We start from the raw sequence: 46,062 nt of genomic DNA, 5'->3' as shown, positions 1-46,062 counted from the left end.
GGCCGGATCGCTGTTGGTGCCAAGCTGGAACACCCCTCATCCGACCGAGCTTCGCTCGGCCACCTTCTCCCACAAGGGGAGAAGGGGGAGCCAATCGCGAACGTCGGCGACCGGAGTTTGCAGCAGTGGCGGTAAAAGCGCGGTCTTGCCTTCTCCCCTTGTGGGAGAAGGTGGATCGGCGCGCAGCGTCGAGACGGTTGAGGGGTGTTGGCCGGATCGCTGTTGGTGCCAAGCTGGAACACCCCTCATCCGACCGAGCTTCGCTCGGCCACCTTCTCCCACAAGGAGGGGGAGCCAATCGCGAACGTCAGCGATTTGCGTGACGATGGTGCTGGACGGAGCGCCAACGCCGGGTAATCTCGCCCGATGCCGCATCAGCCCGTCGCCCCGACCAAACGTCGTTTCGCCCGCTCGATGCGCCGCGAGTCAACGGAGGCGGAAGACCGCCTGTGGCACGAGCTGCGCGGACACAGGCTCGACCGCATCAAATTCCGGCGTCAGGTTCCTATCGGCAGATTCATCGCCGATTTCGTTTGCGCCGAGGCCAGGCTGATCGTCGAGATCGACGGCAGCCAGCATGCGGATTCAAACTATGATCGGGAGCGAGACGCCGAATTGAAGGCGAGGGGCTTTCGTGTGCTGCGCTTCTGGAACGACGACGTGCTGCGCGATTTGAACGCCGTCTGCGATACCATCATCGCTTATGTCGGCGACCAGAGTTTGCAGCCGTGGCGGTAATAGGGGAGCTAAATCACTTACGTCCCGGAATCTCGGCAGCGTTCAGCTGTCGTCCTCTGCTGGCACAGCCTGTCCGGCCGTCTTGCGGCGCAGCATCTTGGTCAGCTTCCAGATCGTCGGGCTGTTCTTGACGAAGGCTTTCAGGCGCGCGCCCTGCCGCAGGACAAACACCAGCGCGCGGCCTTTTGCCGTCAGCGGAATCAGGACCTCGAAATGCCGGGTTTCGATATCGCACCACAGCCGCTTGTAGGGTTCGTCGCCGACCGAGAAATCATAGACATCGAACCCCTTCTCGCAGGCTTCCTCGATGTTGTCGAAGAACAGGAAGTCGCCGGGGCTGGCATGGGCGAGGTCGTCGTCGGCGATCGCTCCGAATTCGCAGATCAGGCGTTTTCCCGAGCGGCTCGATCCGGTGACAGCGCGAAGCTTGCCGGCGACTTCGAGCCCATGCAGCACGAAGGACGGCGTGTCGTCGGAGAGCGCTTCGACGAACAAGGCGCGGAAGAAAGCACGAACCTGTGGCTCGCCGAAGACGTTGGCGATGCCCATCTTGCGGAAGCGGAACTCCTTCATCTCGAAAAACGCATCGAGCAACCTGTTCACCTCGTCCGCCGTCCGGGCCTCGATGCGGCGGTGGCTGCCGACGGCCCCAAACTTGCGCGCCTGCGAGCGGTGCCTCTTGCGCCTGCGCTTGCCGCTGGCGCGGGAGAGCAGGGCATCAAAACCTCCCGCCAGGTCGACGGCCAGCGACAGGTTGGGGCTGGGAAAATGCGGGAGGGACAGAAGCGGATTGGCAACGCGGTCGAGATCGGGCAGCAGCCGTTCCAGCGAGACGAGGTCGATGTCCGGCCGCGCCCTGGCGATCGCCGCCAGCATCGAGCGGATCGCCGCGCCATCCGCCCTGGTCAGCCAGGACGGGTCGGCGGCGGCGAAATTGCCGTTGGCATGGCGGCCGCCCATGAAACGGGCGACGCGTAACGGACCGCGGCTGGTGACTTCCAGCGCCAACCAAAAAACCGGCCGGCCGTCAGCGCTCAGCGTCGCCAAGACGGTGTCCGCTTCGGCATGTCTGGCCCAGTTCAGGATCCAGGCCGGGCTCTGCGCCGGCGCGAACAGCGCTGAACCGCAGAACTCGGCATAGGCCGCAAGTGCCGCACCGTCGGCGACCGACACCGACAGGCCGCCATGATCCGCAGGTACCGCGCGCGGCGCCGCCTGCATGGCCTCGAGCCGATTGCCGTCAAATGACGCGGTGGCGTCAACCATACCTCAATCCTTTAGGGCGTATTCACCGCGATTGGGGGCGCACATAGGCGCATTCCGTGCTTGGATGAGCCTAGGCGCAAAAGGTGAATGAATGATCGACGGGGGCGAGGCAATCCGGAAACTGGCGCTCAACGTCGTGCGCTATACCGGTCTTGCCCCGCTGGCCAAGCCGTTCGTCGGCGGCATCGGCGCCATCCTGATGCTGCACCGGGTCACCGCCACGCCGGAAAAGCCTGATAGCGTCAACCGGCATCTCAACATCGCGCCTGAGTTCCTCGACGCTGTCATCGCCGACATGAAGGCGCACGGCTATGCATTCGTCACCCTGGACGAGGCGATCGAGCGCATCAAGGCCGGCGGCAAGGGTGGCCAGTTCGCGGCGATCACCGCCGACGACGCCTATCGCGACAACAAGACCGAGGCGCTGCCGGTGCTGGAAAAGCACGGCGCGCCAATCACCATCTATGTCGCGCCGGGGCTGATAAACGGCGCCGCCGATCTATGGTGGGAGGTGGTCGAGGACATCGTCAGCGCGCGCAACCGGCTGGTTTTGACGACACCGAACGGTCCGGTGACGATCGACTGCTCGACCCCGGGCAAGAAAATCCAGGCCTTTGCGCGCCTGCACGATTATCTGACGCTGGAGGTCCGCGAGGAGGACCAGCGCGCGGTGCTGCGCGAATTGGCGCGGTCGAACGGTATCGAGTTGGGCGACCGCCAGAGCCTGTTGATGAACTGGGACGAGATCCGCGCCATGGCAGGGCATCCGCTGGTGACGATCGGCGCGCACACCGTCAATCATCGCAATCTGAAGCGGCTTTCCGAAGCCGATGCGCGGCACGAGGTCGACGGCGTCAGCGGCATATTGCAGGCCGAGCTTGGCGAGGCGCCGCGCCATTTCGCCTATCCCTATGGCTATGCCAGCGCCGTTGGTGACCGCGAAGTCGGCTTTGCCCGCGACGCCGGCTATGTCTCGGCGGTGACGACACGCCACGGCGTGCTGCGCGCCAAACATGCCGGCTTCCTGCACGCGCTGCCGCGTATTTCGGTCAACGGTCGCTATCAGAGCGTTGCCCATATCCGCACGATGCTGTCGGGCGTGACGACGCCGCTGGCCAACGCCGGCAAGATGCTCGTCACCATCTAGCGGTGAGACACTCCGGTGGAGGGCAAACCCTTTGCGGACCATCCCTGATGGGAGGTCAAGGGAACGTCGTGACCCAAGGCGGTCATTCCCGAACCGTCCGCCCAAGGTCTGAATCGACTATCAGGGCGGACGTTCAACGCCCTATTGTCGAAGGTCTCTTTGCAAGAAGAGACTGTGCCAGCGCGAGGTCGCGACCGGTAGGCTGACAGATGGGCTAGTCTGGCGGAGCTGCGGCAGCGTAAAGGATAATCGTTTGAGGCTGAGTGAGCTTTACCCTCGCTACGCGGGCCAATCGGGAGTATAGTTGCGTATCGCTGGCTGGGACCTCACGGGGCCGGCGACTGAGAGCGCAAGACTCCCGCATCAGACTAGGCGCGCTCCAACCTGCAGCTGTTCGGCGCGCCCACGAGACTATCTGCCTCTGCCGGAACCTCTTTTTGCTCGGTTCCGACCGGAATTGTCGTTTGCAGTTCGGGAGAGGGAGCGATCCCATGCAGATCATTCAAAATCGCCGCACGTTCCTGGCCGGCTTGACGGCGGCCGGCGGAGCCCAACTCTTCAACATTCGTCCATCCAAAGCTGCGGGGGAGCCACCGCCGGAAACGACTTCCGTCCGTCTGGGGCGGTGGATCGATGGCTCCTATTGCTGGGCGTCGCTCTATCTCGCGGGCGAGTTGATGCGCGCCGACGGATTGACCGATGTCCGCTACGTGCAAGGCGACACCAACGTCGACAACACCGAGTGGCTTACCGCCGGCGTCACGGATTTCGATTTCAACATGCCGTCGATGCACATCCGGAGCATCGAATCAGGGGCAAGTATCAAAATCCTGACCGGCGTGCACACAGGCTGCTGGGAACTGCGGGGCAATGACAGCGTCAACGGCATTGCCGACCTAAAGGGCAAACGGGTCGGGATTTGGGCGTTCAACGACCACCCGCATGTCTTTCTCAGCTTGATGATCAACTATGTTGGGCTTGATCCCGTTCACGAGATCGAATGGGTGTTGGGCATCTCTCCGATGCAGGATTTCATCGAAGGCAAGGTCGACGCCTTCCTCGCCGGCATCACCGAGTTGCCCGGCCTGCGCGCGAAGAAGATCGGCCACACGATCATCAGCAACGCCGTCGACCGGCCCTGGTCACAATATTACTGCTGCATGGTCGCCGGCAGGACTGATTACGTGGACAAGTACCCTGCTGCGACCAAGCGCATATTGCGCGCCATCCTGAAGTCCATCGATTTCTGCGCGTCGGATCCGGCATCGGCTGCGCGCGAACTCGTCGATCGAGGCTTTCTGCCCAGCTATGACCTCGCTCTGATAACGCTGAAAGAGGCCCAGCACGACAGGTGGCGAGGTTACGATTCCGAGGATTCGGTCCGCTTCTATGCGCTGCGAATGCAGGAGACGGGCATGATCAAGTCGAGCCCGCAACAGATTATCGCCCAGGGAACAGACTGGCGCTTCCTCGACGAGTTGAAGCACGAGCTGAAACTGTGAGCGTGTGGCCGGCACGCAGTGCCGTATCCACGGAAGGGAGCGTCCAAATGCAGGTCATCCAGAACCGCCGCCACTTCTTAGCCGGTATGAGTGCAATCGGCGCCGTTGGACTTGCCGGCGGTCGCAATTCATCCGCCGAGAATGCCCTGCTCGATACGACCACCGTCCGCTTCACCCATACCCCCGCCACCTGCAACGCACCTCTCTACCTCGCCGAGGAACTGTTGCGCGCCGACGGCTTTACCGGCCTCACCTATGTGGACGTGGATGCGGGCGTCAATACGCCGATGAAAATGACAAACGGCGAAGCGGATTTCGGGTTTGAGTTCGCCAGTGCCATCGTCATCGCAATCGATGCCGGCACAGCAACTCGCTCCAACAACAGCGTCCAACTGAAGGGGCGGCCGAGTGGATGCGCGTTCAGTGATTCAGTCCGACATCAGATTTGACGCGCGGATGACTCGACTGCCCGTTGGCCGAAGCTAACGATGGAGATATCCATGCAGAAGGTCCAAAGCAGACGCCGCTTCTTGGCCAATATGGCGGCGGCAGGAGTCGCCGGAGTTGTCGGCACCCGAAATTCACGTGCCGAAGAGGGCGGTCTCGAAACGACCACGGTCCGGCTCGCAAAACTCCCTGCCATCTGCATGGCGCCACAGTACGCCGCCAAGGAGTTGCTGCACGCAGAGGGCTTTACCGAAGTTCGCTATGTTGCAGTTGAGCTAGGTGACGCAACGACGAAGAGTATTGCAGCAGGCGAGGTGGATTTTAGCCTGAACTACGCGGGAAATCTCATCGTGCCGATGGATCTTGGAATACCGATCACGGTGGTTTCCGGCGTGCACACGGGATGCTTCGAGCTCTTCGGGAGCGAAGGGATCCACCGCATCACAGACCTGAAGGGCAGGACCGTAGGCGTGCCAAGTATAGGATCAGGGCCCCACCTGTTCTTGGCAAGTATGGCCACTTATGTCGGGCTTGACCCTGTGAGGGACATCAACTGGGTTGCCAGTCCATCCATCAAGCCAAAGGAGCTCTTTGTTGAGGGCAAAATCGATGCATTCCTTGGCCTTCCACCCGATCCGCAGGAGTTGCGCGACCGCAAAATCGGTCACGTCATCGTCAATAGCGCTGTGGACCGTCCATGGTCGCAGTACTTCTGCTGCTTGTTGGCTGGCAATGCGGAGTTCGTTCGGAACAACCCTGTCGCCACCAAGCGCGTCTTGCGCGCCATTCTCAAGGCGGCAGACCTCTGCGTCGCAGAGCCGCAGCGCGTCGCGCAACAGATCGTCGATAACGGGTTCACCGCCAACTATGACTATGCCCTGCAGACGATGAATGAAGTGCCTTATGGCAAGTGGCGCGAATACGAGCCCGAGGACACCGTACGGTTTTACGCCTTGCGCCTGCATGAGGCCGGCATGATCAAGACGAGCCCCCACCAGATTATCGCCAACGGAACGGACTGGCGCTTCCTCAACGAGGTGAAACGTGAGCTGAAGACGTGAGCGGGGGGCGGGCACTCAGTGCCTTTCCAGGGAAGGAGAGCACCATGCAAATCATCCAGAACCGCCGTCGCTTCTTGGCGGGCGCGGCTGCAGCCAGCGCCGCGGGGCTCATCGGGACCGCGACACAGGCATGGGCCGAGCCACCCCCGGAAACGACCTCCGTCCGCTTGCCGCGGTGGATCGATGGCGCCTACTGCTGGGCCGGCTTGTATATCGCCGGAGAGCTGCTGCGCGCGGAGGGCTTCACCGACGTCCGTTATGTGCAAGGCGACAAGAGCGTCGACCAGTGGAAGTGGATTGCGCGCGGCGAGACGGATTTCAGTGTGAACTACGCGCCGATCCATATCGCCTCGATCGAGGCCGGCGTGCCGATCAAGGTCCTTACCGGACTGCATTCCGGATGCCTCGAACTGATCGCCAACGACAGGATCAAAGACATCACGGACCTGCGCGGCAAACGGGTGGGCACGAAGACCTTCGATACGCCGTCATACGTCTATGTTGCCCTGATGGCCGCCTATGTCGGGCTCGATCCCGTCAACGATATCGAGTGGGTCATCGAGCAAGGCGATCCGGCGAAGAGCTTCGCCGAAGGAAAGTTCGACGCGTACCTCTTCACGCCGCCGCAGCCGCAGAAACTGCGCGCCAAGAAGATTGGCCACACGATCCTCAACACGACCCTCGACCGCCCCTGGTCGCAGCATTTCTGCTGCATGGTTTCCGGCACTGACGATTATGTGAACAGGTACCCGGTGGCAACCAAGCGTGTGCTGCGGGCCATCTTGAAGGGCGCCGATCTTTGCGCGTCCGATCCGTCATGGAGTGCCAGTCAGCTAGTCGATCGAGGTTTCCTGCCCAGTTATGACTACGCGCTGCAAACGCTGAGCGACACCCGGTACGACACTTGGCGGGACTACGATGCCGAAGCGTCAATCCGCTTCTTCGCGCTCCGCATGCAGGAGACGGGCATGATCAAGTCAAATCCGCAGAGGATCATCGCCGCAGGCACGGACTGGCGCTTCCTTGACGAGCTGAAGCGCGAGTTGAAGATGTAAGGGCGTGGCCCGCATGCAGTGCCGTTTTCCAAGGGAAGGAGAGCCCCATGCAAATCATCCAAAACCGCCGCCGCTTCCTGGCCGGCGCCGCGGCGGTCGGCGCCGCGGGCCTTATCGGCACCGCGACGCGAGCCCAGGCCGAGCCGCCACCCGAGACGACCACTATCCGCCTCGCGATGCCTGCTGCCGCCTGTATCGCTCCGCTAGTGATGGCCGAGGAGTTTCTTCACGAGGAGGGTTTCAGGGAAGTTCAGTATGTGCCGATGCCCCTCACTGGGGCTGCCATGCTGACGGACGGCGAGGTCGATTTCGACATGCCTGCCTGGTCCGACTACCTGCCCCTGGCGGACGCTGGAAGGCCATTGACGGTGCTCTCCGGCGTCCAGGTGGGATGCTACGAACTGCGTGCCAATCAGAGCATCCAGAGTGTTGCGGATTTGCGCGGGAAGAGGGTAGCCATAAACGACTTCGGTACTACCGATCATATGCTGGTCAGCATGATGGCAGCCTATGTCGGGCTCAAACCTGCCTCCGACATCAACTGGGTCGTGAACGCGTCGGTCAGCCAGGCCGAGCTCTTCATCGCCGGTGAGGTCGATGCATTCATCGGCTTTCCGCTCGGGCCCGAGAAGCCGTGCCCGCGAAATGTCGGTCATGTCGTCGTCAACATCGCCCATGATCGCCCGTGGTCGAATTATTTCTGCTGCATGGCTGCCGCCAATGCCGATTTCATGCGGGCTAATCCGGTGGCGACGAAGCGCGCTTTGCGTGCCATCCTCAAGGCGACCGACATCTGTCACCAGCAGCCTGAACAGGTGGCGCAGCGGATGGCTGCCCTCGGTTTCTCGCACGAGTGCGTGCTGATGACTTTGAACGATAGCCGCTATGGGCTTTGGCGAGAGTACGACCCGGAAGACTCGGTCCGCTTCTTTGCGCTTCGGCTGAACGAGCTGGGCATGATCAAGAAGACCCCAAAGGAAGTCATCTCCGGATTCACCGACTGGCGCTTCCTCGAGGAGATCAAGCGCGAGTTGAAGACGTGAGCGCGTGGCCGGCGGGTGTCCTGGTGCTGGCCGTGCTCGTCTTTCCAACGCAGGGGCTTTCACACGACTCGATGCACAACGAACGGTTGCCGGTGATCGGCCCCGCGCCCGACTTCGTGCTCACCTCTCAGGACAATCGGCCAGTAGCGCTTGCCGATTATCGCAGTAGGGTCGTCGCCGTCACCTTCATCTTTGCCTCCTGCACAGATACCTGCCCGATCCTGACCGCCTTGATGGTGCGGGTTCAGGACGAGCTGGGATCTGCGTTCGGCAACAAGATCGCTTTCGTTTCCATTACCGTCGATCCGGAGCGGGACACACCCGAGGTCTTGAGGCAGTATGCCGAAAATTTCGGCGCCGATCTCAAGGGCTGGGCGTTCCTTACCGGAGAGCCCGCCGCCATCCGCGAAGTGGTTCGCAAATATGGCGTTTTCGCGAGGAAGACGACGGGGGGAGACGTCGACCACACCTTCCTGACGTCACTCGTAGACCCGGATGGCATCTTGCGTGTACAGTATCTTGGCGTTCGGTTCGACCTGGAGGAGTTCCGGGGTGACCTTCTCAGCCTCTTGGACGAATCCAAATAAAATCACGAACCGGCTGGTCGGCTGGGTTGCGCGGCTGCCGGCGCGCGTCCAGACCAAGCTGCTGATCGCATTCCTGTCGATCGTCGGGCTGCTGATCGTGCTCGGGGCTGTCGGGTTACAGGTGCTGAGTGGGGTGAACGATCAGACGACCGAGCTGATCAAGCTGCAGCGCAGGATCGCAGCCTATCGCCAGGTGCAGCACGATACGACGAACCAACTCTATGGCATCTCGACCGCACTTTTGCTTCAGGACGACCGGATGCTGGATGCGGCGCTGCGCCAGCTCAATCAGTTTGGCTACGACCTCGACCGCATGGAGTTCGTCGCCGAAAGTGAGGCGGAAGTACTCGGCGAAGTCCGGCAGGAGTACGAACGGGTTACGGCCGGCGTGACACATGTCGCGGAGCTCTTCCGTGCCGGCCGCACGGAGGAGGCGCGTACGGTTCAGCAGGCTGAGATCATGCCCTCGGCCGACCGCCTGGAGCGGCTGACCAATCAACTGGTCAATATGGCCGAAGCCGACATGGTGGCGGCAATCGAAACGACCGAGGGGGCGTACGGGACCTCCCGACTGATTGTGCTCTCCTTTGCGGTGGGCAGCATCCTGCTGGCGCTGGGGCTGGGCTACATCATCTCCTGGTCGTTGATCGAGCCGGTCAAGAAGATTGAGACGCGTCTGCGCCAGATAGCGGCCGGCGACTTTGCCCAACAGGTTGCCGTCACCAACCGGGACGAGCTCGGAGTGCTTGCCGGCAATGTCAACCAGACGTCCGAACAGCTGGGGCGGCTTTATCAAGAGGTGCAGGCGCGCACGGCCGAGCTTGCGCGCTCGGTCGGCGAACTGGAGGCGCTCGGGGAAGTCAGCAAGGCGGTCAATTCGACGCTCGATCTCGACACGGTGCTACAGACGATCGTTGCGAAGGCGGTTCAATTGTCGGACACGGATGCGGGCACCATCTATGTGTTCAGCAGCACCAGGCAACAATTTCGCCCGCGCGCAACCTATGGGATGAGCGACGAACTCATCGCCGCGATTTCCGACCAGGCCATCGGGCTGAACGATCCCGGAATTGGCGACGCGGCACGGCGCTGTGCACCTGTCCAGGTACCGGATCTCAGCGAAGGAACGCCGTCTCCCGCTCAGAAGATCGTCCTCGACGCCGGATATCGCAGCGTTTTGGTGGTTCCGCTGCTCAGGCCGAACAAGCTCGTCGGCGCGCTCGTCGTCAGGCGCCGCAAGCCAGGTGAATTCGACCAGCAAATCATTCATCTGCTGGAGACGTTCGCAGCGCAATCGGTGCTCGCAATCCAGAATGCCAAGCTGTTCCGCGAGATCGAGGAAAAAGGCCGGGAGCTGGAGACGGCCAGCCGCCACAAGTCTCAGTTCCTCGCGAATATGAGCCACGAACTCAGGACGCCGCTCAATTCAGTTCTGGGCTTCACCGAATTGCTGGTCGACGGGATTTACGGCGAGCTCCCGGACAAGGCCAAGACGACTATTGCGCGCGTGCAAGCAAACGGCCGTCATCTCTTGGGGCTCATCAACGACGTGCTCGATCTTTCAAAGATCGAAGCGGGCCAGCTCACGCTGGCGCTGGAGGATTATTCCGTTGGGCAAATTGTTCGATCGACCGTTACAGCTGTGGAGCCGCTGGCGCGTTCAAAAGGGCTTTCGCTCGCTGCGACCGTCGCCGAAAATCTTCCGCTGGGTCGCGGGGACGAACGCCGCCTGACCCAAGTCCTGCTCAATCTTGCCGGCAATGCCGTCAAGTTCACCGAGAGGGGCGCGATCGACATTCTTGCCGATGCGGTCGACGGGCACTTTGAGATCATCGTGCGCGACACGGGTCCCGGCATTGCACCCACAGACCAGGCGCTCATCTTCGACGAATTCCAACAGGTCGACAGCAGCAGCACCAGGCAGAAGGGTGGCACGGGCCTCGGCCTAGCGATCTCGAAGCGTATCGTGGAAATGCACGGTGGAACCATAGGCGTCGAATCCGTGCCCGGTTCAGGCTCGACATTCCGCATGGCGATACCGATCCGGGTGGGAGAGGATGTGAAGGCAACATGAGCAAGAGAATCCTGATGGTGGAAGACACCGAGGACAACCGGCAGATCGTACGCGATCTCATCGCCACCACCGAATACGAACTGATCGAGGCCGCGGACGGTGCTGCCGGTGTCGCTGCCGCTGCAGCTGAGAAGCCAGACCTGATCCTGATGGACATTCAGCTTCCGGTGATCGACGGATATGAAGCTGCCCGCCGCATAAAGGCTGACCCGGCGCTCCGGCACATTCCGATAGTCGCCGTCACCTCCTACGCATTGTCGGGCGATGAGGCGAAAGCCCTTGCTGCCGGGTGCGATGGCTACATTGCCAAGCCATTCAGTCCGCGCCAGCTGCTTGCCAAGATCCGGGAGTTGCTTTCCTAGAGGAGACAGGGCCTTGCACGATCCGCCTCGCATTCTCGCCGTCGACGATACCCCGGAAAACCTCGAAATCCTGCGTATGCGCCTCGAGGCGAATGGCTACGAAGTGGTAACAGCAGCCGACGGCGAAGAGGGGCTTGCGAAGGTGCGCAGCCTCAGGCCGGACCTCATCCTCCTCGACATCATGATGCCGAAGCTCGACGGGATAAGCGTCGTGCGGATGCTCAAGGCAGACGTTTCGCTGCGATCGATCCCGGTTATCCTTGTCACCGCAAAAGCCGATACGCGGGATGTAGTCGAGGGATTGGATGCCGGCGGCGACGACTATCTAACCAAGCCGTTCGAGCACAGAGCGCTAGTGGCGCGCGTGCGGTCGATGCTACGCCAGAAGGCGCTTTACGACACCGTGGAGAGCCAGACGCGGCTCCTCGAGGGTCAGGCAGCACAATTGGCTGCATGGAATCGCTCTCTTGAACAAACAGTGGCGGAGCAGGTTACGGAGATCGAGCGAATGGGCCGGCTCCGACGGTTTCTTCCCGCGCAGGTCGCCGACCTTGTCGTTGCGGCAGGCAATGGCGACGCGCTTCTTCAAAGCCATCGTCGCGAGGTGACCGTCGTTTTCTGCGATTTGCGCGGCTTTACAGCCTTCGCCGAGACTGCCGAGCCCGAGGAGGTAATGACGGTTCTTGGCGAGTACCATTCCTGTCTCGGCGAACAGATCGTCCGTCACGAGGGGACTTTGGAGCGGTTCGTGGGCGACGGTATCGTTGTTGTTTTCAACGATCCGCTGCCCTGTGCCGATCACACCGAGAGGGCTGTCTCAATGGCTGCGGCGATGCGTGACGCAATTGACGAGCATTCAGAGCGATGGCGTAAACGGGACTACTTGCTTGGCTTCGGCATCGGTATCGCCCGGGGACACGCCACCATCGGGCGGATCGGTTTCGATCAGCGCGCGGACTACGCGGTCATCGGCACTGTGTCGAACCATGCGGCCCGATTGTGCGAGGAGGCCAAGTCTCGCCAGATTCTCGTCAGCCAACGGGTTCTTGGCGCCGTCGAATCATTGGTCGAATCCGTTCCAGTTGGCGAACTGACACTGAAGGGGTTTCGCCGCCCTATGCTGGCTTACGAAATTGTCCGGTGGCTTGGCCGGTCAAGTTTATGAACGCAGCCCAATGAGTGACCCGCGGGCGGACCAAGCCGTCGGCATGAATGACCGCAACGGTGGAAAGCGGTCGTTCCGTGGGCAGCAAGCGAACGACAACAATTGGTGCCGCCGGCGCGTTCCGATCGGCGACACGGAAGGCAGAAAACCACCCTGAGCTGCCCTACACCTCGGGTAGCAAGCGTCAGGCTTTCACCGCGGCGGCGAGCGAGCTTCAATTCTTCGGCCGCGGCGGCTCCAGGATCAGCCATTTGATGATGCCCATGGCCGGCAGCACCCAGAGCATGCCGCTGAGCAGGAAGAACAGGAAATGCGCCCACGGTCCCGATTCCGCCAGTTGCGCAACCGCCACGATCGATGCGACCAGCGCATAGACGATGACCAGCGCCACCAGCAGGATTGTTCCGATCAGCTTTTTCAGGCGAATGGGCATTTCGCGATCCGGTTGATCCCTATCGCTTAGGCCCAACGGAAGAGGCACGCAACAGCCAAGAAGCGGCGCGACGGCGTGCCGCGCTGTCCGGTCTTGCCAGTTGGATTGCGATGGTTCACCAATCCGCGACTGCAACCTGCCGGGACAAGACCATGGCTGCCATAGCTGCCGCGCCTTTCGTGACCCGCGACCGCGACCTGCGCAACCGGGTGCTGGTGCGCGGCTGGCTCTACGTCGTGCTCCTGGTGCTGTTTGTGCTGGTGCTGGTCGGCGGCGCCACCAGGCTCACCGAATCCGGCCTTTCGATCACCGAATGGAAGCCGATCCACGGCATCATCCCGCCGCTCAACGACGCCGAATGGCAGGAGGAATTCCAGCGCTACCAGCAGATCCCGCAATATGCCGAGCTCAACAAGGGCATGAGCCTCGAAGCGTTCAAGTCGATCTTCTGGTGGGAATGGTTGCACCGGATCCTGGCGCGCGGTGTCGGCGTGGTTTTCGCCGTGCCGCTGGTGTTTTTCTGGGCGACGCGCCGCATCGAACGCGGTCTTGGTCCGAAATTATTGGGCATTCTTCTTCTCGGCGGCCTGCAGGGCGCGATCGGCTGGTGGATGGTGGCGTCCGGGCTGGTCGACCGCGTCTCCGTCAGCCAATACCGGCTGGCGACGCATCTGACGCTGGCGGCGCTGATCTTCACCGCGACCATGGTGGTCGCGCGTGGATTGGCCCCGCATTCCGAGCCCGCGGCCGACCGCTCGACCCAGCGTCTGGCCGGCTTTCTGGTGCTGCTGGCGCTGATCCAGATCTATTTCGGCGGGCTGGTCGCCGGGCTCGATGCCGGCCTGAGCTACAACACTTGGCCGCTGATGGACGGCAAGCTCATCCCCGGCGACCTGTTGATCCTCGAGCCGGCATGGCGCAACTTCTTCGAGAGCCCGAAGACGGTCCAGTTCATCCACCGGCTCGGCGCCTACGCTATTTTCGTCGCAGCACTTTGGCACATGATCGCCACGCACCGGCGCCAGCCCGGCACCACCCATGCGCGCCGCGCGACGCTGCTGTTTGTGCTGGTGCTGCTGCAGGCCCTGATCGGCATCGGCACGCTGCTGATGCAGGTGCCGCTGCACATGGCGCTGACGCATCAGGTTTTCGCGCTTGTCCTGTTGGGCTTTGCCGCAGCGCATTGGCGCGGCACCAAGGGCGCTTATCCCATGCCCAACCAGATCGCCGTCAGAGGCTGAGCCGCACCGTCCTGATCGCCGTGGCAATGGACAATTCGCGGCTTTCCTCGACCGCATTGCCGTCTTCATGATGCCATGACGCCGACAGGCAGCCATAGGCGATGGCGTGATCCAGAATGGCTGGCGGCGTCTGGCCGAGCGTTCTGGCGAAAATCTCGGCCATGTCGGCAATCCGCCGGGGATCACGGCAAAGCTCGTCGCGGCCGAGCGGATTGTAGAACATGTTCGCCGCGTCGAAGCCGGGATCGCCGAGAACGCCCTTCGGGTCGATCGCCAGCCAGCCGCGCGCTCCCAGCATGATGTTGTCGTGATGCAGGTCGCCATGCAGCGGCAGCACCTCGACAGGATTGGCCAACAGCCGTTCCGCGGTCGCAGCCGCTTCGACGTAAAAGCTCTTTTCGCCGGCGTCGCGATCGATCTTCGCCTTGTTGAACAGACTGGAAAACCGCACCCGCAACGGCTGAAGGTCTGGTGGGGCAGGGTGGTCGGATGGCGAGAACAGTCTTGCCATCACTTCGGCCGCGATTGCTGTGGCGGCATTGTCGCCCTGCTCGGCGAGAACCTGTGACAGCAAGGTTTCACCGGCATATTCGAGCAGCATGCAGTGGCCGTCGCGGCCGAGCAGCCGTACCGCGCCTTCGCCGCGCCGCCAGGCGAGGAAATGCTCGCCGCGCAACTCGTCCTCGACGTCGTCGAAAGCTTTGAGCGCCTTGACGATCGCCGGCGAGCCGTCCTCGCGAACAACTTTCCAGATGCGGCTGCTGAACGTCTCGGCAATCAGTTCTGGCGCGTCGACCTTCCAGCGGCCTGGGAATGCCGGCGCGTCCATTCAGTTCTTGAGGCCGAGCATCAGATCCATGTTCTGCACGGCAGCGCCCGAGGCGCCCTTGCCGAGATTGTCGTAGACGGCGAACAGCAGCGCCTGGGCCCTGTCGTCGTTGGCGAAGACATGGAGCATCATCCGGTTGGTGCCGTTGTAGACTTCGGGATCGATCTCCGGCACGCGCTCCAGATGCGCATAGGGCGCCACCTCGACCACGCCGCCATCGATGGCGGCGAAATGGTCGGCGATCGCCGCATGAAGCTCGGCGCCGGTCGGCACATAGTCGAGGCCGCCGAGCTGCAGCGGCACCACGGTGATCATGCCTTGCGCGAAATTGCCGACCGCCGGCTGCATGATCGGATCATGCGACAGCTTCGCATAGGTCCTGAGCTCCGGCACATGCTTGTGCTGCAGGGTCAGCCCGTAGGGCAGGAATTCCGAGGCATCCTCGCCCTTGGCGACATAGTCCTCGATCATCGGCCGGCCGCCGCCCGAATAGCCAGTAATGCCGTTGACGGTGACCGGAAAATCCGCCGGCAACAGCCCGGCCGCCACCAGCGGCCTCAGCGTCGCGATCGGCCCTTGCGGCCAGCAGCCTGGATTGGTGACGCGCTTCGCCGAAGCGATCTTGCGACCCTGAGCCTTGTCCATTTCGGCAAAACCATATTCCCAACCTTCTGCCACGCGATGCGCCGTCGAGGCGTCGATAACCCTTGTCGTGTCGTTGCTGATCAGCGAGACGCTTTCCTTCGCGGCTGCGTCCGGCAGGCACAGGATCGCGACATCGGCGGCGTTGAGGAACTCGGCTCTGGCTGCCGGTTCCTTGCGGCGCTCGGTCGGAATCGAGATGATCTCCAGGTCGCCGCGCTCGGCAAGCAGCGCCCTGATCTGGAGACCGGTGGTGCCGTGCTCGCCGTCGATGAAGATTTTCGGTTTCATTTGCCTGCCTGAACTCCCTGATAGTTCGAAATTATATGCCACTTGCCTGGTTCAATCCGGCAACAATGTGATTGCCATTGTTCAGCTCTTCGAGCCGGGCCTTTCGTTCCGCCAGCAGCCCGAGATAGTGCATGGCCACCGTCGACCCGGCAATTGCCGTTATATCGGCGTGATCATAGGCCGGCGCAACCTCCACGACATCGGCGCCGACGATATCGAGCTGATTGATCTGGCGCAGCACCGACAGGATCTTTGCCGAGGACGGCCCGCCGGCGACCGGTGTGCCGGTGCCGGGCGCGAAGGCCGGGTCGAGGCAATCGATGTCGAACGTGACGTAGGCCTTCTTGCCGCCGGTGCGGTCGACGATGGCATAGGCGATATCGGACGCGCGCATGTCCTCGATTTCGTGGCCGTACAGGATCTTGATGCCGAAGGTGTCAGGCGCATGGGTGCGGATGCCGATCTGGATCGAACGGTCGGGATCGATAATCCCCTCCTTGACCGCACGGCCGACGAAGGAGCCGTGATCGATGCGCTTGCCGTCGTCCGGCCAGGTGTCCTGGTGGGCGTCGAACTGCACCAGGGCCAGCGGACCGTGGATGGCGGCATGCGCCTTGAGCAGCGGCCAGGTGACGAAATGGTCGCCGCCGAGCGATAGCAGGAAGGCGCCGGATTTCAGGATCTTTGCCGCCTCGCGCTCGATCGTCCCCGGCGTCTTCTGGTGGTTTCCGCTGTCGAGCAGGCAATCGCCATAGTCGACCACGGCGAGATATTCGAACAGATCGCGCGAAAATGGGTATTGCGGGTCGTTGTCGAGGATGGTCGAGGCGCGGCGAATCGCCTGCGGTCCGAAACGCGCGCCCGGCCGGTTGGTGACGGCGGCGTCGAATGGGATGCCCCACACCACCGCGTCCGCGCCCTTCACGTCCTTCGAGTATTTGCGTCGCATGAACGACAGCGCGCCGGCATAGGTCGGCTCGAAGGACGCACCCGTCCTGGCCCGGGCGGTGAAGGCGTGGTCGATGTTGGTGTTCGGCATGAAGCGATCTCCTGTGCGTCGAGGCGCAACCTTATTGGATATAATTCCAGGAAATGCGACCCCTTCCGAGGGCCATGGCCGTTCGAGCTCGGTCACAACTTCTTGCTTGCCAGGTGAGCCCGCATGGCCAACCCGGAATTTGCGTAGATATGCATGAATACAACCGAAAGTAGCCAGCCGTCCTTACGCGGGATGGTTGTCAGCCGGGGAACGCAGCAGATTTCAGCGCGCCAGGCCGGCCACCGACCGCCAGGACGGCGGCATCGATCTCGGCAAGTCGAGATTGAAGAACAGCCGCTTCAGCCGGCATTGACCTGACTTTCCGGCATTTGCGAAGCCGGCTTCGTTCACTGGGCTGTCACGCGCGTCGCTTATCCGGGTTTGCATCCGGTAGGAGCGATTCTCATGCGAACGACTTGGCTGAACCTTGTGCTTGCCGCCGCCTCGGTGCTGTTCACTGGCTCGGCATTGGCTGGCGAAACACGCGCCAGGCAGATTCTCGACCGTTTCGAACACGCCAACCAATGGCGCGACCATGTCATGGTGGCGGCGCACCGCGCCGGCAGCCTGCAGGCCCGCAAGACGCTGTTTGCGGAGAACTCGATCGCCGCCCTCGAGGCATCGATCGCGCTTGGCGCCGAAATCGTCGAGGTCGATGTCAGGCGCTCGAAGGACGGCCAGTTCGTCGTCATGCATGACAGCTGGCTCGACCGCACGACGAACTGCAAGGGCGAGGTGGTCAAGCGCACGCTGGCCGAACTCAAAACCTGCAGGCTGGTGATCGAAGGCACCGGCGCCGTCACCGACGAGTCGGTTCCGACGCTGCGCGAGATGCTGATGGCGACCAGGGACAGAATCCTCGTCAACATCGACAACAAGCTCGACGTCGACAGCCTGGCCGGCATGATCGCGGTGGCGCGTGACCTTGGCATGGCCGAACAGGTGATCGTCAAGGAGAACCTGTGGAACCCGGCCAGGATCACCACTGTCAAGGCAGCCATGGGCGCGATCGGCAGCGGTTTCCAATTCATGCCGATCATTGCCGACGACGCGGTTCGCGACGCCGGTTTTGCCGAGAAGGTCAGCGGCGCCTTTTCGCCGCGCGCGGTCGAGATGATCAACTGGCGGGACGGCGCCGAGACGCTGACCGAGACCGGCGGTCCGCTGTTCAGCCCGCGCATGCGCGCCGCGGCGATAAGGGGCGACTGGCACATCTGGGCCAATACCTACGCCATCGTCAACAAGCCGGGCGGCTTCCTTGCCGGCGGTCGCGGCGATGAACTGGCGGTGTTCGCCAGCCTGCCGCGCGAGACCTACGGCTTCTGGGCCGAGCGCGGCGCCACCATCATCCAGACCGACGAGCCGAAAGCGGCGATCGACTGGCTGGCGGCAAACGGCTACCGCGTGCCCTATTCGGATGCGGCGCGGCCGGCGGAGCCGGCGAATACGGCGAGCATCAACTAGTTCCTCTGCACCGTGGATTTGGTTCTTTGACCGGCGGTCGCGCTGCCGGCCGGCCTGCAGCCACCATCTCTGACGCTGGGGATTAGCCACAGGCCACCATGCCTTCGTCATCCCAGGGCGGAGCAAGGAGCGAAGCGACGCGCTGCAGACCCTGGGATCCATTCCGTGACATCCGCCGAAGAATGCAGCGGCTCAGAATAAAAGCGCTCTGTAGCGATCCTTCGCGCCCCCCTCTGCCCTGCCGGGCATCTCCCCCACTTGGGGGGAGATTTGGCCTTCATCACTGATTTCGCCAACCACCAACCTTGCAAAAAGGGCGCTGTCCGCGAAGCTGCCAATCTCCCCCCAAGTGGGGGAGATGCCCGGCAGGGCAGAGGGGGGCGCTGTCCCGCCAGCCTGTCGATCATGGCGAGATTGGCTCGTTGCCGCTTTCGCCAATCCTCATGCCGCCATCGCCACGCCGTCCAACTCCCTCACGGCATCCTGCGGCAGTTCAAGTTCGGCCGCGGCAAGATTCTCCCGCAAATGCGCAACGGAAGACGTGCCGGGGATGAGCAGGATATTGGGCGCGCGACCGAGCAGCCAGGCGAGCGCGACCTGCATCGGTGTGGCGCCCAGGCGCTGAGCGACGCCGGACAGGGTAGACGACTGCAGCGGGTTGAAGCCGCCGAGCGGAAAGAACGGCACATAGGCGATGCTGTCGCGGGCGAGTTTGCCGATCAAGGCGTCATCGCCCCTGTGGGCCAGATTGTATTGGTTCTGCACGCAGACGATCCTGGCGATCCGTCGCGCCTCTTCGATCTGTGCAGATGTGACATTGCTGAGCCCGATATGACGCACCAGGCCCTGTCGCTGAAGCTCGGCCAGCACAGTGAACGGCGCCTCGATCGACCCTTCGGCGGGGCCATGCGCGTCGAACATGATCCTGAGATTGACGACGTCCAGCACGTCGAGCCCGAGATTGCGCAGATTTTCGTGCACCGCCTCCGTCAGCGCTTCGGGCGAGAAGGCCGGGAGCCACGAGCCATTCGCGCCGCGACGGGCGCCGATCTTGGTGACGATCGTCAGATCGTCGGAATAGGGCGCGAGCGCTTCACGGATGAGTAGATTGGTGACGTGCGGGCCGTAGAAATCGCTGGTGTCTATGTGATTGACCCCAAGCGCAACAGCTTCGCGCAGCACGGCCAATGCTGCGCCATGGTTCTTGGGCGGACCAAAGACGCCGAGTCCTGCGAGCTGCATGGCGCCGTAGCCGAGCCGCTTCACGGTGCGGTCGCCGAGAGTGAACGTGCCGGAAAGGTCAATGCTGGACATGGTCTATCTCCGTTCAGGATGAGGTTGAGATAGGCGCTGTCCGATCTCACGATAATTGGGTACATTCCGCACGGGCTGTACGGAATGTCGAACAATGAAGGTCGATCTCGGAGATCTGAACGCCTTCGTCGCCGTGGCGCGGGCCAAGGGTTTTCGAGATGGCGCCCGCGCCAGCGGCGGCAGTGCGTCGGGCTTGAGCGAGGCGGTGCGCCGCCTCGAGACGCAGCTCGGTGTCAGGCTGCTCAACCGGACGACCCGCAGCGTCGTCCCGACCGAAGCCGGCGCGAGCTTGCTGGCCCGGCTCGGCCCAGCCTTGACCGAGGTGGAATCGGCCCTCGACGTTGTGAATGGCTTCCGCGACAGGCCGGCAGGCACGTTGCGCCTCAACGTGCCGGTCAGCGCGGCGCGGCTGGTGCTGCCCAGCATCGTCCCTGGGTTTCTCGCTGCCTATCCCGGCATCCGGCTGGAGGTGATCGCCGAGGAGAGCTTTGTCGACGTACTGGCGGCAGGCTGCGATGCCGGGATCCGTTACGACGAGCGGCTGGAACAGGACATGATCGCGGTGCCGATCGGACCGCGCCTTCAGCTCTTTGCCACCGCCGCCAGCCCTGCCTACCTTGACCGCCATGGCCGGCCGCAACACCCGCGCGACCTGCTCGGTCACGCCTGCCTGCGCGGCCGCTTCGCCAGCGGGGCGATGCCGCCATGGGAATTCGAGCGCGACGGCGAGGTGGTGCGGGTCGATCCGACGGGGCCGCTTCTCGTGACCCTGGGCGGAGCGGCCGATCTCGCCGTCGATGCAGCCATCGCCGGTACCGGCATTGTCAGCCTGTTCGAGGATTGGCTTCGCCCTTACTTCGAGAGCGGTGCGCTCGAACCCGTCCTCGAACCTTGGTGGCAGAGCTTCCCCGGGCCGTTCCTCTATTATCCCGGCCGGCGTCTCGTGCCGGCGCCGTTGCGGGCGTTTATCGATTTCATCAGGGACAGCCGGACCTGAGGCCTGCGTCGGGCATGAACTGCGCCCGGCGCCGTCACCCCACCCGGCGTTGCGCACGGACCTCCCCATCGAGGGGAGGTAGGGCGTCGCGCTTTACACTCAGACCATCGTCCGGCGCCCGGCCGGCTTTTGCAGACCGTTCGGCGAGCGGGAAGCTGTCCCGACCTTCTACCTCCCCTTGATGGCTCTTGATGGGGATGTCGCGCCGCAGGCGCGGGTGGGCTCGGCACCAAAAGAAAAGGCCGCCCGGAGGCGGCCTTTTCGACTGTCTGAAGCAGAAGCAGTGCTTAGCGCTTCGAGAACTGGAACGAGCGGCGGGCCTTCGCCTTGCCGTATTTCTTGCGCTCGACGACGCGGCTGTCGCGGGTCAGGAAGCCGCCCTTCTTGAGCACGCCGCGCAGCGCCGGCTCGTAATAGGTCAGCGCCTTGGAGATGCCGTGACGCACGGCACCGGCCTGGCCGGAAAGGCCGCCGCCGATGACGGTGGCGACGATGTCGTACTGGCCGGCGCGGTTGGCGGCGATGATCGGCTGGTTGAGGATCATCTGCAGGACCGGGCGCGCGAAATATTCGGCGAACACCTTGTCGTTGACGACGATCTTGCCGGAGCCGGGCTTCACCCAGACACGGGCGATGGCGTTCTTGCGCTTGCCGGTGGCATAGGCGCGGCCCGACTTGTCGAGCTTCTGGACGTGGACGGGTGCAGCCGGCTGCGTGTTGGTGTTGCCGGTGGCAGTTCCGAGTTCTGCGAGCGAGGAAAGCTCAGCCATTTTACGAAACCTTCTTGTTCTTGGCGTTCAGCTTGGCCACGTCGAGCGTGACGGGCTGCTGGGCGACATGCGGATGTTCCGTGCCTGCATAGACGCGGAGATTCTTCATCTGGCGACGGCCGAGCGGACCACGCGGGATCATGCGTTCGACGGCCTTCTCGACGACACGCTCGGGGAAACGGCCCTCGAGCAGCTGGCGCGCGGTGCGCTCCTTGATGCCGCCGGGGTGGCCAGTGTGCCAGTAATAGACCTTGTCGGTGAATTTCTTGCCGGTGAACACCACCTTGTCGGCATTGATGACGATGACGTTGTCGCCGTCGTCGACATGCGGGGTGAAGGTGGGCTTGTGTTTGCCGCGAAGATGATTGGCGATGACAGTGGCGAGACGGCCGACGACGAGACCCTCGGCGTCGATCAGCACCCACTTCTTCACCACATCCGCAGGCTTCTGCGAAAAGGTTGCCATGGATTGTTGCTTTCGGTTCGGACCTTCCCCATCGACGAACGACAAGGAAAGGCGTTTCTTGTTGCTTGGATTGACGCCGAGAGCTCGCCCGCCGCCAATAACAAAACGGCGGCCTTCGCGGGCCGCTGTTCCGTGAGGGCTTATAGGCGAGGGGGAGGTATCACGTCAAGGCTGATGAAAACCAACAGGGCGGACAAGACACAGTAAAAACAAAGGTTTGAGATAAAGGTATTATTTTACCACATGATCAAACCGCTTCGGCGGGATTGAATAGGTTCCCGTGGCGTGCGCTACCGTGTGTCCGTCCGGTCCGGCGACGATGTCGATTTCGAACACCATCAGGCTCTTGCCAAGCTTCAGGATGCGGCAATGACCATCGATCGGTCCGGCCTCGGCCTTGCGGACAAAATTGATGGTGAGATTGGTGGTGACCGAAAGCGCGTCCGGCCCGGCATGCGAAAGCACGCAGACATAGCCGCCTATGTCGGCCAGCGTGAACAGCGACGGGCCCGACACGGTTCCGCCGGGGCGCAAATGCCGCTCGTCGGCATTCAGGCGTACCGTGCAGCCGCCCGCAAACACCTCGATCGCTTCGTAGAAGGTGAACTGGTCGTTGAGCTGCGGATAGACGGTCTCCATCAGCGCATTGACCTGCGCCGCGGTCAGCACCGGCTTGAGATTTTTTTGCGCAGGCATAGGCGGTTTCCTATATGTGCCGTGGCCTGAGAAAACACGCCTTAAGCCTGTTCTTCAATCGGCAGCGTGCTAGTTCTTTTGTTCCATGGCCCCGCGAACCCGATGCCGCTGGCCAATAATGAGGTTGGAGACATGGGAAGAGGTTTGAAAAATGGTTGAAATCGTCGCCATCAAGCCTGCTGTTGCCGAAGGTCCTGTTGTCACGAGGCTGGACAAGGGCGTGCTCCGCCTGACGCTCGCCAATCCGCCGGCCAATGCGCTGTCGCTGGCGGTGATGGCGGCGCTGACGGCGGAACTCGACCGTGCCAAATCCGACAGATCCGTCCGCGTCATCGTCCTGGCGGCGGCCGGAAAAATGTTCTGCGCCGGACACGACCTCAAGGAAATGACCGCGCGCCGCACCGATGCCGATCGCGGCAAGGCGTTCTTCGAGGAGACGTTTTCCGCCTGCGCGGCACTGATGCAGGCGATCGTGCGCCATCCGAGGCCGGTGATCGCCGAGGTCGATGGCCTGGCGACGGCGGCCGGGGCACAACTGGTCGCGAGCTGCGATCTGGCGATCGCCTCGCACGAGGCGACCTTTTGCACGCCGGGCGTCAATATCGGGCTGTTCTGCTCGACGCCGATGGTGGCGCTGTCGCGCAACGTTTCGCGCAAGCACGCGATGGAGATGCTTTTGACCGGCGAGACCATCGATGCGGCGACGGCCAAGGAATTCGGCCTCATCAACCGCGTCGTGCCGCGCGAATATCTCAATCAGATTGTCACCAAATACGCGCAAACCATTGCTGCAAAATCGGCCTTGGTCGTCAAGACCGGAAAGGAAGCTTTTTACGCGCAGGCCGAATTGGGGCTGGCCGACGCCTATGCCTACACCGGCCGCGTCATGGTCGACAACATGCTGGCGCGCGACGCGGAAGAGGGCATCGGCGCCTTCATCGGCAAGCGCAAGCCGGAATGGACGGAGGAATAGGGACGGAGAATAGACATGGAGCCTCGCATCTCCATCATCACCATTGCCGTCGATGATCTCGAGCGCGCCACACGCTTCTACGAGGCGATGGGCCTCACCCGCCATGCCGGGATCACCGAGGGCGTCGCCTTCTTCCAGATGGGCGGCGTCATTCTCGGGCTGTTCCCGCGCCAAAGCGCCGAAACGGATTCAGGCATTACTTTCGGTGCGGCGCCGTCGGCGATCTACCTCGCCTACAACACCCGCTCCGACGCGGAGGTCGATGACGTGCTGACGATGGCCGAGAAGGCCGGCGGCCGCATCGTCAAGCCGGCCGGCCGCGCCTTCTGGGGCGGCTGGTATGGCTATTTCGCCGACACCGAAGGGCATGTCTGGGAAGTGGCGCACAATCCGGCTTTTCCGATCGCGGAAGACGGCAGCATCTCGCTGCCGGGTTGACCGCGTTTCCCACCGCTTTCGACGATACCGATCATTTCCGCATGATGCGCAGTTTCTGCAACAATCCGGATGGTTTTCTCGCCGAGGCTCTGTATGAGGACGAGGCATGAACCATGACGCCTACGACAATGCCTATATCGCCGGCATCCTCAATTCGGTGAAGACCATCGCCATGGTCGGTGCGTCCGCCAACGATGTGCGGCCGAGCTATTTCGTGCTGAAATACCTGCTGGGCAAGGGCTTTTCGGTGTTCCCGATCAATCCCGGCCAGGCCGGCAAGGAAATCCTTGGCCGGATGACCTATGCCAGGCTCGCCGATGTTCCCGAGCCGATCGACATGGTCGACGTGTTTCGCGGCTCGGCGGCGGTGCCGGGCGTTGTCGACGACGTCTTGCGGCTCGATCCGTTGCCGAAAGTCATCTGGATGCAGCTTGGCGTGCGCCATGACGAGGCAGCCGCACGCGCCAAGGCCGCCGGCATCAATGTGGTGATGAACCGCTGCCCCAAGATCGAATATGGCAAGCTGTCGGGCGAAATCGGCTGGACCGGCGTCAACTCAGGCGTGTTGTCGTCGAAGAAGCCGCTGATGCGGCCGGGATTCCAGAGTTTTGGCGTCCGTCGGAAGTAGGTGGTGCATGGTGAATAGTGAATGGTGAATAGAAGGATTTTTCCGGAAGGCGGCCACAGCGGCATATGAGCCGCTTGCAATCACGATGGGGCTGGCCGACGTTGCCTTCACCATTCACCATTCACCATTCACCATTCACCATTCACCATTCACCATTCACCATTCACCATTCACCACTCAGCATTCAGCATTCAGCATTCAGGGGAGGTAATCCATGACCCGCACGCCCGGTTTCAACACGCTCGCCGTCCATGCCGGCGCCAAGCCCGATCCGGCGACCGGCGCGCGTGCCACGCCGATTTATCAGACGACCTCCTTTGTCTTCGATGATGCCGACCATGCCGCTTCGCTGTTCGGGCTAAAAGCCTTCGGCAACATCTACACCCGGATCATGAACCCGACGCAGGCGGTGCTGGAAGAGCGTATCGCGGCACTCGAAGGCGGCACCGCGGGGCTGGCCGTGGCGTCGGGCCATGCCGCGCAGGTGCTCGTGTTCCACAATTTGATGCAGCCCGGCGACAATTTCGTCGCCGCGACAAGGCTTTACGGTGGCTCGATCAACCAGTTCGGCCACGCCTTCAAGAATTTCGGCTGGCAGGTGCGCTGGGCCGACACCAACGACATCTCGACCTTCGAAAGCCAGATCGACGAAAAGACCAAGGCGATCTTCATCGAGAGCCTGGCCAATCCGGGCGGCGTCTTCGTCGACATCGAAAAGATCGGCGACATCGCCCGCAAACATGGTCTGCCGCTGATCGTCGACAACACGCTGGCCTCGCCCTATCTGGTGCGGCCGATCGAGCATGGCGCCGACATCGTCGTGCATTCGCTGACCAAGTTCATCGGCGGCCACGGCAATTCGATCGGCGGCGCCATTGTCGATGGCGGTACCTTCGACTGGTCGAAATCCGGCAAATATCCGATGCTGTCTGAGCCGCGCCCTGAATATGGCGGCCTCGTCCTACACGAAACATTTGGCAATTTCGCTTTCGCCATTGCCGCGCGCGTGCTCGGCCTGCGCGACATGGGCCCGGCGATCTCGCCCTTCAATGCGTTCCTGATCCTGACCGGGCTGGAAACCCTGCCGCTCAGGATGCAGCGCCATTGCGACAATGCGGTCACCGTCGCCGCGTGGCTGTCCAACCACCCAAAGATCGCCTGGGTGTCCTATCCCGGCCTGCCCAGCGACAACAACAACGCGCTGCAGAAGAAGTATTCGCCGCTTGGCGCCGGTGCGGTGTTCACCTTCGGCCTGAAGGGCGGCTATGCGGCGGGCATCGCATTCGTCGAGGCACTCGAACTGTTCTCGCACCTCGCCAATGTCGGCGACACCAAGTCGCTGGTCATCCATCCAGCGTCGACCACGCATCGGCAATTGTCCGACGAACAGAAGGTCGCCGCCGGCGCTGGGCCGGATACGGTCAGGCTCTCGGTCGGCATCGAGGATGTCAACGACATCGTCGCCGATCTGGAACACGCTCTCGCCAAGGTCTGACCCCTGCTGCAAGGAGTTTCCATGACCGCGCCAAAATTCCTCTCCGTCGATATTGAAAGCGTTGACCCGGAACCTGGCGCGCCGGCGCCGGATCGCCTGATTTCAGGCGATCCAAAGTTCCGCACCTGGAATGTCGAGGAACGCGACGGCGGCCTCTATGCCGGCATGTGGGAGGCGACGCCAGGCAAATGGCGCATCGAGTATGACGAGTGGGAGTTCTGCCACATCCTGTCGGGCGTCTCGGTGATTTCAGAGGCGGGCGGCGAGGCGCGCACCGTCAGGGCTGGCGACAGTTTCGTGCTCAGGCCGGGGTTTAAGGGAAGCTGGGAAGTGCTTGAAACGACACGCAAGGAGTATGTGATCAAGCTTTGATCATTGTCCGCTGTGCACGGCGAGCCTTTCCAGCCCGTTGAAATGATAGCTGTCGCGAAAACGCGGCTGTTCGGCCAGATGCAGCCGCGGCAGCCGCTCGAACAAGGTTTTCAGCGATACCTGCAATTCGAGCCGGGCGAGCGGCGCGCCGATGCAGAAGTGGATGCCGGCGCTGAACGAGACGTTCTTCTGGTCGGTGCGATCCGGCCTGAAGGCGAAGGGTTCGGCAAAGGCCGCCGGGTCGTGATTGGCCATGCCGAGCAGCAGGCCGATCGTCTCGCCCGGCCGCACCAGAATGCCTGGAACGACCTCGATCTCTTCATAGGCATAGCGCGTGAACATGTGCAGCGGCGCGTCGAAGCGCAGGCATTCCTCGACCGTGGCGGTGGTCGTTTGCGGCGAGGTGAAGAAGCGGCGCGGGTCGCCGCCTTGCGCGAGGATCGCGCGCACCGCATTGCCGGTCTGGTGGACGGTCGCCTCGTGGCCGGCATTGAGCAGCAGGATCGCCGAGGACACCAGTTCGTCCTCCGAGAGTTTTTGGCCATCATCTTGCGCCGAGATCAGCAGCGACAGCAGATCGTCGCCGGGTTTCTTCCGTCGTTCAGCGACATAGCCGCGCAGAAAATTCGAAAAATCATGTGCTGCGCGATTGGCCGTCTCTTCCGTTTCGCGTGTGCGGCCGTGCATGTACATGGCGACCATCTGATGCGACCAGTCGAGGAGTTGCGGTCCCATCTCGACCGGCACGCCGAGCATCTCGGCAATGATGGTGATCGGCAAAGGCGATGCGAAGGCTGGCAGCAGGTCGACCTGCCCCGGTTCGAAACGGTCGATCAGCTCGTTGGCCAACGCCTCGACGCGCGGCCTCAGCCGCTCGACCTGACGCGAGACGAAGGCGCGGTTGACCAGCGTTCTGAGTCTGGTGTGAACGGGCGGTTCCAGCTCCAGCATCGAATTGGCCTCGATGCCGTCGAAGCTGCCGAGATGGGTGCGGTCCTCGCCGACGCCGCTTCTGTCAGGGATGCCGGCCGGGTTGTGGCGGCCGAAGCGCCGGTCGCGCAGCAGCCGGCTGACGTCGTCGAAGCCGCCAAAGCACCAGAAGCCGAACTCTTCCCAGAAGAAGACATTCGATGCGCCATGCATGAAAGCATAGGCCGCGTACGGGTTCTGGAAGAAAGCCGCCTCGTGTGGATCGAGCCGCACATGACGGGTGGCCGGATCGAAGGCCAGGTAAGTTGGTGGCACCAAATCGGTCATTGTGGATCATTAGCGCATGACCCCAAAAACCGGAATCGGTTTTCGGAAAGGATCATGCGCAGATTCAAAAGTGTTGGAGCGTCCTTTGCGCGCCCCAACGACACGCGGCGCTCCAAGGCTTGCCAGCCTGGCGCCAGACATGCACAAAAGCGCATTTAGCCAGCCGGCGCGGCTGCGGAAAGACTGACTTGATGAATGTGATCGTGGTTGGCGCAGGCATTGCGGGGCTGTCGACGGCCTGGTCGCTGGTCAAGGCCGGGCACCGGGTCTCGATTGTCGAGCAGGGACCGATTCCCAATCCGCTTGCCGCCTCGGGCGACCATCACCGCATCATCCGCCGCGCCTATGGCGCAGCCTCGGGTTATGGCCGGCTGATAACCGAAGCCTACGAGGCCTGGGACGAGATGTGGGCCGATCTCGGCGAGAACCATCTCGACCCGCGCGGCTTCATCTGCATTTCACGCGAGCCGGGAGACGAAGCCGAGGAATACCGCGAGGGCATGGAGGCCGGGAACTACCCGATCGAGCTGTTCGAGCCGGACGCCGCGGCCAAGCGCTGGCGGTTCCTGCAGCCCGGCTCGTTCCGCTACGCGTATTTTTCGCCGGAGGGTGGTGCGCTGCATTGTCGCAAGATTGCCTCCCGCCTCGCCGAATGGCTGCGGAGAACCGGCGCCAATGTCTACGACAACAGCAAGGTGGTGGAGGTCGACGCCGAGGCTGGCCGCCTTGTGCTTGAAAGCGGCGAGACGATGCAGGCCGACCGCATCGTCGTCACCGCTGGCGCCTGGGTGCTGAAACTGTTTCCGGAGCTGGGCGGCGAGCTGAAGACCTGGCGCACCGCGCTCGCCTATGTCGAACCGCCGGCGGATCTGAAAGCGGCGTGGCATTCGGCCCCGGTCATCCTCGATGTCGGCGGCGCCGTCGACGGCTACGTGATCCCGCCGTCCGGCGGCGCCGGCATGAAATTCGGCTCAGGGCTGCACAGGGTGCCGACCAGCGATGCCGACTGGAACCGCCAGCCGGTGGCGCGCGAGGGCGAGGCGATCCGCGACCTGTTTTCGCCGCCGATCGCCCGTGTCGAAGAATACAAGGTCACCGAGGTCGTCACCTGCGCCTACACCTTCACCGCCGACGAAAAGTTCCTGGCGCATGAGAAGGGCAAATGCCTTGTCGTTTCGGCCTGCTCCGGCCACGGCTACAAGTTCGGCGCGGCGGTCGGCAGGCGTGTCGCAGCGACCGTCGGCAATGGCGATGTCGGCGGCTTGAAAGCGTGGCTGCGGGCCGAAGCGGTCTGACCTAATACCGGCAGTGCCGCGGAATTCGCACCTGCCGCCAGCGCGACGAGCCCTCGCGGACCAGAATCCGGCGCGCCACTGTCTGGTAGGTGGCGGGAAAATTGACGATCCGCCGCTGCTCCGGCTGCACCAGAACCTCTTCGGCGACGCTCTCGTACTCGGCGGGACTGACGATGCGCCGCTGGCGCTCCGGCTGCACCACCACGGTTTCGGCCACCCGTTGATAGCGCGCCTTGTGCCTGATCTTGCACAGCACCTTGCGGCCGTTGATGACGCGCCATTCCCAGGAGTAGCCGCCATCGACCTTCACCGTGCGGTAGATGATGCGGGTAATGGCAGGCACCATCTCGTAGCTGACACGCGCCGGTGCGATCTGCACCACCCGCTCGCGCGTCCCGTAGATCGCCGGAACGGATTCCACCTGCTGACCGGCCGGGCTGACGAGCACGTTTTCGTAGACCGTCTCGTAGACGGACGGCCTGTTGACCTGCTCGTAGCATTCGACGGCGCGCCCGCCGGCAGCCGTTTCGGACACCATGCCGAGGACGGCGAGGCTGGCGATGGCCGAGGAAGCAGTTTTCCCGATCATTGCACTCCCCCCAGTTTGAACTTTCCACGCAAGCTCAACGTTGAATTGTAGGGGAAGCCGTGTCCCGGGAAAGCGGTTTCGGCACATTTCGTTAAGCGACGCGGTTAAGAAACTGTTACCCGGCAGCGCAGCCGCGCCGCTTCAACAGCAGCCGGCGCAGCTTCGGGCGAATTCTGTGCAGAAACCTTGATTCGACTTAACCGGATGGCTAGGAGGGGCGGCCTTGCGCTAGGGTGAGCCGACATCCTATTTACAGGGATAACGATCCAGAACCGATTCTGCCCGACTTGCTCATCTCCGGCGCCGGAATCCCATCTTCAATAAGGGATAGTCCATGAAGAACCCCGTCGAAACCTACATGAACCTCGTTCCGATGGTGGTCGAGCAGACCAATCGCGGCGAGCGGGCCTACGACATTTTCTCGCGGCTCCTGAAAGAGCGCATCATTTTCATCACCGGTCCGGTCGAGGACGGCATGGCGACGCTGGTCTGCGCGCAGCTCCTATTCCTCGAAGCGGAGAATCCGAAGAAGGAAATCAACCTCTACATCAATTCGCCCGGCGGCGTCGTCACCTCGGGCATGGCGATCTACGACACCATGCAGTTCATCAAGCCGGCGGTGGCGACGCTGTGCATCGGCCAGGCCGCCTCGATGGGCTCGCTGCTTCTCACCGCCGGCGAGAAGGGCATGCGCTTCGCCACGCCGAACGCCCGCATCATGGTCCACCAGCCTTCCGGTGGTTTTCAGGGCCAGGCTTCCGACATCGAGCGCCACGCCCAGGACATCATCAAGCTGAAGCGCCGTCTCAACGAGGTCTATGTCAAGCACACCGGCAAGAGCTACGACGAGATTGAAAGGACGCTCGACCGCGACCATTTCATGACCTCCGACGAGGCTAGGGAATTCGGCCTCATCGACAAGGTCATTTCGTCGCGTGAGCCGATCGAGGGTCTTGCCACATAAGCCCGGTGGCAGCTGGATGGTGCGAAAACACGCTTTTGATGCCGCTTGCGGCATTTCGGCCACAATTGGCTGTTCCCTCGACGGGAGCGATTGCCTACGTTAAGCCTATGTTGATTTTCGACGGCTTAGCTTTGTGCGGGGTTGATGCGAATCATTGCGACGTTTTCTGATATGTGTTTCGTATGGAATGCGTTGCGGGAGCCGGACTACTGGCGGCGGCGATTTCCCGCGATAGATTGAGATATGCGCCCTTTCAACCAGACCATCGGCGGGCGGCTATGAAAGGACATGAAAATGAGCAAGGTCGGCAACAGCGGCGGTGATTCCAAGAACACGCTTTATTGCTCGTTTTGCGGCAAAAGCCAGCACGAAGTGCGCAAGCTGATCGCCGGCCCGACGGTGTTCATCTGCGACGAATGCGTCGAGCTCTGCATGGACATCATCCGCGAGGAGAACAAGACCTCGATGGTGAAGTCACGCGAGGGCGTGCCGACCCCGCAGGAGATCCTCAAGGTTCTCGACGATTACGTCATCGGCCAGCCCTACGCCAAGCGCGTGCTGTCGGTGGCCGTCCACAACCACTACAAGCGCCTCGCGCATGCCGGCAAGAACAACGACGTCGAGCTGGCGAAGTCCAACATCTTGCTGATCGGCCCGACCGGCTGCGGCAAGACGCTGCTTGCGCAGACGCTGGCCCGCATCATCGACGTGCCGTTCACCATGGCCGATGCGACGACGCTGACCGAGGCGGGCTATGTCGGCGAGGATGTCGAGAACATCATCCTCAAGCTGTTGCAGTCGGCCGACTACAATGTCGAGCGCGCGCAGCGCGGCATCGTCTACATCGACGAGATCGACAAGATCTCGCGCAAGTCGGACAATCCCTCGATCACCCGCGACGTGTCGGGCGAGGGCGTCCAGCAGGCGCTGTTGAAGATCATGGAAGGCACGGTCGCTTCCGTGCCGCCGCAGGGCGGCAGGAAGCATCCGCAGCAGGAATTCCTGCAGGTCGACACCGCCAACATCCTGTTCATCTGCGGCGGCGCCTTCGCCGGGCTGGACAAGATCATCTCGGATCGCGGCCGCAAGACCTCGATCGGCTTCGGCGCCACCGTCGCGTCGCCCGAGGATCGACGCACCGGCGACGTTTTCCGCCTGGTCGAGCCTGAGGATCTGTTGAAGTTCGGCCTCATTCCCGAGTTCGTCGGCCGTCTGCCGGTCCTGGCGACGCTGGAGGACCTGGATGAGCCGGCGCTGATCCAGATCCTGACCGAGCCGAAGAACGCGCTGGTCAAGCAGTACCAGCGGCTGTTCGAGATGGAGAATGTCGACCTGACCTTCCACGAGAATGCGCTGTCGGCGATCGCCAAGCGCGCCATCGAGCGCAAGACCGGCGCGCGCGGCCTGCGCTCGATCATGGAGGCGATCCTGCTCGACACGATGTTCGAGCTGCCGGCGCTGGAAGGCGTGCGCGAAGTGGTTATTTCGGAAGAGGTGGTGTCGGGCAACGCCAGGCCGCTCTACATCTATTCCGAGCAGAAGGAAAAGAAGGGCAACGTCAGCGCCTGACGTCCAGCCCTGTAGTGGAGTTCTTAAAACGGCGCCGCAAGGCGCCGTTTTGCTGTTTGCGGCTGGGCAGGCTATGATGAACGGCCCGACTTGTGATGAACAGCCCGACTTGATGAACGGATTATGACGGATTGGATGAACGGTTTCGTGACGACCCTTGATCTTTGCCTCGCTTGCCTCCAACTAACGGTGGAAGGCCGTGGCGCCGAATTCTGTGCTGTAAAACTCCCGTCACAAACGGTGGTAGGCGGAACCATCCCCGGTCGTTAATATGAGAATCGCGGTTGGCCGATTGGCGGTCGCGACATGAAAGGTTGGACAATGGCCAAAATATCCAAGACTCCCAGCGACGGCGTCTTCGCAGTCCTCCCACTGCGCGACATCGTGGTGTTCCCGCACATGATCGTTCCGCTCTTTGTCGGGCGTGAAAAGTCGATCAAGGCGCTGGAAGAGGTGATGGGTCAGGAAAAGCAGATCCTGCTTGCGACCCAGATGAATGCCGCCGATGACGATCCCGAGTCCGATGCGATCTTCGACATCGGCACGCTCGCCAATGTGCTGCAGTTGCTGAAGCTGCCGGACGGCACCGTCAAGGTGCTGGTCGAAGGCGCCTCGCGCGCGAAAATCGTTTCGTTCACCGACCGTCCCGATTTTCACGAGGCTCGTGCCGCAGCACTGGTCGAACCGGATGAGGAAGAGGTCGAGGTCGAGGCGCTGGCCCGTTCCGTCGTCACCGACTTCGAGAACTACGTCAAGCTGAACAAGAAGATCTCGCCCGAAGTGGTGGGTGCCGCCAGCCAGATCGACGACTATTCCAAGCTCGCCGATACGGTTGCCTCGCATCTTGCGATCAAGATCCCCGAGAAGCAGGAGATGCTGGCCACGCTTTCGGTCAAGGAGCGGCTGGAAAAGGCGATGGGCTTCATGGAAGCCGAAATCTCCGTCCTGCAGGTCGAGAAGCGCATCCGCTCGCGCGTCAAGCGCCAGATGGAGAAGACCCAGCGCGAATACTACCTCAACGAGCAGATGAAGGCGATCCAGAAGGAACTCGGCGAGGGCGAGGACGGCCGCGACGAGGCCGCCGAGATCGAGGCGCGCATCAAGAAGACCAAGCTCTCCAAGGAGGCCCGCGAAAAGGCGGAAGCCGAACTGAAGAAGCTGCGGACGATGTCGCCGATGTCGGCTGAATCGACCGTCGTGCGCAACTATCTCGACTGGATCCTGTCGATACCGTGGGGCAAGAACTCCAAGGTCAAGCAGGATCTGGCCTTCGCGCAGAACGTGCTCGACACCGACCATTTCGGCCTCGACAAGGTCAAGGACCGCATCGTCGAATATCTCGCCGTGCAGAGCCGCCAGAAGAAGCTGAAGGGGCCGATCCTGTGCCTCGTCGGCCCTCCCGGCGTCGGCAAGACCTCGCTCGGCAAGTCGATCGCCAAGGCGACCGGCCGCGAGTTCATCCGCATGGCGCTGGGCGGCGTGCGCGACGAGGCCGAGATCCGCGGTCACCGGCGCACCTATATCGGCTCGATGCCCGGCAAGGTCATCCAGTCGATGAAGAAGGCGAAGAAATCCAACCCGCTCTTCCTGCTCGACGAGATCGATAAGATGGGCCAGGATTTCCGCGGCGACCCGTCGTCGGCGTTGCTCGAGGTGCTCGATCCGGAGCAGAACTCGACGTTCATGGACCACTATCTCGAGGTCGAATACGACCTGTCGAGCGTGATGTTCGTGACGACGGCGAACACGTTGAACATCCCGGCACCGTTGATGGACCGCATGGAGATCATCCGTATCGCCGGCTACACCGAGGACGAGAAGATCGAGATCGCCAAGCGCCACCTGATGCCCAAGGTGATCCGCGACCACGCGCTGCAGCCGAAGGAGTTCTCCGTCGGCGAGGACGCGATCCGCGGCATCATCCAGACCTACACCCGTGAAGCGGGCGTCAGGAGCCTGGAGCGCGAGCTGATGAAGCTCGGCCGCAAGGCGGTGACCGAGATCCTGAAGACGAAGAAGAAGACGGTCGACATCACGGCGGACAATCTCGCCGACTACCTTGGTGTTCCGCGCTTCCGCTTCGGTCAGGTCGAGGCCGACGATCAGGTCGGCGTTGTCACCGGGCTCGCCTGGACGGAAGTCGGCGGCGAGTTGCTGACGATCGAAGGCGTCATGATGCCCGGCAAGGGCCGCATGACGGTGACCGGCAATCTGCGCGACGTGATGAAGGAATCGATCTCGGCGGCGGCCTCCTACGTCCGCTCGCGGGCTCTCGATTTCGGCGTCGAGCCGCCGCTGTTCGACAAGCGCGACATCCACGTCCACGTGCCCGAGGGCGCAACGCCCAAGGACGGACCGTCGGCGGGCGTGGCGATGGCGACGGCGATCGTCTCGGTGCTGACCGGCATCCCGGTCAGGGCCGACGTGGCGATGACCGGCGAGATCACGCTGCGCGGCAGAGTGCTGCCGATCGGCGGGCTCAAGGAGAAGCTGCTTGCAGCACTGCGCGGCGGCATCAAGAAGGTGCTGATCCCGGAAGACAACGCCAAGGATCTGGCCGAGATTCCGGACAACGTGAAGAACGGCATGGAGATCGTTCCGGTCGCGCGGGTCGGTGAAGTCTTGCGCCATGCGCTGGTGCGTATGCCGGAGGCGATCGAGTGGGTCGAACCGGTCAATGCGCCGGCTGCGGCGGATGCCGGAGACGACGCCGGCAAGCTGTTAGCGCATTAGATCGTGCTAAAGTTGCAATGCACAAGAGAGAGCCGGGCCCCAGCGCCCGGCTTTTTCATGAAAAAACCCCGGAATTCCGGGGTTTTTTCGACTCTTTTGACGCTTTTCGACTTGGTTGCGGAAGCGCTTCTTTCTAAAGTCCGTTTCCTGCCGGATGAGTCGTACGTTCCGGTTTCTCATGGAAGGGAATTTTTATGAACAAGAACGAACTGGTGTCCGCTGTCGCCGATGCCGCGAGTATTTCGAAGGGTGACGCGCAGTCGGCAGTCGATGCGGTGTTCTCCGTCATCACTGGCGAACTGAAGAAGGGCGGCGATGTCCGGCTTGTCGGCTTCGGAAATTTCACAGTGTCAAAACGCGCTGCCTCGACCGGCCGCAATCCGCAGACCGGCGCCGAAGTGCAGATTCCGGCGCGCACCGTGCCGAAGTTTTCGGCCGGCAAGGGCCTCAAGGACGCAGTCAACTAAGAGACCGTTTGGAAACTCTACTCTGGCGGCCATCTGATGGCGTTTTCTGCGCTTCCGGTGCTCACGGACCCAAATGTCCGCTGCGCGCCGGTTCTCGAAACCGCCACCATATGACTCGCCAGAGCGAATTTCGAAACAGTCTCTAAGCGCCTTCGTACCCTTTTCAGAGATCAGAAAAGCCGGACATGCCCGGCTTTTCTTTTGCGCCTACCTTTATCTTGTCGGCCAGCAGCAGGCGGCTTTATGCCGTCGGCGCATCGGCGCGCATCAGCCCTTCCTGCTTGAGATCGGCCCAGAGTGCCGATGGCAGCTCCGCGTCGAGCAGCGACCGGTTGCTTTCGACCTCGCTCGGCCGCTGGCCGCCGGGGATCACCGACACGACCGAAGGGTGCAGCAGCGGAAATTGCAGTGCCGCCTCGATCAGGCGCACGCCGTGGCGTTTGCAGATGGCCTCGATGCGCGCGACGCGGTCGAGGATGTCCTGCGGCGCCTCGGTATAATCGTAATAGGCGCCGGGCTTCGGACCGGTTGCCAGGATGCCGGAATTATACGGCCCGCCGAGAACGATGCCGATGCCGCACTTCTGGCATAGCGGCAGGAAGGATTGCAGCGCCTCCTGCTCCAGCAGCGTATAGCGCCCGGCAAGCAGGAAAAGGTCGAAGTCGCCGCGCTCGGCAAGCGTCTGGGCAACCTGCCATTCGTTGATGCCGCCGCCGAACGCCTTGATGGCGTCCTGGTCACGCAGGGACAGCAGCCCGTAATAGCCCGAGCGCATGAACTCCTCGATGCGCTGGTCCGAGGCCTGCTTGCTGCCATGGGTGAAGACGTCGACGTCATGCACGAAAAGAATGTCGATGCGGTCGACGCCGAGGCGTTCCAGCGAGGCTTCGAAGGAGCGCATGACGCCGTCATAGCTGTAGTCGTAGACCTCGCGGCGCGACGGCGTGTCGAAGAACTTGCCGATGCCGGTGCGCTGGTCCGGCGGGCAGGCGCGCATGATGCGGCCGACCTTGCTCGACAGCACATAGTCGTCGCGCTTTTTCGAGCGCAGGAACGGATTGAGCCGCGTTTCCGACAGGCCAAGCCCGTAGAGCGGCGCGGTGTCGTAGTAGCGGCAGCCGACCCGCCATGCAGCCTCCAGGGTGGCGTTGGCATCCTCATCGGAGACGGCGCGATAGAGGTTGCCGAGCGGCGCCGTGCCGAAGCCAAGTTCCGTGAACGCGATGCCGCCATTGCCGATGCGGTCGAAATGCCGTGTCTTCATATGCTGCCGTTTCCTCACCTACGCAATTGCCACGACACTATCACGCCTGGGGCGCTGCAAAAGCACTCCGAGCCGTTGGACACGAACTTTCACGGTGATAGCATGAGCAAAAACAAGCTGTTCGGGGAAAAAAATGGCTCAAACATTCAGGCAAGTTTCGGGTTCCGGGAAATTGGTCGAACCATCGTGACCAATGCCGGCACAGATCTGGTCAGAATTGCGCTCGACGAGCTTGGCACTGTGCTGGCTCGGATCGGCGAAAGCCGTATCGACGCCGCCCGCCACACCAACATGGAGTAATGGGCATGCGTTACGAGCTGATGCTGCCGCACCAGATCCGCAAGGCGATCGCCGAGAACTGGCCGATCGCGCTCCCGCTCGGCGTGCTCGAATACCACGGTGAGCACATGGCCGTCGGCATGGACACGCTGGCGGTGGTCAAGATGCTGGAGCTGTTCGAAAAGGAAGCCGACATCGTCATCCTGCCAGCCTTCTACTATGGCGCGGCGAGCTACGCGGTGGCGCCGCCAGAGGGCAATGGCTCGGTTCAGGTCGGCGGCAGGGCGCTGGCTCCGTTCGCGGAGGAACTGTTCTACAGCCTATTGCGCATCGGTTTTCGCAACATCCACGCCATCATCCACCACCAGACCGAGAACTTTGTTGCCGGCATGCCGACCGATCTCGCCTTCAAGACCGCCGGCCGCCAGGCGATCTTCCGTTTTCTGGAGAAGGAGCGCGGCGAGGGCTGGTGGGGCTCCGAGACGATGGCCGGCTACTATGCCGAGCACGCCGAGGGCGGCAATTTCTTCAACTGGATACAAGTGCATCCGCTGATGCCGACGATGCCGACGGTGACGGACGGCCAGTATCCCTTCGATCATGCCGGCATCGGCGAGACGTCGCTGATGCTGGCGCTGTGCCCGGAAGCGGTGGACGCCGGCCACTTCGCCGACAATACGGGATGGTATACGCAGACCGCCCCTGAGGCCTCGATGGAACTGGGGCAAAAGGGCGTCGCGATGATCCTCGATCATTTGAGGGCGACACTGGCGCGCTAGGCTGTGCGCAGACGCTCTATTCGGGCGTTGCAGTGGTGCAGGATGAAAGCCGTAGCGATCCTTCGCGCCCCCCTCTGTCCTGCCGGCATCAAAGAAGCAACCGCTACTTCACCGCGCCTGCGGTCATGCCCATGATCAGGTAGCGCTCCAGCGCGATGCCGATGACGGCGAGCGGCGTTATCGCGGCGGTGGCGAGTGCGGCCATCGACCACCAGTTGATGCCCTGCGAGCCGGTCTGGCTCGCCACCATGACGGGAATGGTTTTTGCGTCGGTCGAGGTCAGCAGTGCGGCGAAGAAATACTCGTTCCAGCACAGCACCATCGCCAGGATGAAGGCCGCGACCATGCCCGGCAGCGCGATCGGCATGACGATGCGGAAGAAGGCGCCCCAGATCGACAGGCCGTCGACGAGGGCTGCTTCCTCCAGTTCGACCGGGATGGAGTTGAACTGGTCGCGCATGATCCAGATGACGATCGGCAGCACCATCAGCGTGTAGAGCAGGATCAGCCCGATGCGCGTGTCGAGCATGCCGACTTCCCGGTACAGCACGAGAAAGGGCAGGGCGAGCACCACCGGCGGCAGGATCAGCTGCGACAGGAAGAAGAAGGAGATGTCCTCGTTCTTGAACCAGGCGAAGTGATAGCGGAAGCGGGTGAGGCCGTAGGCGGCGAGGCTGCCGATGACGATGGCGAGGCTCGATGCACCGACCGAGGTGATGACCGAATTCATGAAGCGCTTGATGAACTCGTCGCGCACCGTCGAGGTCCGGAAGATCGCATCCGGCGACAGGCCGAGCGAGCGCCAGCCCTTCCAGTCCGGCTGGAAGTCGACGAACGGGATGAGATGGCCCTGGGTGACGTCGACCGCGGTCTTGAACGAGGTGGTTATCGTCCAGTAGATCGGGAACAGGCAGATGAAGGCCCAGAACACCAGCGCGCCATAGATGAAGACGCGGTTGGCGAAAAAGCTCGCCGGCGAGCGGATTTCGGAAGCGGCATAGTCGGTGGTCTGGACGCTCATCTGGCCGCCTGTCAATTGACGTTGCGCACGAAGCGATTGGCGACTTTCAACAGCCACGTCACGAACACGATGATGATGATGAGGTAGGCCATCGCCAGCATGGTGCCGTAGCCGACATTCGAGCGGTCGCGATACTCGCGGTAGATGAAGCTCGACACCGAATCGGTCGCGCCGCCCGGGCCGCCCGAGGTGACGGTGATGATGATGTCGGCAAGCTTCAGCTTGAAGATGATGCGCAGGATGATCGCCGTCACCGATACCGGCAGCATCAGCGGGAAGGTGACCTGCCAGAACGTCTGCCAGGCATTGGCGCCGTCGACCCTGGCCGCCTCAAGCACCTCGCGTGACATCGCCTGAAGGCCGGCGAGCAGCATGATCATCATGAACGGGATGAACGTCCAGGCATCCAGCACCATGATCGAGATGCGGGCGGTGATCGGGTTTGAGAAGAAGGCGGGGTTTTCCCAGCCGAGCTGGCGCGCCAGCGCCGCGGCCGGCCCGAAGCGGTATTCCATCAGCGATTTGCCGATCATCCACGACACCGCGACCGGCGACAGCATCAACGGCATGAGGAAGACGACGCGGAAGAATTTACGCGCGCGGATCTGTGCGTTGAGCAGCAGGGCCAGGCCAAAGGCGATGACGTATTCGACCAGCACCGCCAGCACATAGAGCACCATGTTGAACAGCGCGTTGCGGTAATAGGGATCGGCCAGCATCTGCCAGAAATTGTCGAGCCCGTTGAACTTGCGGCCGGAGAAGGAACTGAGGTTCCAGTCGGTCAGCGCAATGTAGAAGCCGAACAGCGTCGGGAAGATCACCATGGCGATGGTGAACAGCAGCGCCGGCAGCAGGAACAGCGCGCGCTGGCCGTCTTCGCCGCGTGTCAGCACCTGGCCGACGCCGAGTGCAACACCCCACAGCACATAGGCATAGACGACCGGCCGCCAGGTCTCGAAGCCGAGCGTGTTGACCTCTGACTTGTAAAGGATCTGGACTGCGATCACGGCCAGCAGGCCGAGCGTCGCAGCGGCCATCAACGCCCGGCCGAGCCGCTTGCCGCCCGGCGATATCAGATCGGATGGAGCGGCGTTCGCCGGCCACGCATTGGTGGGCAAGGTCTGGTCAGCCACGCTTCTCGTCCGTTCGCTGAAGGCTGCTATGACCGGCTCGCCGGTCAAGCTGTTATGACCGGCTGGCCGATCAAGCTGCAGTCCGGCGGCTTTGCGTCGCCGGACCGCGGTTTCACGACAGTCTCAGCCTACATGCCGAGCGAGGCCTTGTAGAGCTTGACCTGGTTTTCGCGACCGATCTGGTCGGTCAGCTTCTCCCAGGCGGCGGCAATGGCGTCGGCGCCTTCCTGCGCCGTCATCTTGCCGGCAAATGTATTGGCCAGGATGTCCTCGGCGGCGCTGTAATATTGGAAGATGCCGGGGATGCGCGGCTCGATCGCGGCGTTCGGATGGTTGTAGCTGTCGGCCTCCGACTTCAGATACGAGGTGATGAACGCCTCGTCGTAACCGGCCGCCACCCATTCCGGAACGTCGAAATGCGAGTTGCGGTAAGGCTGGAAGCCGGACGGATACGCCGCGCACCAGAGCGACAGGTCCTTGCCACCGAGATGGGCGGCGGCAGACCAGGCCGCCTTCTTCTTCTTTTCATCCGAATCGACACGAGCCATGACGTAGACGCCCCAGCCGAGATAGGCGCAATTCGGCGCATGGTTCGGGCCGCTGGCCAGTTTGTCCCACTGGCCGGTCTTGGAATTGTAGACGTCGTCCGAGCCCGGCAGGATCGAGAAGCCGGTGACGTCGCCGACGACAGAACTGTCGTTGGTCTTGACGTTGGAGCCGACGTCGCCCCACCAGGTGACCATCGAACCGGTGCCGGCCAGGAACTGCTGGAAGGCGGTGGTGTTCGGGTCGGCGTTGATCTGGTCGGCAGGCTCGGAAGGCAGCGCGTCGATCACGTCCTGGATCGCCCGCACCCAGGCTGGATTGTTGATGCGCGGCTTCATCGTATCGGCATCGAACAGCCAGGCCTTGTCGTCGGGATGCTTGGCATAGGCGCTGGCGCGGCTGCCGAGGAAATAGAAGCCGAAGCCGCCCCAGGCCTTGGGCGCGTCGAGATAGCCGAAAACGTCCTGGCCCTGGAACTGCTTGCCCTTGAGGAATTTTGTCACCGCCTGCACCTGCTGCCAGGTCTTGGGCACGCCCCATTCACCGCCACCGCCGCCGTCCTTCCACGCCTTGGCGAGGTCGGCATCGGCAAACACGTCGGTGCGGTAGTTGAAGTTGTGCGCGTCGCCATCGACGGTCACGCGGTACTGCTTGCCGTCCCAGGTGCCGACCGGTGGCTGCAGATAGGCCACGACGTCCTTCATGTCGATCTGGTCCTTGACCCAGTCCGGCATTTCGGACGTGAGACCCTTGCCGCAGACGTCGCCTTCGAACGGCGCGCCCATCTCGATGATGTCGAAATCGACGGTGCCGGTGGCGATCGACTGCTGCAGGCGGGCGTTGTAGTCCGCCTGCGCCAGGTCGATCCAGTTGATCTTGGCGCCGGTATAGGTCTCCCACGGCTTCAGGAAGCCGCGAAACAGCACATTGTGCAGGTTCTGGTTGTTGAGCCCCATGAAGGTGAGCTGGACGCCGGCGAATTCGCCTTCCTTGACGCTGGCCTTGGTCGCCTCCAGGCAAAGCTCGCCGACCTGCTGGAAGTCGGCATCGGTCGGCTGGCCCTTGCCGACACCGGGGATCTGCAGGATCTGCGCGCGCAATTCGCTTGCCGCGGAAGCCGGGCGCGTCAGCGCGCCAAGCCCGGCGCCGGATGCCGCTGCGACGGCGGCGATGCTGGCCGCGCCCTTGAGGACATCGCGGCGCGTGGCACCCGCGCGCATGAATTGGTTGTAAAGGCTGACTTTCATTTCGTTCCTCCCAGAATCTCGTGATGATTGAGAATCTCAATGGCGATTCTCAATGGTGATTGTTCGGGTGTTTGGAGCGCTGGAAATGTTCCCCAACAACAGCGCGTCCTCAATTTTTCCTCCCGCAACGCTTCGATTTCCGTGGTCCGGACCAGCGTGCCGGCGCGCCCGGAACAGGGTCAAAACCCGAGCCCGTTCACTATTCTCACAACCAGGTGCCGTGTCAAACGAGAACAGGGTTTTTTATCTATAAAAGACTGACTTGCCCTCGCCGTTTGCCTTGTTTAGCTTCACCGCAACGAAAGGGGGGCCGATGGCTCAAGTCGCGATCAGCAATGTGGCCAAGGCGTTCGGAACCGTCAAGGTCCTGCACGGTGTCAGCGTCGACATCGCCGACGGGCAGTTCGTGGTGCTGGTCGGCCCTTCGGGGTGCGGCAAGTCCACGCTGCTCAGGATGGTGGCGGGGCTGGAGACCGTTTCCGGCGGCACGATCGCCATCGGCGACCGTGTCGTCAACCATCTGCCGCCGGCCAAGCGCGACATCGCCATGGTGTTCCAGAACTACGCGCTCTATCCGCACAAGACGGTCGAGCAGAACATGGCCTTTGCGCTAAAACTGCGCAAGACCGATCCGGCCGATGTCGCCGAGCGGGTCAAGCGCGCCGCCGATATCCTCGATCTCAACCCCTATCTCAAGCGCTATCCGCGCCAGCTCTCCGGCGGCCAGCGCCAGCGCGTCGCCATGGGTCGCGCCATCGTGCGCAACCCGCAGGTGTTTTTGTTCGACGAGCCGCTGTCCAACCTCGACGCCAAGCTGCGCGTCCAGATGCGCACCGAGATCAAGGAACTGCACCAGCGGCTGAAGACCACCACCATCTACGTCACGCACGACCAGATCGAGGCCATGACCATGGCCGACAAGATCGTCGTGATGCGCGACGGCCGCATCGAGCAGGTCGGCGCGCCGCTGGAACTGTTCGACCGGCCGGCCAACCTGTTCGTCGCCGGCTTCATCGGCTCGCCGTCGATGAACCTGCTCAAGGGCGTGGTACGCAAGGGCGACAAGTCCATCGTCGAGATCGCCGGGACGCCGTTCCCGATGGCTGCGAGCAGCAAGGTGGAGGACGGCCGCAATGTCGTCTACGGCGTCCGGCCCGAGCATCTCGAAATCCACCCCGACGGCGTGCCGGCGAAGATTTCCGTCGTCGAGCCGACCGGTTCCGAAACGCTGGTGTTTCTGCGTTTCGGCGAGGGCGAGATGGTGGCGCTGTTCCGTGAGCGCCACGACTTCAAGCCGGGCGACACGCTGCATCTGAAACCGCGGCTCGACCAGGTCCATCTGTTCGACGCAGAGACCGGCAATCGTCTCTAAAACACTTTGAATTGCGCATGATCTTGTCCGAAAACCGACAACACTTCGGGATCATGCGCCAGGCTTCGCATCAAAAAAGCCCGTTCGGGAGGGAACTATGCTCAAAGGGATCAATCCGCTGCTCAATGCCGACGTGCTCCAGGCGTTGCGGGCGATGGGCCATGGTGACGATCTGATCATCGCCGACACCAACTTCCCCTCCGATTCGGTGGCCCGCCAGACGGTGCTCGGTCGGCTGCTGCGCATCGATGCACCGGCGGCTGACGTGGTCAAGGCGGTGCTGTCGCTCTATCCGCTGGACACTTTCGTCGACGATGCCGCCGCCCGCATGGAGATCGTCGGCAAGCCGGACGAGATTCCCGCCGTGCAGCAGGAAGTGCAAGGCGAGATCGATGCTGCGGAGGGCAAGGCCTGGCCGATGATTTCGGTCGAGCGCTACGCCTTCTACGAACGTGCCAAAAAGGCCTATTGCGTCATCCAGACCGGCGAGCGCCGCTTCTATGGCTGTTTTGCCTTCCGCAAGGGCGTCGTTCCGCCGGACGCGGAGTAGCGGGATGCCAGGCAAGCCTGTGGTCATCAAGCCTGTCGTCATATTGGGCGTCTTCGTCGCCGACACCGCCTACCGCGCCGCCCGCCAGCCGCGCATGGGCGAGACGATCCTTGGAACATCCTTCACCCTCGGCCCGGGCGGCAAGGGCTCCAACCAGGCGGTCGCGGCCGGCCGTCTCGGCGCCGACATCACTTTTTTGACGCGCCTTGGCGTCGATCCCTTTGCCGATATGGCGAGGCAAACCTGGACGCAGGCCGGGGTGAAGAGCGCCGTCATCGACACGCCGGAGAGTTATACGGGTGCGGCCTATATCTTCGTCGAGGAGACGAGCGGCAACAACGCCATCATCGTCAGCCCGGGTGCGGCCATGCTGATTTCGCCCGACGACATCGAGGCTAACGCTGGCCTGATCCGCTCGGCCGGCGTCTTCGTCACCCAGCTCGAGCAGCCGATCGAGGCGGCGATGCGGGCGCTGGAGATCGCGCGCGGGGCAGGGGTGACGACCATCCTCAACCCGGCGCCCGCGGCAAGCCTGCCCGAGCGCATCTACACGCTCTGCGACTATGTCACGCCCAACGAGACCGAGGCCGAGGAACTGACCGGCATCAAGGTGTCGTCCATCGACGGCGCCCGCCGCGCCGCCGATCGTTTGCTTGGAAAAGGCGCCGGCGCGGTTATCGTGACGCTCGGCGAACAGGGCGCGCTGCTGCACACGGCCAGCCGATCCGACCATGTCGGCGCGATCAAAGCCGGTCCCGTGGTCGAGACCACCGGCGCGGGCGACGCCTTCAATGGCGGTCTGGCCGCAGCACTTGCGAGAGGCGTGGACCCGCTGCAAGCGGTCCGCTTCGCCTGCGCCGTCGCCGGCATCTCGGTCACCCGGCCGGGCACGGCGCCGTCGATGCCGACGCTGCAAGAGGTCGAGGCGCTGCTCGCCGAGGCCGAAGCTGCTGATCTCCCCCCTTGAGGGGGAGATGTCGCCGAAGGCGACAGAGGGGGTCGTCTGACGCAATGCGCCAACCTCCTCTGTCGCAAGAGAGAAGGCCGCGCCCAGTCGAACCGACCCCCTCTGTCCTGCCGGACATCTCCCCCTCAAGGGGGGAGATTGGCCGTCATCTCCGACCACGGTGACATATTAGCCACAGTGAATATGAATCGCCAAACCCGTCTTGCGTCTTTGGCATAGGTGTCCCGTAATGGGTCACTGGGTCTGGCGCCGCAATTGCACGGTCAGCGAAGCGGGGGGGCAATCTTGACCTGGCAATCGAGGGGGTATTGGGGGACCCGCCGCTTCGCAAATGAAGCGGCGGGCTCTTTCATGGCACCCATCACAAGCCGCCGACGGTGTTTTGCAATGCTCGCGGAGGCGCTCTAGCCGCGAACGCCGGTCAATTCGCGGACCTCCGCCCGCAGCGCTTGCAACTCCGCCAGGATCATCGCCTGATCGCTGTGCAGCGTCGCCCTGTCGGCCGATTCAACCGCTTCATGCTCGGCCTCCATCGCCGAAACGATCACGCCGATGAACAGGTTGAGCACGGTGAACGAGGTCGCGATGATGAACGGGATGAAGAACAGCCAGGCCGCCGGATAGACCTCCATGACCGGGCGCACCACGCCGTCCGACCAGCCTTCGAGGGTCATGACCTGGAAAAGCGTGAACAGCGATGCCGGTATGCCGCCGAACAATTCGGGAAACGACGAGCCGTAGAGCTTCGTCGCCATCACCGCAAAGACGTAGAACACCAGCCCGAGCAACAGCATGATCGAGCCCATGCCGGGCAAGGCGGTGATGAAGCCGGTGACGACGCGGCGCAACGACGGAACGATGCTGATCAGGCGCAGCACCCGCAGGATGCGCAGCGCCCGCAGTACCGAGAGCGACCCGGTCGTGGGGATAAGCGCAAAACCGACGACGAAGAGGTCGAAGATGCGCCATGGATCGCGGAAGAAATGCGTCCTGTAGACGACCAGCCGGATCGCGAGTTCGAGCACGAAGACGCCGAGGATCGCGCGGTCGATGGCCGTCAGAAGCGGGCCAAAGGCCGCAATCGCGTCGGGCGAGGTTTCGAGGCCGAGCGTGACGGCGTTGATCAGGATCAGGACCATGATCGCGAGGTCGAAGCGGCGCGATTCGATGAGCGATTTCAGGGCATCCAAGGCTTGTTCTCCGTTAGAGCATCGGACCCGAAAATGGGAACCGGGCCTGGGAAATCCAATGCTCAAACGCATATGGCCGGCTTGTGACGCACCGGATACAAAAAAGTTGAAACTCCCAAGAAACTGAGAGCTTTTGTATTAGTAGCTCGGCACGGTGATACCTTTGATCGCGGAGCGAGGCGCCCCCCTCTGTCCTGCCGGACATGTCCGGCAGGGGGAGGGGGGGGGGGGGGCCGCCGGGCACACAACGGGGGGACCCGCGGGGGGGGGGGGGGTGGCGGCATGGGCCGCCGGGGGGGGGGCCG

Annotated in this window: 46 protein-coding genes; 29 read left to right on the top strand and 17 right to left on the bottom strand. The window is 62.6% G+C overall.

The genetic code is table 11. The features are described 5' to 3' along the window. Positions 1-366: 366 nt before the first annotated feature. Positions 367-738: an endonuclease domain-containing protein gene (locus tag AC0L3O_RS06700; protein ID WP_287229679.1), complete on the top strand. Its 372-nt coding sequence runs from the start codon at positions 367-369 to the stop codon at positions 736-738. A gap of 42 nt (positions 739-780) precedes the next feature. Here AC0L3O_RS06700 and AC0L3O_RS06695 read toward each other — a convergent pair whose 3' ends face one another. Then, positions 781-2,004 carry a GNAT family N-acetyltransferase gene (locus AC0L3O_RS06695; RefSeq protein ID WP_473534600.1) on the bottom strand — a complete coding sequence of 408 codons (1,224 nt, stop codon included), beginning with the start codon at positions 2,002-2,004 and terminating at the stop codon, positions 781-783. A 91-nt stretch (positions 2,005-2,095) separates the two neighbouring features. Between AC0L3O_RS06695 and AC0L3O_RS06690 the strand changes: the two genes are divergently transcribed. The 10 genes from AC0L3O_RS06690 (at position 2,096) to AC0L3O_RS06645 (ending at position 12,447) form a co-directional block, all read left to right on the top strand. Further along, positions 2,096-3,151, top strand: coding sequence for a polysaccharide deacetylase family protein (locus AC0L3O_RS06690; RefSeq protein WP_023798372.1), 1,056 nt, complete (start codon positions 2,096-2,098; stop codon positions 3,149-3,151). Positions 3,152-3,588: 437 nt separating this feature from the next. Continuing rightward, positions 3,589-4,653: an ABC transporter substrate-binding protein gene (locus tag AC0L3O_RS06685; RefSeq protein ID WP_287254633.1), complete on the top strand. Its 1,065-nt coding sequence runs from the start codon at positions 3,589-3,591 to the stop codon at positions 4,651-4,653. Between the two features lie 47 nt (positions 4,654-4,700). Next, a complete protein-coding gene (locus AC0L3O_RS06680; protein ID WP_473615199.1) occupies positions 4,701-5,102 on the top strand; it encodes a hypothetical protein in 402 nt (133 codons plus the stop codon). Between the two features lie 51 nt (positions 5,103-5,153). Then, the gene (locus AC0L3O_RS06675) at positions 5,154-6,161 is read left to right on the top strand and encodes an ABC transporter substrate-binding protein (RefSeq protein WP_023798369.1); all 1,008 of its coding nucleotides are present in this window, start codon (positions 5,154-5,156) and stop codon (positions 6,159-6,161) included. A gap of 44 nt (positions 6,162-6,205) precedes the next feature. Continuing rightward, entirely contained in the window at positions 6,206-7,216 is a 1,011-nt protein-coding gene (locus AC0L3O_RS06670) for an ABC transporter substrate-binding protein (protein ID WP_023798368.1), read from the top strand. Between the two features lie 47 nt (positions 7,217-7,263). Next, a complete protein-coding gene (locus AC0L3O_RS06665) occupies positions 7,264-8,259 on the top strand; it encodes an ABC transporter substrate-binding protein (protein ID WP_023798367.1) in 996 nt (331 codons plus the stop codon). A gap of 23 nt (positions 8,260-8,282) precedes the next feature. After that, the gene (locus tag AC0L3O_RS06660; RefSeq protein WP_287193719.1) at positions 8,283-8,846 is read left to right on the top strand and encodes an SCO family protein; all 564 of its coding nucleotides are present in this window, start codon (positions 8,283-8,285) and stop codon (positions 8,844-8,846) included. Continuing rightward, positions 8,779-10,920, top strand: a complete 2,142-nt coding sequence (locus AC0L3O_RS06655) for an ATP-binding protein (RefSeq protein WP_198032792.1) — start codon at positions 8,779-8,781, stop codon at positions 10,918-10,920. Before AC0L3O_RS06660 ends, AC0L3O_RS06655 begins: the two co-directional genes overlap by 68 nt. Continuing rightward, positions 10,917-11,282 (top strand): response regulator, encoded by a 366-nt coding sequence (locus AC0L3O_RS06650; RefSeq protein ID WP_023798364.1) that lies wholly within the window; start codon positions 10,917-10,919, stop codon positions 11,280-11,282. The genes AC0L3O_RS06655 and AC0L3O_RS06650 overlap by 4 nt, the downstream gene beginning before the upstream one ends. Positions 11,283-11,295: 13 nt before the next feature. Further along, entirely contained in the window at positions 11,296-12,447 is a 1,152-nt protein-coding gene (locus AC0L3O_RS06645; RefSeq protein ID WP_023798363.1) for an adenylate/guanylate cyclase domain-containing protein, read from the top strand. A gap of 214 nt (positions 12,448-12,661) precedes the next feature. Here the strand turns inward: AC0L3O_RS06645 and AC0L3O_RS06640 are convergent, their stop codons facing one another. Next, on the bottom strand, positions 12,662-12,880 hold the full coding sequence (locus AC0L3O_RS06640) for a DUF2842 domain-containing protein (RefSeq protein WP_023798362.1): 219 nt from the start codon (positions 12,878-12,880) through the stop codon (positions 12,662-12,664). A gap of 152 nt (positions 12,881-13,032) precedes the next feature. On the opposite strand from AC0L3O_RS06640, the gene AC0L3O_RS06635 reads away from it, so the two are divergent. Further along, a complete protein-coding gene (locus tag AC0L3O_RS06635; RefSeq protein ID WP_473534599.1) occupies positions 13,033-14,121 on the top strand; it encodes a COX15/CtaA family protein in 1,089 nt (362 codons plus the stop codon). Here the strand turns inward: AC0L3O_RS06635 and AC0L3O_RS06630 are convergent. The 4 genes from AC0L3O_RS06630 to AC0L3O_RS06615 all read right to left on the bottom strand — a co-directional run bounded on the left by AC0L3O_RS06630 (position 14,111) and on the right by AC0L3O_RS06615 (position 17,273). Continuing rightward, positions 14,111-14,950, bottom strand: coding sequence for an aminoglycoside phosphotransferase family protein (locus tag AC0L3O_RS06630; RefSeq protein WP_473482382.1), 840 nt, complete (start codon positions 14,948-14,950; stop codon positions 14,111-14,113). The genes AC0L3O_RS06635 and AC0L3O_RS06630 overlap by 11 nt on opposite strands. Continuing rightward, complete coding sequence (argC, locus tag AC0L3O_RS06625) at positions 14,951-15,883, bottom strand: N-acetyl-gamma-glutamyl-phosphate reductase (RefSeq protein WP_287120408.1); 933 nt, start codon at positions 15,881-15,883, stop codon at positions 14,951-14,953. 31 nt (positions 15,884-15,914) lie between these two features. After that, complete coding sequence (gene speB / locus AC0L3O_RS06620; RefSeq protein ID WP_287175255.1) at positions 15,915-16,922, bottom strand: agmatinase; 1,008 nt, start codon at positions 16,920-16,922, stop codon at positions 15,915-15,917. Positions 16,923-17,144: 222 nt separating this feature from the next. Further along, positions 17,145-17,273: a hypothetical protein gene (locus AC0L3O_RS06615; protein WP_287175253.1), complete on the bottom strand. Its 129-nt coding sequence runs from the start codon at positions 17,271-17,273 to the stop codon at positions 17,145-17,147. A 54-nt stretch (positions 17,274-17,327) separates the two neighbouring features. On the opposite strand from AC0L3O_RS06615, the gene AC0L3O_RS06610 reads away from it, so the two are divergent. Further along, on the top strand, positions 17,328-18,386 hold the full coding sequence (locus tag AC0L3O_RS06610) for a glycerophosphodiester phosphodiesterase family protein (protein WP_473534598.1): 1,059 nt from the start codon (positions 17,328-17,330) through the stop codon (positions 18,384-18,386). Between the two features lie 441 nt (positions 18,387-18,827). Here the strand turns inward: AC0L3O_RS06610 and AC0L3O_RS06605 are convergent, their stop codons facing one another. Then, complete coding sequence (locus tag AC0L3O_RS06605) at positions 18,828-19,700, bottom strand: aldo/keto reductase family oxidoreductase (RefSeq protein ID WP_473615198.1); 873 nt, start codon at positions 19,698-19,700, stop codon at positions 18,828-18,830. Between the two features lie 94 nt (positions 19,701-19,794). Here AC0L3O_RS06605 and AC0L3O_RS06600 point away from each other — a divergent pair, with 94 nt between their 5' ends. Then, positions 19,795-20,697 (top strand): LysR family transcriptional regulator, encoded by a 903-nt coding sequence (locus AC0L3O_RS06600; protein ID WP_473615196.1) that lies wholly within the window; start codon positions 19,795-19,797, stop codon positions 20,695-20,697. Positions 20,698-20,984: 287 nt separating this feature from the next. Here the strand turns inward: AC0L3O_RS06600 and rpsI are convergent, their stop codons facing one another. The 3 genes from rpsI to AC0L3O_RS06585 form a co-directional block, all read right to left on the bottom strand. Continuing rightward, complete coding sequence (gene rpsI, locus AC0L3O_RS06595; RefSeq protein ID WP_027155304.1) at positions 20,985-21,467, bottom strand: 30S ribosomal protein S9; 483 nt, start codon at positions 21,465-21,467, stop codon at positions 20,985-20,987. A 1-nt stretch (position 21,468) separates the two neighbouring features. Then, on the bottom strand, positions 21,469-21,933 hold the full coding sequence (gene rplM, locus AC0L3O_RS06590; protein WP_023798353.1) for a 50S ribosomal protein L13: 465 nt from the start codon (positions 21,931-21,933) through the stop codon (positions 21,469-21,471). A gap of 231 nt (positions 21,934-22,164) precedes the next feature. After that, a complete protein-coding gene (locus AC0L3O_RS06585) occupies positions 22,165-22,629 on the bottom strand; it encodes a PaaI family thioesterase (RefSeq protein WP_023798352.1) in 465 nt (154 codons plus the stop codon). A gap of 151 nt (positions 22,630-22,780) precedes the next feature. Here AC0L3O_RS06585 and AC0L3O_RS06580 point away from each other — a divergent pair, with 151 nt between their 5' ends. The 5 genes from AC0L3O_RS06580 (at position 22,781) to AC0L3O_RS06560 (ending at position 26,535) form a co-directional block, all read left to right on the top strand. After that, positions 22,781-23,602: an enoyl-CoA hydratase gene (locus AC0L3O_RS06580; RefSeq protein ID WP_287175247.1), complete on the top strand. Its 822-nt coding sequence runs from the start codon at positions 22,781-22,783 to the stop codon at positions 23,600-23,602. 15 nt (positions 23,603-23,617) lie between these two features. Continuing rightward, a complete protein-coding gene (locus AC0L3O_RS06575; protein ID WP_128170017.1) occupies positions 23,618-24,040 on the top strand; it encodes a VOC family protein in 423 nt (140 codons plus the stop codon). Between the two features lie 106 nt (positions 24,041-24,146). Continuing rightward, on the top strand, positions 24,147-24,668 hold the full coding sequence (locus AC0L3O_RS06570; RefSeq protein WP_473534595.1) for a CoA-binding protein: 522 nt from the start codon (positions 24,147-24,149) through the stop codon (positions 24,666-24,668). A gap of 214 nt (positions 24,669-24,882) precedes the next feature. Then, positions 24,883-26,163, top strand: a complete 1,281-nt coding sequence (locus AC0L3O_RS06565) for an O-acetylhomoserine aminocarboxypropyltransferase (protein WP_473615195.1) — start codon at positions 24,883-24,885, stop codon at positions 26,161-26,163. Positions 26,164-26,184: 21 nt separating this feature from the next. Further along, on the top strand, positions 26,185-26,535 hold the full coding sequence (locus AC0L3O_RS06560) for a cupin domain-containing protein (protein ID WP_473615193.1): 351 nt from the start codon (positions 26,185-26,187) through the stop codon (positions 26,533-26,535). Here AC0L3O_RS06560 and AC0L3O_RS06555 read toward each other — a convergent pair whose 3' ends face one another. Next, on the bottom strand, positions 26,536-27,792 hold the full coding sequence (locus tag AC0L3O_RS06555; protein WP_473534592.1) for a cytochrome P450: 1,257 nt from the start codon (positions 27,790-27,792) through the stop codon (positions 26,536-26,538). It abuts the gene before it with no gap. 191 nt (positions 27,793-27,983) lie between these two features. On the opposite strand from AC0L3O_RS06555, the gene AC0L3O_RS06550 reads away from it, so the two are divergent. Beyond that, positions 27,984-29,087: an NAD(P)/FAD-dependent oxidoreductase gene (locus AC0L3O_RS06550; RefSeq protein ID WP_473534663.1), complete on the top strand. Its 1,104-nt coding sequence runs from the start codon at positions 27,984-27,986 to the stop codon at positions 29,085-29,087. 1 nt (position 29,088) lies between these two features. Here the strand turns inward: AC0L3O_RS06550 and AC0L3O_RS06545 are convergent, their stop codons facing one another. Continuing rightward, positions 29,089-29,676 carry a hypothetical protein gene (locus AC0L3O_RS06545; RefSeq protein WP_473534591.1) on the bottom strand — a complete coding sequence of 196 codons (588 nt, stop codon included), beginning with the start codon at positions 29,674-29,676 and terminating at the stop codon, positions 29,089-29,091. 334 nt (positions 29,677-30,010) lie between these two features. On the opposite strand from AC0L3O_RS06545, the gene clpP reads away from it, so the two are divergent. From clpP to AC0L3O_RS06525, 4 genes are all read left to right on the top strand, one after another. Beyond that, on the top strand, positions 30,011-30,640 hold the full coding sequence (gene clpP, locus AC0L3O_RS06540) for an ATP-dependent Clp endopeptidase proteolytic subunit ClpP (protein WP_128170025.1): 630 nt from the start codon (positions 30,011-30,013) through the stop codon (positions 30,638-30,640). 294 nt (positions 30,641-30,934) lie between these two features. Beyond that, complete coding sequence (gene clpX / locus AC0L3O_RS06535; RefSeq protein WP_027155315.1) at positions 30,935-32,209, top strand: ATP-dependent Clp protease ATP-binding subunit ClpX; 1,275 nt, start codon at positions 30,935-30,937, stop codon at positions 32,207-32,209. 321 nt (positions 32,210-32,530) lie between these two features. Continuing rightward, complete coding sequence (lon, locus tag AC0L3O_RS06530; RefSeq protein ID WP_473615192.1) at positions 32,531-34,942, top strand: endopeptidase La; 2,412 nt, start codon at positions 32,531-32,533, stop codon at positions 34,940-34,942. A gap of 194 nt (positions 34,943-35,136) precedes the next feature. Then, entirely contained in the window at positions 35,137-35,409 is a 273-nt protein-coding gene (locus AC0L3O_RS06525; protein WP_023798342.1) for an HU family DNA-binding protein, read from the top strand. 241 nt (positions 35,410-35,650) lie between these two features. On the opposite strand, the gene AC0L3O_RS06520 is transcribed toward AC0L3O_RS06525, so the two are convergent. Next, the gene (locus tag AC0L3O_RS06520; protein WP_473615191.1) at positions 35,651-36,673 is read right to left on the bottom strand and encodes an aldo/keto reductase; all 1,023 of its coding nucleotides are present in this window, start codon (positions 36,671-36,673) and stop codon (positions 35,651-35,653) included. A gap of 102 nt (positions 36,674-36,775) precedes the next feature. On the opposite strand from AC0L3O_RS06520, the gene AC0L3O_RS06515 reads away from it, so the two are divergent. Both AC0L3O_RS06515 and AC0L3O_RS06510 read left to right on the top strand, forming a co-directional pair. Continuing rightward, positions 36,776-36,973 (top strand): hypothetical protein, encoded by a 198-nt coding sequence (locus AC0L3O_RS06515; RefSeq protein ID WP_473534588.1) that lies wholly within the window; start codon positions 36,776-36,778, stop codon positions 36,971-36,973. A gap of 5 nt (positions 36,974-36,978) precedes the next feature. After that, a complete protein-coding gene (locus AC0L3O_RS06510) occupies positions 36,979-37,731 on the top strand; it encodes a creatininase family protein (RefSeq protein ID WP_473615189.1) in 753 nt (250 codons plus the stop codon). A 103-nt stretch (positions 37,732-37,834) separates the two neighbouring features. Here AC0L3O_RS06510 and AC0L3O_RS06505 read toward each other — a convergent pair whose 3' ends face one another. The 3 genes from AC0L3O_RS06505 to AC0L3O_RS06495 form a co-directional block, all read right to left on the bottom strand. Continuing rightward, positions 37,835-38,752, bottom strand: coding sequence for a carbohydrate ABC transporter permease (locus tag AC0L3O_RS06505; RefSeq protein ID WP_027155318.1), 918 nt, complete (start codon positions 38,750-38,752; stop codon positions 37,835-37,837). 11 nt (positions 38,753-38,763) lie between these two features. Next, entirely contained in the window at positions 38,764-39,885 is a 1,122-nt protein-coding gene (locus tag AC0L3O_RS06500) for a carbohydrate ABC transporter permease (RefSeq protein WP_473534586.1), read from the bottom strand. A 128-nt stretch (positions 39,886-40,013) separates the two neighbouring features. Beyond that, the gene (locus AC0L3O_RS06495) at positions 40,014-41,678 is read right to left on the bottom strand and encodes an ABC transporter substrate-binding protein (protein ID WP_473534585.1); all 1,665 of its coding nucleotides are present in this window, start codon (positions 41,676-41,678) and stop codon (positions 40,014-40,016) included. A gap of 313 nt (positions 41,679-41,991) precedes the next feature. On the opposite strand from AC0L3O_RS06495, the gene AC0L3O_RS06490 reads away from it, so the two are divergent. The 3 genes from AC0L3O_RS06490 to rbsK all read left to right on the top strand — a co-directional run bounded on the left by AC0L3O_RS06490 (position 41,992) and on the right by rbsK (position 44,567). Next, positions 41,992-43,050: an ABC transporter ATP-binding protein gene (locus tag AC0L3O_RS06490; protein ID WP_473534584.1), complete on the top strand. Its 1,059-nt coding sequence runs from the start codon at positions 41,992-41,994 to the stop codon at positions 43,048-43,050. A gap of 97 nt (positions 43,051-43,147) precedes the next feature. Beyond that, the gene (locus tag AC0L3O_RS06485; protein ID WP_023798333.1) at positions 43,148-43,600 is read left to right on the top strand and encodes an RbsD/FucU family protein; all 453 of its coding nucleotides are present in this window, start codon (positions 43,148-43,150) and stop codon (positions 43,598-43,600) included. Between the two features lie 4 nt (positions 43,601-43,604). Next, positions 43,605-44,567: a ribokinase gene (rbsK, locus tag AC0L3O_RS06480; protein ID WP_473534583.1), complete on the top strand. Its 963-nt coding sequence runs from the start codon at positions 43,605-43,607 to the stop codon at positions 44,565-44,567. Positions 44,568-44,971: 404 nt separating this feature from the next. Here rbsK and AC0L3O_RS06475 read toward each other — a convergent pair whose 3' ends face one another. After that, positions 44,972-45,757: an ion transporter gene (locus tag AC0L3O_RS06475; RefSeq protein ID WP_473534582.1), complete on the bottom strand. Its 786-nt coding sequence runs from the start codon at positions 45,755-45,757 to the stop codon at positions 44,972-44,974. Positions 45,758-46,062: the final 305 nt, after the last annotated feature.

The organism is Mesorhizobium sp. WSM4810, assembly GCF_055811235.1.
The sequence above is the reverse complement of the archived record's forward strand: the minus strand, read 5'-3'. Positions and strand labels throughout refer to the sequence as shown.

Bases quoted from the DNA above. Each gene is read 5' to 3' on its own strand.
- AC0L3O_RS06485 (WP_023798333.1), top strand. From the start codon at position 43,148: ATGCTCAAAGGGATCAATCCGCTGCTCAATGCCGACGTGCTCCAGGCG.
- AC0L3O_RS06630 (WP_473482382.1), bottom strand. From the start codon at position 14,950: ATGGACGCGCCGGCATTCCCAGGCCGCTGGAAGGTCGACGCGCCAGAA.
- AC0L3O_RS06550 (WP_473534663.1), top strand. From the start codon at position 27,984: ATGAATGTGATCGTGGTTGGCGCAGGCATTGCGGGGCTGTCGACGGCC.
- AC0L3O_RS06520 (WP_473615191.1), bottom strand. From the start codon at position 36,673: ATGAAGACACGGCATTTCGACCGCATCGGCAATGGCGGCATCGCGTTC.
- AC0L3O_RS06650 (WP_023798364.1), top strand. From the start codon at position 10,917: ATGAGCAAGAGAATCCTGATGGTGGAAGACACCGAGGACAACCGGCAG.
- AC0L3O_RS06515 (WP_473534588.1), top strand. From the start codon at position 36,776: ATGAGCAAAAACAAGCTGTTCGGGGAAAAAAATGGCTCAAACATTCAG.
- AC0L3O_RS06510 (WP_473615189.1), top strand. From the start codon at position 36,979: ATGCGTTACGAGCTGATGCTGCCGCACCAGATCCGCAAGGCGATCGCC.
- AC0L3O_RS06690 (WP_023798372.1), top strand. From the start codon at position 2,096: ATGATCGACGGGGGCGAGGCAATCCGGAAACTGGCGCTCAACGTCGTG.
- AC0L3O_RS06600 (WP_473615196.1), top strand. From the start codon at position 19,795: ATGAAGGTCGATCTCGGAGATCTGAACGCCTTCGTCGCCGTGGCGCGG.
- AC0L3O_RS06605 (WP_473615198.1), bottom strand. From the start codon at position 19,700: ATGTCCAGCATTGACCTTTCCGGCACGTTCACTCTCGGCGACCGCACC.
- clpX (WP_027155315.1), top strand. From the start codon at position 30,935: ATGAGCAAGGTCGGCAACAGCGGCGGTGATTCCAAGAACACGCTTTAT.
- AC0L3O_RS06565 (WP_473615195.1), top strand. From the start codon at position 24,883: ATGACCCGCACGCCCGGTTTCAACACGCTCGCCGTCCATGCCGGCGCC.
- AC0L3O_RS06670 (WP_023798368.1), top strand. From the start codon at position 6,206: ATGCAAATCATCCAGAACCGCCGTCGCTTCTTGGCGGGCGCGGCTGCA.
- rpsI (WP_027155304.1), bottom strand. From the start codon at position 21,467: ATGGCTGAGCTTTCCTCGCTCGCAGAACTCGGAACTGCCACCGGCAAC.
- speB (WP_287175255.1), bottom strand. From the start codon at position 16,922: ATGCCGAACACCAACATCGACCACGCCTTCACCGCCCGGGCCAGGACG.
- AC0L3O_RS06695 (WP_473534600.1), bottom strand. From the start codon at position 2,004: ATGGTTGACGCCACCGCGTCATTTGACGGCAATCGGCTCGAGGCCATG.
- AC0L3O_RS06490 (WP_473534584.1), top strand. From the start codon at position 41,992: ATGGCTCAAGTCGCGATCAGCAATGTGGCCAAGGCGTTCGGAACCGTC.
- AC0L3O_RS06640 (WP_023798362.1), bottom strand. From the start codon at position 12,880: ATGCCCATTCGCCTGAAAAAGCTGATCGGAACAATCCTGCTGGTGGCG.
- AC0L3O_RS06610 (WP_473534598.1), top strand. From the start codon at position 17,328: ATGCGAACGACTTGGCTGAACCTTGTGCTTGCCGCCGCCTCGGTGCTG.
- AC0L3O_RS06580 (WP_287175247.1), top strand. From the start codon at position 22,781: ATGGTTGAAATCGTCGCCATCAAGCCTGCTGTTGCCGAAGGTCCTGTT.
- AC0L3O_RS06635 (WP_473534599.1), top strand. From the start codon at position 13,033: ATGGCTGCCATAGCTGCCGCGCCTTTCGTGACCCGCGACCGCGACCTG.
- argC (WP_287120408.1), bottom strand. From the start codon at position 15,883: ATGAAACCGAAAATCTTCATCGACGGCGAGCACGGCACCACCGGTCTC.
- AC0L3O_RS06555 (WP_473534592.1), bottom strand. From the start codon at position 27,792: ATGACCGATTTGGTGCCACCAACTTACCTGGCCTTCGATCCGGCCACC.
- AC0L3O_RS06505 (WP_027155318.1), bottom strand. From the start codon at position 38,752: ATGAGCGTCCAGACCACCGACTATGCCGCTTCCGAAATCCGCTCGCCG.
- AC0L3O_RS06495 (WP_473534585.1), bottom strand. From the start codon at position 41,678: ATGAAAGTCAGCCTTTACAACCAATTCATGCGCGCGGGTGCCACGCGC.
- AC0L3O_RS06585 (WP_023798352.1), bottom strand. From the start codon at position 22,629: ATGCCTGCGCAAAAAAATCTCAAGCCGGTGCTGACCGCGGCGCAGGTC.
- AC0L3O_RS06700 (WP_287229679.1), top strand. From the start codon at position 367: ATGCCGCATCAGCCCGTCGCCCCGACCAAACGTCGTTTCGCCCGCTCG.
- AC0L3O_RS06525 (WP_023798342.1), top strand. From the start codon at position 35,137: ATGAACAAGAACGAACTGGTGTCCGCTGTCGCCGATGCCGCGAGTATT.
- AC0L3O_RS06570 (WP_473534595.1), top strand. From the start codon at position 24,147: ATGAACCATGACGCCTACGACAATGCCTATATCGCCGGCATCCTCAAT.
- rbsK (WP_473534583.1), top strand. From the start codon at position 43,605: ATGCCAGGCAAGCCTGTGGTCATCAAGCCTGTCGTCATATTGGGCGTC.
- clpP (WP_128170025.1), top strand. From the start codon at position 30,011: ATGAAGAACCCCGTCGAAACCTACATGAACCTCGTTCCGATGGTGGTC.
- AC0L3O_RS06680 (WP_473615199.1), top strand. From the start codon at position 4,701: ATGCAGGTCATCCAGAACCGCCGCCACTTCTTAGCCGGTATGAGTGCA.
- AC0L3O_RS06675 (WP_023798369.1), top strand. From the start codon at position 5,154: ATGCAGAAGGTCCAAAGCAGACGCCGCTTCTTGGCCAATATGGCGGCG.
- lon (WP_473615192.1), top strand. From the start codon at position 32,531: ATGGCCAAAATATCCAAGACTCCCAGCGACGGCGTCTTCGCAGTCCTC.
- AC0L3O_RS06575 (WP_128170017.1), top strand. From the start codon at position 23,618: ATGGAGCCTCGCATCTCCATCATCACCATTGCCGTCGATGATCTCGAG.
- AC0L3O_RS06665 (WP_023798367.1), top strand. From the start codon at position 7,264: ATGCAAATCATCCAAAACCGCCGCCGCTTCCTGGCCGGCGCCGCGGCG.
- AC0L3O_RS06545 (WP_473534591.1), bottom strand. From the start codon at position 29,676: ATGATCGGGAAAACTGCTTCCTCGGCCATCGCCAGCCTCGCCGTCCTC.
- AC0L3O_RS06560 (WP_473615193.1), top strand. From the start codon at position 26,185: ATGACCGCGCCAAAATTCCTCTCCGTCGATATTGAAAGCGTTGACCCG.
- rplM (WP_023798353.1), bottom strand. From the start codon at position 21,933: ATGGCAACCTTTTCGCAGAAGCCTGCGGATGTGGTGAAGAAGTGGGTG.